This is a genomic window from Mycobacterium sp. NPDC051804, from assembly GCF_044452905.1.
Lineage (GTDB): Bacteria > Actinomycetota > Actinomycetes > Mycobacteriales > Mycobacteriaceae > Mycobacterium.
The window spans coordinates 171,466-228,151 of the sequence record NZ_JBITCD010000003.1; the positions used below are offsets into that span (position 1 = coordinate 171,466).

Here is a 56,686-nt window from a genome sequence, read left to right on the forward strand (position 1 = left end):
CGAGTTGCTTTGCCGCGTCGGCACATTCGACCACTGCAGAGAATTGCGGACGGCCCACACCGGTCATCATCCGGGTGGTGCACATCGCGCCGGGGCCCACGCCGACCTTCACGATCGACGCACCAGCCGAGATCAGGTCGCGGGTGCCTTCGGCGGACACCACGTTGCCCGCCGCCAGCGGCAGTCCCAGGTCCAACGAGGCGACCGACTTGATGGCGTCGAGCATCCGCAGTTGATGTCCGTGCGCGGTGTCGATGACCAGCAGGTCGACGCCCGCCTCGGCCAGACTTCGCGCTTTGGCGCCGACGTCGCCGTTGATGCCCACCGCCGCGGCGATCCGCAGCCTGCCCCTGGCGTCCACGGCCGGGGTGTAGATCCCCGCCCGGATGGTGGCGGTCCGACTGAGCACGCCAGCGAGCGTGCCGTCGGGTTCGGTCAGTACGGCCACGTCGACGGGCGAGTGTTCGAGCAGGTCGAACACCTTGCGAGGGTCGGTACCGGCCGGTGCGGTGACGAAATCGCTGATGGCGATATCGCGGACCCGGGCGAAGCGGTCCACGCCGACGCAGCCGGCCTCAGTGACCAGGCCGATCGGCCTGCCCTCGAACAGCACGACCGCGGCGCCGTGGGCACGTTTGTGGATCAGCGCCGTCGCGTCCGACACCGAGTCGTCGGGGGACAACACCACCGGGGTGTCAACGACCACGTCGCGGCTCTTCACGAAGTCGACGGTCTGCTGCACCGCGGAGATCGGAAGGTCTTGGGGGAGAACGACAATGCCGCCGCGACGGGCCACCGTCTCGGCCATCCGTCGGCCCGCCACCGCGGTCATGTTCGCGACGACCACCGGGATGGTGGTCCCCGAGGCGTCCGACGTCGAGAGGTCGACGTCCATCCGCGACATCACGTCCGAACGTCCGGGGACGATGAAGACGTCGTTGTAGGTCAGGTCGTAGGCGGGCTTATGGCCGTTGAGGAATTTCATCTCAGGCCGATTCTAGTCGCGACCGGCATGATGTCGTCGTGCCGAATGTAGTCTGCGCGGTGTGCGGTGACGGTACGGCGCCGTCCGCGGCCTACTTTGGCGGCCTCGATCTGACCGAGGATCACGAGGACGAGGAAGCAGCCGCCGAACTGGCGCGCCGTCGCGATGACGTGGCCACGCGGATGACGGCGGTGGCCGGGCTCGGGGCACGAATCCCGAATGCGTTGTGGAGGCGCCGCACCGCCTTTGCCGCGCACGTGACGGCGTACGCACGGACGCTCGCACGACTGGAGGCGCGAAGTTGCCGCCTGTCCGGCTGGCCGTGGCAGGCGGTTTCGCTCCAGGTTGGCGTGTTCGACGACGACCGCGTCCGTGCGCTTTTCGCAAACGTCGGCCCGCTCGACGCAGACCGGCAGGGGTGTACCACCTGCGGGTCGCGGCAGTGGAAGGGTGCGGTCACCGACTTTGTGCCGCACGTCGTGCTGCCACCGGCAATGCGCGCCCACGCCTCGGCGTCGGTACCGGACTGGGTTCCTGTCGACGACGAGCCGCAGGCCAGCCTGATCGCCGTCACCAATCGGGCGGGCCAGGTCGACGGCCCCGGCGGCTTGCGAAACCTTCTCTACGCGACTGACGAGCTCGTCCGCGCCGCTGTGGCGCGCGACCGCTGGGACGGCGTGGCCGACTCCGACCTCAGCGTCGCCCTTGGCGCTCAGGTGTGTACGACGTCGAGCGCCATCATGGTGCCGAGCCTTTTCGAGATCGACTAAATCTCGACCTCGGTGCGGTCGCCGCTCCACAGCGTGTGGAACCGCTTGTCGCGGTCGGTATCGATGCGGCCGTAGGTGTGAGCGCCGAAGAAGTCGCGCAGGCCCTGGGTCAGCGCGGCGGGCAGTCGTTCGGTGCGTAGGCCGTCGTAGTACGACAGCGCCGAGGAGAAGCCGGGGATCGGGATGCCCAGTTCGGTCGCGGTCACCACAACGCGGCGCCAACTGTCGATTCCGTTTTCGACAGCGTCGCGGAAGTACGGTGCGGCGATCAGCGTGGGCAGGTCGCCGTCCTCGTCGAAGGCATCTTTGATGCGGTTGAGGAACTTGGCGCGGATGATGCAGCCGCCGCGCCAGATGGTGGCCATGTCGCCGGGCGTGATGCCCCAGTCGTACTCCTCGCTACCGGCCTGGATCTGGTTGAAGCCCTGCGCGTAGGCGATGATCTTCGATGCGTACAGCGCCTTGCTGACATCGTCGATGAATTGCTTTGCATCACTTGGCTTCTTGCCGAGATCGCCGGATGCCAGACCCGTCGTGGCCTTGCGCTGGGCCACCGAACCCGACAACGCGCGGGCGAACACCGCCTCGGCGATTCCGGTCACCGGCACCCCGAGGTCGAGCGCCGACTTCACCGTCCACCGCCCGGTGCCCTTCTGCTCGGCTTCGTCGAGGATGAGGTCGACGAGCGGTTTGCCGGTCTTGGCGTCAGTCTGCCGCAGCACCTCGGCGGTGATCTCGATGAGGAAGCTGTCCAGGTCGCCCTTGTTCCACTCGGCGAAAACGTCGGCGATTTCAGGTGCGCTCAGCCCCAGCGCATCGCGCAGCAGCTGGTAGGCCTCACCGATGAGTTGCATGTCGGAGTACTCGATGCCGTTGTGCACCATCTTCACGAAGTGACCGGCGCCGTCGGGACCGATATGCGTGCAGCACGGCACGCCGTCGACGTGAGCGGAGATCTCCTCCAGCAGGGGACCGAGCGACTTGTAGGACTCGGCGGGACCGCCGGGCATGATCGACGGGCCCTTCAGTGCGCCTTCCTCGCCACCGGAGATGCCGGCGCCGACGAAGTGCAGCCCACGCTCGCGGATCGCCTTCTCGCGGCGGATCGTGTCGGTGTAGAGCGCATTGCCGCCGTCGATGATGATGTCGCCTTCCTCCATCGCATCGGCGAGCTCGTTGATGACGGCGTCGGTCGGATCTCCCGCCTTGACCATGATGATCACCCGGCGCGGCTTCTCCAGAGCGGCAAGGAATTCCGGGATGGTCTCGCTGCGCACGAACTTGCCCTCGGAGCCGTGTTCGGCGAGCAGCGCATCGGTTTTGGCGACGGACCGGTTGTGCAGCGCCACCGTGTATCCGTGGCTGGCGAAGTTGCGCGCGAGGTTGGATCCCATGACCGCGAGGCCGGTGACCCCGATCTGAGCGGTGCCGGTCGTGGGGTTTTCAGACGAGCTCATACGGGCAGCCTTTCGATTTTGTCGTGCAGGGATGGCCTACTACTGGAGAAGCGCCTACGCAGTGAACAAACGATTCAACTCGTCCAACCATGGGAGGACCACCGCGACGGTGGGCACCACCAGCACGGCCGCCGCGGCGACGTACGCGCAGGCGGCGGCGACGAGGCTGTTGCCGTTTCCGCAGAGGCGACGAACCCGAACGACGGTCGTCGGTCCACCCGCGGCCAACGCACCCGCAGGTGTGCGGCCGGTGGCGCAGGCGACCAATGCGCGAGCCAGGGGAGTCGGGCCGGCCGCACGCACTGCGGCGTCGTCGGCCAGCATCTCGATCAGCAGCCGCACGGCATCTAGCGCGCTGGCGCTGCGGACGAACCGCGGGAACGCGGCGTGCACGGCGGTGAACATCTCGAGTACCAGGTCGTGCCGGGCACGCAGATGTGCGCGCTCGTGCGACAGGATCGCGGCGATCTCGTTGTCCGCCAGTGTCGTGAGCGTGCCCTCGCTGACCACCACGCGGCTGCGTACGCCGGGCAGACAATAGGCAAGGGGCTCCTCGACATCGAGAATGCGAAGCCCACTCTTATGGGATTTGCCTACCAGGTCGACGACCATCCGATGGTGCGCACGCCTGCGCCTGGTCGCTATCGCCACCTGAACGATTGCGACCGCGAGTCGCGCGCCGACCACCAGCGTGAGTGCGAACACCGCGACGTACGCGATCCACAGCGGCCAGCCGAGAACATCGATCTCACTGGCGAACGTCGCGGTCGGCCTGCCATCCGGACCAGGCGCGAAAAGCCTGCTCGCAATAGCGATTCCCGCGGAGAAGGCCGACAGAACAGCGGCCAGCGCGATGGACTGCCACAGCACGATCGCGGCCCGTGGCGCCCGCGATGGCCACCTTGCCCGCGCCAGCATCGCCGGCACCGGTCCCGACAGGACCAGCGCCATGACGGTGAAGGCCAGCGCGGACACGCTGTAAGTGTCTCTCAGCCGGTGCCCGGCTCGCCAGCGGGTGGCGATATCCGGTGCTTGCTCTCCAACTCGGTCAAGGCGCGACGCAGGGCCGCCGCCTCGTCGGCGTTGACCCGCTCGACGAAATGTACGAGCGCAGCCTCACGGCCACCCGAGTCCGCAGCTTGATCCAGAGCGTCGACCATCAATCCGGCTACCAGTTCGTCGCGCCCGTGCGTCGGGGCGTATCGATGGGCGCGGTCATCGCGGTGCTGGACGACGAGATTTTTCTTCGCCAGCCGCTGCAGGACAGTCATGATCGTGGTGTATGCCAGGTCACGCCGGGCGGCGAGCGCCTCGTGAACCTGGCGAACGGTTTGGGGCTCTCGCGCGGACCACAGATGGTCCATAACGGCGCGTTCAAGTTCCCCTAGACGCGTCAACTTCGCCATTGTTCGTTCATCTCCTAGAGACGGTAGGTCCAGCGTACTACGGGTTTACTACCGTGCGTCGTATCGCGCAGCCCTACGTCTGTTCGGCGGGGTCGCGGGTACGCCCGACGGATTGTTCCGGTAATGGTCACCGCCACTTCGACCACCCTTGTGAGTCCAGTCACAGGGTATGGCTCCGACGGTCGGTCTGACTATAGTAAGGCTAACCTAAGTCAATATCGGGAGGTCCCATGACGGTTCTGGTCGACGACCCGCTCATCTCGAGCATGGCGATCACACAGGCGCTGCCATTGCACGAATCGAGCCGCCGACTGCGTGAGCTCTATCCCGAATGTCCCCGGGTCTACGGCGTTGCGGTCATCGGTGATCTGTCGCGTCGGCGCTGGTGGCCGTTGACGCAGGCGATGACATCCGACCGGCTGCACTCGATGTTCAGACTCGCGGCCGAGGAGACCGAGAGTCGGGCCGCCGTGGCCCAGCAACTCGCCGCGACCTTGGCGCACGTGGTCGTCGGACGGGTGGTGCCGCTGCTCGTGCTCGAAGGTCGCGCCTGGGACACCGGCCTTGAGAACCTGTGGGTACACGTGGATTCCGAGGGGGCGATCGACTGGGTCGGCGTGGTTGATCCGACGCTGCGGGCCCTGCCCGACGATCCGTTCTTTGGTGGTCGTCCAAATGCGCGGCCGCACAACGCCATCCGCGATGGAATTGTCGCACTGCCTAACGAAGCGGCGTTGACGACGTGGATTGCACACCGTAGTCATCGCACGCTAGCGCCATTGTTCGCCAAGCTCGCCGAGGTCAGCGGTTCGGCGATCTCGATCGCCGCGATGTGGCATATCGTCGGCGCCGCGGTGGTGAGCGCGGCGACCCAGGTGCCGCTGCTGGCGGGTTCCAGCGAGCTGACGAGCATGCGTCGCGGCCAGGCCGTGCTCGACGCGCTGGTCGGATTCGGACTGCCCGTTCGGGGCACCACGAGAAACTCGACGGGAGCGATGGGGAAGGTCTTGCTTAATTAGGGCAGCCTTGCCTATGCTCTTGGCAGAACGAACTTGAACCACCGGACCGCACCGGAGTCCTGAGGGCTGCAGAGACTCCCGGTCCACACGAAGGAAGGGCCCCGCACTCTGTGCGGGGCCCTTCCGCATTTCCCGGGTCTCGACCGCAACCGACCGAACGCCACCGTGTAGACAAATCTGCGTGAGCACAGAAATCCCCACCGGCCTCGGCGCCGGGTTCGACTCGGAGATCGGCCTCGAATTCGTCGAGCTGACGCCCGACGGCGGCACGGCCCGTCTCGAGATCAACGACAAGCTGCTGCAGCCGTGGGGGATCGTGCACGGCGGTGTGTACTGCTCGGTCGTCGAGAGCCTCGCCAGCGTGTCGGGACAGATCTGGCTCAGCGAGAACGGCGGCGGCCACGTCGTCGGCGTCAACAACAACACTGATTTTCTGCGTGCCATCTCCGCGGGCACGGTGACGGCGGTGTCGGTGCCCATCCATCGGGGTCGGCGCCAGCAGCTGTGGCTGATCACCATCACCGACGACAACGAGCGAGTTGTGGCACGCGGTCAGGTGCGCCTGCAGAACCTCCCCTCCGAGTAACGGCCATGTTTCGTCGTGCTGCTCAGGTGTGTGCGACGTGGCAATATCCCCGACCATGCGATTAACGCCGCATGAACAGGACAGGTTGCTGCTGTCGTACGCCGCCGAGCTGGCACGCCGCCGGCAAGCGCGCGGGCTGAAACTCAATCACCCCGAGGCGGTCGCGGTGATCACCGATCACCTCCTCGAAGGGGCACGCGATGGCCGTACGGTCGTGGAGTTGATGGCCAGCGGGCGTGAGGTTCTCAGCCGCGACGACGTGATGACCGGCGTTCCGGAGATGCTCGACGACGTCCAGGTGGAGGCGACGTTCCCCGACGGAACGAAACTCGTCACCGTCCACCACCCGATCCCATGACGACCGACCACGCGTCGTGGGCGCCCGGCGAGATCGTCTACGCCCACGGCGACATCGAGATCAACGAGGGCGCGCCACGGGTCGAGATGGACATCCTCAACACCGGCGACCGCCCCGTTCAGGTCGGCAGTCACGTCCACTTACCCCAAAGCAACGCCGCCCTGCAGTTCGATCGTGCCGCTGCCCACGGGCACCGGCTCGACATTCCCGCGGGCACCGCGGTGCGGTTCGAACCTGGTGTTGCCCAGCGGGTCTCGTTGGTCCCGCTGGGCGGATCACGCGAGGTGTACGGATTGAGCCTGCAACCACCCGGCCGATTGGACATGCGATGAGCGCCATTTCCCGGGCCAGGTACACAGCGCTGTTCGGACCCACGACCGGTGACCGCATCCGGCTGGCGGACACAGATCTGTTCGTCGAGATCACCGAGGACCGCAGCGGCGGGCCGGGCCTGGCCGGCGACGAGGCGGTCTTCGGTGGCGGCAAGGTGTTGCGAGAGTCGATGGGGCAGGGTCGCGCCACCCGGGCCGACGGTGCCCCCGATACCGTGATCACCGGCGTGGTGATCATCGATCACTGGGGAGTCATCAAGGCCGACATCGGTATTCGTGACGGTCGGATCGCCGCGATCGGAAAGGCCGGCAATCCCGACATCATGGCCGGTGTGCATCCCGACCTGGTGGTCGGTCCGTCGACCGAAATCATCGCGGGCAACGGCCGAATCGTCACCGCGGGTGGCATCGATTGCCATGTGCACCTGATCTGTCCGCAGATCATGGACGAAGCCCTCGGCGGCGGCATCACCACCATCGTCGGCGGCGGTACCGGGCCCGCGGAGGGCAGCAAGGCCACCACCGTCACACCGGGCGCGTGGCACCTCGGCCGCATGCTGGAGGCGTTGGACTCCTGGCCGATGAACGTCGCGCTGCTCGGCAAGGGAAACACCGTCAGCGCCGAATCGATGTGGGAGCAATTGCGGGGCGGCGCTTCGGGTTTCAAGCTGCACGAAGACTGGGGGTCGACTCCTGCCGCAATCGACGCATGCCTGTCCGTCGCGGATGCGTCCGGCGTGCAGGTCGCGCTGCACTCGGACACCCTCAACGAGGCAGGCTTTGTCGAAGACACGATCGGTGCGATCAAAGGGCGGTCGATTCACGCCTACCACACCGAGGGCGCCGGGGGCGGGCACGCACCAGACATCATCCGCGTCGCCGCTGAACCGTACGTGCTGCCGAGTTCGACGAATCCCACACGGCCACACACCGTCAATACACTCGATGAGCATCTGGACATGTTGATGGTGTGCCACCACCTCAACCCCGCGGTGCCAGAGGATCTCGCGTTCGCCGAGAGCCGCATCCGACCGTCGACGATGGCAGCCGAGGATCTGCTGCACGACATCGGCGCAATTTCGATGATCGGCAGCGACTCTCAGGCGATGGGCCGCATTGGCGAGGTGGTGATCCGCACCTGGCAGACCGCTCACGTGATGAAGCGGCGCCGCGGCGCACTACCCGGAGACGGGGCGGCCGACAACAACCGCGCCCGCCGGTACGTCGCGAAGTACACGATCTGCCCGGCGATCGCGCACGGACTCGACCACGAGATCGGCTCGGTGGAAGTCGGCAAGCTCGCGGACCTCGTGCTCTGGGAGCCGGCATTCTTCGGCGTACGCCCGCATGCGGTGCTCAAGGGCGGCATGATCGCCTGGGCCGCAATGGGTGACGCGAACGCATCGATTCCCACGCCGCAGCCCGTGCTGCCACGACCCATGTTCGGCGCGGCGCCGACCGCCGCCTCGGCTACCTCGGTGCACTTTGTTTCCGCATACGCTGTCGACGACGGGCTGGCCGACCGGCTCGCCGTCAACCGCAGGCTCGTCGCGGTCAAGGATGTGCGCCGTGTCGGCAAAGCCGACATGCCGTTCAATGACGCGCTTCCCGAGATCGAGGTCGACCCCGACACCTTCACCGTGCGCATCGACGGCGATGTCTGGCAGGAGGATCCCGCTGTCGAGTTGCCCATGGCGCAGCGCTACTTCCTCTTCTAGCGGGTTGTTTTTATGACTAATCTGGCGACGCTGCTGACACTGTCGGACTCGCGGCTGCCCACCGGGGGTCATGTGCACTCCGGTGGTGTGGAGGAGGCCGTCACCGAGGGTCTGGTCCGCGACCTCGTGACGCTGCGTGCCTTCCTGATCCGGCGGGTTCGCACCACCGGTTTGGTGACCGCGTCGGTGGCCGCGGCTGTACACAGCGGCAGCCTGCCGGTCACGAGCGCGGATCACGAAATCGACGCGCGCACACCGTCACCCGCCGCGCGTCAGGCATCCCGCGCACAAGGACGTGGTTTGCTGCGGCTCGCGCGAAAGGTCTGGCCGGACCAACGCTGGGAATCACTTGGCGCCGCACCGCATCTCGCCACCGTCGCCGGCAGCGTCGGCGCCGCCAGTGGCCTTGAACCCGAACAAACGGCACTGACGATCGTGTACACGACGATGACGGGATCGGCGACGGCGGCGCAGCGGCTACTGGCGCTGGACCCCGGTGACGTCGCGGCGCTGACGTTTGAGTTGGCCACGTTGTGCGACCAGACCTCCGCAACGGCCTGCAAGGAGTTGGCCGATCTGTCCGATCCGCTGCTCGATGTGCTGGCTCAGAAGCACAGCCAACGCGAGCGACCCCTGTTCGCATCCTGAAAGAGAGTTCGCGCATGCCACCGCATTTCCTCGACGGCCAGCCACACGGTCACAACGACCGGCCCAAACGCCGACGCACACCGGGGGAGCCGCTGCGCATCGGCATCGGCGGCCCCGTCGGCTCGGGCAAGACGGCGCTGGTCGCTGCACTGTGCAGGCAACTGCGTGACGAACTGTCACTGGCAGTGCTCACCAACGACATCTACACCACCGAAGACGCCGACTTCCTGCGCCGCCACGCCGTTTTGCCCGACAGCCGCATCACTGCCGTGCAGACGGGCGGCTGCCCTCACACCGCGATCCGCGACGACATCACCGCGAACCTCGACGCGATCGACGATCTCATCGCGGGCAACGAGCGGCTCGACCTGATCCTGGTGGAATCCGGCGGCGACAACCTCACGGCCACCTTCTCCTCGGGGCTGGTCGATGTGCAGATCTTCGTCATCGACGTCGCCGGAGGAGACAAGGTGCCTCGCAAGGGCGGACCGGGCGTGACCTACTCGGATCTGTTGGTGGTCAACAAGACCGATCTCGCGCCGCTCGTCGGGGCCGACCTCGAGGTCATGCGCCGCGACGCCGCGGCCGTGCGCGGTGACCGCCCCGCGGTGCTGATCTCGCTGACCGAAGACCCCGGCGCGATGGCAGTGTTGACGTGGGTGCGTGAGCAGCTGAAGGTCCCGGTCTGATGCGATCCGATGTGCTCATCGTCGCGCATCGCGACCGCCGACCGCGCATCGAATGCAGCGGCGGTATCGCGGCGCGGGAAACCGAACCCGACACCGTGCACCTGGTTTCGGCGGCGGCCACCCCGCTCGGCGGCGATTTCATATGTGTGCGCGTTGTGGTGGAACCCGGCGCACGGCTGCGGGTGCGCACCGCCGCGGCGACGATGACATTGCCTGGGCCGACCACCCATGAGTCGCATGCGAACTGGGTTCTCGAGGTCGCCGGCGAGCTCGATCTCGATCCGCAACCGACCGTCGTCGCGGCTGCCTCACGGCACATCACGTCGACGCGTCTCGCCCTCGGCAGATCCGGCCGCGTCAAACTGCGCGAACGTATCCAGGTCGGGAGAACCGATGAGCGACAGGGTTTCTGGTCCGGATCGTTGCATGCCGACGTGGACGGGACGGCGTTACTGCGCCACCGCATCGAGTTGGGCCGCGGATCGGTGGCCGACGACGAGCTGGCCGCGCCGATGGCATGCATCAGCGAGCTGCGCTATCCGGATACGGAAGCCGACACCGCAGGGATGACGCTGGCGCTCGCGGGTGGTGGCTGCCTGTCGACGTGGCAGGGCGAGCGGCTCTAGACCGCGGCTCTCTCGTCCGGATCCTGCACCAACGCCGCGATTTCCTCGAGCTCCTCGATTCTGGTGCGGGCGTAGGCCTGCTGCTCGGTGATTGTCAGGTTGCCGCGCTTCTTCGACAGGAAGGTCACGGTCCACAACAGCAGCGTGGTGATCTTGCGCCGGAATCCGACCAGGTACACCAAGTGCAGCACAAGCCATGCCAGCCAGGCGATGAAGCCGCCGAACTCCACCGGTCCGATCTTCGCAACCGCGGAGAAGCGCGACACCGTGGCCATCGAACCCTTGTCGAAGTACTGGAAGGGTTCGCGCTCAGCGGGATTGGCGCCCTTGAGCTCGGCCTTGATCGCCTTGGCCGCGTACCTACCGCCCTGGATGGCGCCCTGCGCCATACCTGGGACGCCTTCGACGGCGGCCATGTCGCCGACCACGAACACATTCGGATAGCCGGGGACCGTCAGGTCAGGGAGCACTTTGAGCCGACCCGCACGGTCGACCTCGGCATCGGACTGCTCGGCGATGTCGCGCCCCAGCGGGCTGGCCGACACACCGGCCGACCAGACCTTGGTCGCACAATCGATTCGGCGGAACTTGCCGTCGGGGTCCTTGACGGTGATGCCATTGCGGTCGACATCGGTGACCATCGCGCCCAGCTGGATCTCGACGCCCATCTTCTCCAGGCGCGCCTTGGCCTTGTTGCCGAGCTTCTCGCCCATTGGGGGCAGCACTGCGGGTGCGGCGTCGAGCAGGATCACCCGGGCTGTCGTCGAATCAATGTGCCGGAAGGCACCTCTGAGCGTGTGATCGGCGAGTTCGGCGATCTGCCCGGCCATCTCGACGCCGGTCGGACCGGCACCGACGACGGTGAAGGTGAGCAGCTTCTCGCGGCGTGCGGGGTCGCTGGACCGCTCGGCTTGTTCGAACGCACCGAGGATGCGGGCACGCAGCTCCAGCGCGTCGTCGATCGACTTCATGCCCGGCGCCCATTCCGCGAAATGGTCGTTGCCGAAGTAGGACTGGCCGGCTCCGGCGGCGACGATCAGCGAGTCATAGGGCGTCACGTAGGTGTGCCCGAGCAACTCAGACCTGACGGTCTGGTTGGCCAGGTCGATGTGCGTCACGTTACCGAGCAGCACCTGCGCGTTCTTCTGATTGCGCAGGATCATCCGCGTCGGGGGCGCGATCTCGCCGGAGGAGATGATGCCCGTCGCCACCTGGTACAGCAGCGGCTGGAACAAGTGGTGTGTGGTCTTGGCGATCATCTTCACGTCGACATCGGCGCGCTTGAGCGCTTTGGCAGCGGTCAGTCCGCCGAACCCTGAACCGATGATGACTACCTTGTGCCTATCAGTTGCAGTGGCTCCGGGATGGCTCATTGGCGGGCTCCTCGACGGTGCTTCACGTGCTATTCCTACCCATTACGGTAGCCGCACGAACCTCCGATGACCGCAAGGTTTGGCTGTGTTATTTCCCACGTCAGCGGGTGGAATTACTAGCCGAGATAGGGCTTCAGAGCTTCACCGACCGCGGTGACGCCACCGGGGTGGTAGCCGTCGAGGCTCGTCACTGGGCTGAGGATCACGCCGGTGAGGCCCGCGTCGAACACCTTGGTCTTGACCTGTTCGGCGACCTGCTCGGCGCTGCCGAACACCGCCCGCTGCTTGAAGTCGTCGGGAATCAGGTCCTCAGTGACGCCGTCGCCGATGAGCGCAATGACCAACATGCTGGTTTCGAGGGTGGCCGGATCGCGACCGATCTCCTCGCAACGTTCCTTGACCACAGCCAGTTTGCGGGGCAACTCGTCGAATCCCGCGATGATGTTCAAGTGGTCGAAGTGCTTGGCCGCCAGCGGGATCGTCTTCTTCTCGCCGCTGCCGCCGATCATCAACGGGATGTGGTCGCGGAAGCGGGGTTCGGCCATGGCCTCGACGGTGCGGTAGTACTTACCGTTCACCGTCGGCCGTTCGCCTTCGAGCATCGGCAGGATGATCTCCAGCGCTTCGCCGAGCTTGTTGAAGCGGTCGGTGAAGGTGCCGAATTCGTAGCCGAGCGAGTCGTGCTCGAGTTCGAACCAACCGGTGCCGATACCGAGGATCGCCCGGCCCTGGCTGATGACGTCGAGCGTGGTGATCGCCTTGGCCAGCAGCGTCGGGTTGCGGTAACTGTTTCCGGTGACCAACGTGCCGAGTTGGACGCGCTCTGTCGCGGTGGCCAGTGCGCCGAGGGCGGTGTACGCCTCGAGCATCGGCTGGTCGGGGGTTCCGAGGCCGGGCAGTTGATAGAAGTGATCCATCACGAAGACGGAGTCGAACCCGGCAGCCTCGGCTTCCTGCGCCTGGGCGATGACGGTGGGGAAGAGTTCAGCGACGCCGGTTCCGTAGGAGAAGTTGGGGATCTGAAGTCCGAGTTTTATGGCCACGACTTCACGTAACCACAACTAACCGGAGCGGTCACCCCGCTTTAGCTTTCGGCGAACGAGGGAATATTCAGCCGAAATTTGTCAGCGCACCGTGGCTGACATGCAGCGTTTGACCGGTGATGTGCCGAGCGGCCGGCGTGGTCAGGAACAACGCGAGTCGGCTGATCTCGTCGGCCACCGGCGGTGGTGTGCGGGTCAGTCCGTCGTAGCCCGGTTCGGCATTTCGGCCCGACGCGACCGCGTTCACGGTGATGCCCCGAATGCCGAAGTGGACGGCTTGCCCCGCGGTCCAATCGGATACTGCGGCCTTGATGGCGGACTCCGCGCTGCCCTCGGCCGGATTCTCGGGTACGACGGTGATGATCGAACCGCCCGACCGCAGGTGATCACCCAGGATCTGCACGGTCAGCACAGCCGAGAGCACGGTGCAGTCGAGCGCATTTCGCCATGCCGTGGCTTGGTCGGCCAGAGAATATGTCCGCGGATCGCCGGCCTGCCAGCGTGGGGCGGGCACGTTGACGATGGTGTCAAGGTGGTGCGGAAGCTGATCCCGCGCCGCCTCGAGATTCGCCGCATCGGTGTTGTCGAACACGATGGCGTCGACTTCGAGTTCTTTCGCGGCGACGTCTAACTCATCGCGGCGTGCGCCGGCGATCACGACCTGGTGTCCCGCGTCGCGGAAGCTCTCCGCGATCGTGCGTCCAAGATCGGTGTCGCCTCCGGTGACAAGCACCTCCATGGCAAGGACCTCCTCTGTGTCCGGCACTGAAACGTTCGACGCTGAACCCCAGCCCGTGCACCAAATGTTACTGGACAGTAGCTATAGGAGGAAACGCGGCACGCGGACGCGGCACCACATCGCGGCCGAAGTGCCATAGGGTCGTGATCTGTGATGCCTTTCGTGGCGGTGACCAGCACGATTACCGTAGCTCGCGAGCCTTGAGCCCGTCGGCCGTGCTCCCTCGGTGGATCTACGTTCCCGCCGCACTGGGGGCGTTGTTCGTCGCGGTCCCGCTCATCGCGATCGCGGCGAAGGTCGACTGGCCGCGATTCTGGTCATTGATCACCAGCCCGGCCTCGTTGTCGGCACTCGAGCTGAGCCTGCGCACCGCGACTGCCAGCACCGTGTTGTGCCTGGTCCTCGGTGTGCCGATGGCCTTGGTACTCGCCCGCAGCGATTCCCGGGCGGTGCGGATGACGCGTCCGCTGATCCTGCTCCCGCTGGTGCTTCCACCGGTGGTCGGCGGCATCGCGCTGTTGTATGCGTACGGACGGCTCGGCCTGATCGGGCAGTACCTGGACGCGGCGGGGATCCAGATCGCCTTCACGACGACGGCCGTCGTGCTGGCGCAGACGTTCGTGTCGCTGCCGTTCCTCGTCATCTCGCTCGAGGGCGCTGCCCGCACCGCGGGTACCGACTACGAGGTGGTCGCCGCGACCCTGGGTGCCCGGCCCACCGCGGTGTGGTGGCGGGTGTCGCTGCCGCTGCTGGCCCCCGGCCTGGTGTCCGGCGCGGTGCTGGCGTTCGCTCGAGCGCTGGGCGAGTTCGGCGCCACCCTCACGTTCGCCGGTTCGCGCGAGGGTGTGACGCGAACTCTTCCGCTCGAGATCTACCTGCAGCGGGAGAGTGACGCGGACGCCGCGGTCGCGCTGTCGTTGCTCCTCGTCGTGGTCGCCGCCATCGTCGTCCTCGGCCTTGGTAGTCGACGCCTGCGGGCCGGTGGCGCTCATGCGTGGTGATCCGACGTGACGGACGTCAGTGTGCGCGCGGTTGTCGAAAACCGCGGTGTGGACATCGAATTCGCGGTTTCCGCGGGGGAGGTGCTCGCCGTACTCGGTCCGAACGGCGCGGGCAAATCAACGGCCCTGCATGTGATCGCGGGTTTGGTGCGGCCCGACGCGGGCGTCGTCCGTGTCGGCGATCGGGTGCTGACCGATACGGTCTCCGGCACGCATATCGCCACTCATGACCGCCAGGTTGGGCTGCTGCTGCAGGATGCGCTGCTGTTCCCGCATCTGAGCGTTGCCGCGAACGTGGCGTTCTCGCCGCGCAGCTCTCGTGCGCATGCGGCGCGCTGGCTGGACGAAGTCGGCGCCTCCGACCTCGCCGACCGCATGCCGCGACAGCTCTCTGGCGGACAGGCGCAGCGGATCGCGCTGGCTCGTGCACTCGCCGCCGAGCCGGATGTATTGCTCCTCGACGAGCCGCTGGCCGGCTTGGACGTCGGAGCCGCCGCCGCGATGCGAAAGCTGCTGAGCCGTGTTCTCGTGCGCGACGGCCGGTCGGCGGTGCTCATCACTCACGACCTGGTCGACGTGCTCACCCTCGCCGACCGGGTGGTTGTCATCGAAGAGGGGGTGATTGTCGAAAAGGGTTCCACCGCAGCGGTTTTAGCCGCACCTCGCAGCAGGTTCGGCGCGCGCCTCGCAGGCGTCAATCTCGTCGCAGGTACCGCGGGCCCGGAGGGGGTGCTGACGACGCGATGGGGAATCGCCTGGCACGGCGTCGCCGGGCCCGACAGTGAGGCTGGGCAGCCCGCGGTGGCATTGTTCTCGCCGGCCGCGGTCGCCGTGTACCGGGACCCCCCGCATGGCAGCCCTCGCAACACCGTGGCAGTGACCGTCGCCGAACTCGACAGCCGCGGACCCGCCATCCGCGTCCGCGCCGAGGAGCAGCCGGATGGCGCGCCGGGGCTGGCCGCCGACATCACCGCCGACTCGGCCGCCGAATTGCGGTTGACGCCAGGAGACTGTGTCTATTTCTCGGTGAAGGCGCAGGAGGTCACGCTTCTGCCGAGTCCGTAACGGCAGCCGTAACGGCAGGGCCCGCGTCCGCGAAATAACGACTGAATCACGTGTGAGAGCCGTCACCACCGCCGTGAGCGCAGCTGCGCCACGCATCGAGCCCTCGCGGCCTCAGCAATCTACTAAACGCTGCCTAACTGCAGATTCAATGCTTACAGCAATGTCACAATTTAGCACTTTTGGAGCAACTCGCACTTGCGTCACGGCGGTAACACGGTAGTTTCTTCCCCATGGATGAGCGAGACGCGTTACGCGAACCCCGCAAGGGCCTCTCAAAGTCGCTGATGATCGCGGCGCTGACCGGTGCCACCGCGGTGGCGCTCTCACTGCCTTCGATCGCACAGGCGCAGCCCGAGCCGACTCCGGCGCCGCCGCCACCGCCACCGACCGGCAATACGTTCTTGCAGGGGCCGCCTCCTCCGCCGGGAGCTCCGGCACCGCCGCCTCCTCCGCCGGGCGCTCCTGCGCCTCCGCCCGCGCCCCCGGGCGCTCCTGCGCCTCCGCCGCCGCCTGCGGACCCGAACGCGCCACCGCCGCCGGTGGATCCCAACGCACCGCCGCCCGCGCCGACTGCCGAACCGGGTCGCGTCGACAATGCCGCCGGTGGACTGAGCTTTGTGGTTCCTGCCGGATGGAAGGTGTCGGATTCCACCCAGCTGTCCTACGGCCAGGCCCTCTTGACGAAGATCGCGCCAGAAGGCGCGGAGCCGCCGAACGATACGAGCGTGCTGCTCGGCCGGCTCGACCTGAAGCTGTTCGCCGGCGCCGAGACCGACAACACCAAAGCGGCCCAGCGGCTGGCATCGGATATGGGCGAGTTCTTTATGCCCTTCCCCGGCACCCGCATGAACCAGAAGACGGTTCCGCTCGACGCCAACGGAATGCCGGGTGTCGCCTCCTACTACGAGGTGAAGTTCACCGACGCTAACAAGCCCACCGGACAGATCTGGGCCGGCGTGGTCGGCGAGCCGGTCGAACCGGGGACGCCGCGCGGTCAGCGCACGCCGCAGCGCTGGTTCGTGGTGTGGCTCGGGACCGAAACGAACCCGATTCCGCAGGAAGAGGCTGTGACACTGGCCAACTCGATCCGGCCGTACGCCGCGCCGGTCGCAGCTCCTCCGCCGCCGGCTGATCCGAACTCTCCGCCTCCGCCGCCGGCCGACCCGAATGCTCCGCCTCCGCCGCCGGCCGACCCGAACGCACCGCCCCCGCCACCGGCGCCTGCGGCCGTCGGAGTGCCTGTGCCGGTGGCCCCCGAGGCCGCGCCGGGGATGCTGCCGCCCGGCTGAGCAGAGCAACAACTGGCCGTAGCGCAGGCACCACGCGGTGTGCCTGCGCTTCGCGCCGACGAAGAGCGATTGACTTTCGCAGTGGTCAATTTTGGTGACTTGATTCGCCGGGCGTTCTACGATTGGAAGTACAGCTGAGGTCGGGGATCGGCAAGGAGCCTCCATGCTGAACTTGATTCGTCGTGTGACGGCCCGAGTGACAGTAGTTCTTGCGTCGCTCAGCTTTATCTCGCTCGTTTCGCCGGCGGTGGGAAGCGCAATCGAGTGCGGAATGGGAACCATTTTCGATCCGCCCTCGAACACCTGTATCGCCGCTCCACTTCCGCCGCCTCCGCCGCCGCCCCCGCCACCACCTCCGCCGCCACCGGCCTGGAACGGCGATCCGACGCCGTATTTCTCGGTCAGTGTCTGCGCGCCTATTCCCTTCGTGTCGATATGTGCCGGTATCTGAAAATCCGCAAAGCAGTCGAGGGCCAACCGAACTGCTGCGTTTGACGTTTGCCGATCTTGACCGCGGTGGCCGCCGAATCGTTACCGGGGTGCGGTATATCTCGAGTTGGCGCGGCGGCAGCGCTGAGCCACGGCCAGCGATAGGCAGGAGATCCTGATGGACATCATTGCGGCTACTGAATTCCTCGCAGAACGGTCGACAACACTCACCAGCGTCGGCTGGATCGGCTACATCATCATCGGAGCGCTCGCCGGTTGGATCGCCGGAAAGATCGTCAAGGGCAGCGGATCCGGCATTTTGATGAACATCGTCATCGGTGTCATCGGCGCCCTGATCGGCGGCTTCCTCCTGAGCTTCTGGTTCGATACCGCCGAGGGTGGTTGGTGGTTCACGTTCTTCACCGCGATCCTCGGATCGGTGATCCTGCTGTGGCTCGTCGGTCTGGTGCAGAAAAAGACCTAACGTCACCATGGGGTGATGGGCACCCCCACGATGCAGGCATGGCGGGTCCAGCGGCCCGGCCCTATGAGCAGTCGTCCGCTGGAGCGCGTCAATGCCGACGTGCCGAGGCCCGCGCCCGGCGAGCTCCTGGTCGCAGTACGGGCATGCGGCGTGTGCCGCACCGATCTTCACGTCGCCGAGGGCGATCTGCCGGTGCACCGTCGCGGCGTGATCCCGGGTCACGAGGTCGTCGCGGAAGTCATCGAGGTAGGCCCGGGAGACACTGCGGGCGCTGAGTTCGCGGTCGGCGATCGGGTCGGAATCGCGTGGCTGCGGCACACGTGTGGCCAATGCAAGTTCTGTGCGAGAGGCAACGAAAACCTATGCCCGGAATCCCGCTATACCGGATGGGACTCCGACGGGGGATATGCCGAATTCGCTACTGTCCCAGCTGCTTACGCACATCCGCTCCCTTACCGATACTCCGATGCTGAACTGGCGCCACTGCTGTGCGCCGGCATCATCGGCTATCGCGCACTGGTGCGCGCCGAACTGCCCGCCGGTGGGCGGTTGGGTATCTATGGGTTCGGCGGAAGCGCACACCTGACGGCGCAGGTGGCACTTGCGCAGGGCGCCGAGGTGCATGTGATGACGCGCGGCGACAAGGCGAAGGAACTGGCGCTGGCACTAGGCGCGGCGTCCGTACAGGGAGCCGCCGACCGTCCGCCGGTGTCGCTGGACTCCGCGATTCTCTTTGCGCCGGTAGGCGATTTGGTGTTGCCGGCACTCGAGGCGCTCGATCGCGGCGGCACGTTGGCCGTCGCAGGCATTCACCTGTCCGGCATTCCGGCGATGGACTATCAGCGCCACCTGTTCCAGGAACGTCAGCTGCGGTCCGTGGCATCCAACACACGCGCCGACGCCCGCGAATTTCTTGAGTTCGCAGGCCGTCATCACCTCGAGGTGACGGCTCCGCGATATCCGCTCGGCTGCGCCGACGAGGCGCTCACCGACCTCGGCGCGGGCCGTATCTCCGGCGCGGCTGTCCTGATGGTCTAGAGCGCGGCGAGTGCCGCGCCGAGACGGCCGCGCAGATCGCCGCGCCCGTACCGGTACAGCGGTCCCGTCCCGTCGCTCAAGATCTGCCGGAGCCGCGCCATTCCGCGTGCGTTCACCGGCCGTGGCGAGTGCAGCCGCAATGCGACGGCGTCGATGACGTCCGTGGCGGCGGTGATGTTGGGGACGTGCAGCGGCAGCCGCGACGACAGCAGGACGCCGCGCCCGCGGGCATCGGAGACCGCCATGCGTAGCGACTTGGCGACGGCCTGTCGCTCCGCCGTCGACGTCAGACGTTCCTCATGGGCGGCCTGCGCGCTGCCCGCCGCGGCGGGCACGCCGACGGCGATCAGTCGATCGAGCTTGCCGGCACGCAAACGCGCGGTCATCCGGGCCGCCAGCGAAGGTCGGGGCATCGCCGCGGGCCAGCGGGTTTCGCGCGTGGTGGGAATAGTGGAAAGGACGTTGGCTGGAATTTTGTTGTCAGCCATGGATATCTACCTCTTTGCCTGTTCGGCCCTTGTGTTGTCGTGACTGCCTATGACGCTACAGCGGTCATGCATGACCAGTCAAGTTGATATACCGGTCATGCGGGCCTACAGTTGAATCGTGGTTGCCGAAGCGACACGGTGGCTCGCCGACGAGGAGTCCAAGCCCGCGCCTGGACCGCTGCTTCGTGTCCAAGCGCTGGTCAACACCGTCGAGCTGCCCACCGGGCCGGACCGGCTCGCCGATCCCGCCGATGCCCGGCCCTGGCTGATCGACAACGATTTGATGGCGCCGGACGCCAACCTTCATGACGCCGACCTCGAGCTGCTGCGCGACGTCCGCGAGGCGTTGCGCGCGCTGTTGATGGGCAACGCCGGCGGGCCTTCGCCGACCGAGGAGGCGATGGCGCCGCTTCGCGCGGTGGCCGCCGGTGGCGCGGCACGCGCCGAGTTCGACGCCGACGGGGCGGTGCAGCTGGCTGCAGCCGGCAACTCGGTGAGCGAGCGCCTCGTCGACCTGGTGTTGGTCATTCGCGACGCACAACTCGATGGCAGTTGGGCGCGCCTCAAGGTCTGTGCGAACGACGAATGCCGCTGGGCGTTTTACGACAGATCCCGCAACCACGGCGGAACCTGGTGCGAGATGTCCGCGTGCGGCAACAGGCTCAAGAACCGCGAGTTCCGGGCGCGCCGGCGGAAGGCGAGTGGCTGACCGGCGGGACGGCAGTCAGGTCGACAGATGCCACACCAGGGCCGCAGCCAGCGCGCCCAAACCGTTGAGCGACCAGTGCAAGGCGATCGGCGCGATGAGGCTGCCGCTGCGCCTCCGCAGCCAGGTGAACACAAACCCCGCGAATGCCGTCGCCGCGACCGCGAGGACGACGCCCGCGACGGTGCCGAGCAGGCCGCCACCGAAGATGCGGGTGAAGCCGACGTTGCTGGCGGTCAGACCCAACGAGGTCGCGATGTGCCACAGGCCGAACAGCAGTGAGCCCGCGGCGGCCACTCCGCGCCAGCCCCACGCACGGTCCAGTGCGCCGTGCAGGACGCCGCGGAACGCGAGCTCCTCGGGGATCACGGTTTGCAGCGGAATGATGATCATCGACGCGATCAAGGCGCCCGAGATCGTCGCGTAGTTGTTGTTCATGAACATCGGGCGCGTCCACGGCAGCAGCGCACCGATCGCGATCACCGAGAGCACCAACCCGACCGCGGCCAGGGCGTAGCCCGCACCTGAGCGCCAGTGCTCCCTGCCCAGACCCAGCTCGGTCCAACCCAAACCGCGCGATCGCACCAGGAGCAGCAGGCCGACGGCGGCCGCCGGCACCGTCGCGATGCTGGCCCACGGAGTGGTGAAGTGCGCGATCAGGTTCGTGAGTGCGAGCACCACCACGACGACGGCGATGTCCGCGTAGATGCGGAAGTGATGAAGTGCGGACAATTGCTCGATCAGCGGGTGCGGTTGCTCGGCTACCACGGCGTGATCGGACACGAGGGGCGATTCTACCGGTGATCACTGAGCGTCTCCTGAGACAGCAAAGATCGCCGTCGGTAGCCGGACGGTGAACATGTGCCATCCGTCGGGCACGGTGGGAATTGCGCGGGTTTGATGGGTATCGAGAGACCAACCCAGAGCGCGACGCGACAGGAGGATCCCGCGATGACTACGCTGGCGCACAATTGGCATTCCGCCGAACTGCACTCGCTGGGCGACGAGACGCTCGCCCAGATCGACGGGTGGTGGCGGGCCGCCAACTACCTCTCGGTAGGGCAGATCTATCTGCTGGCCAATCCGCTGCTGAGAACACCGCTGTCGCGGGAAGACGTCAAACCTCGTCTACTCGGTCACTGGGGGACCACGCCGGGCCTGAACTTCTTGTACGCACATCTGAATCGGGTCATCAAAGAGCGCGAGCAGTCGACCGTGTACGTCACCGGACCTGGCCACGGCGGTCCGGGACTGGTCGCCAACGCCTACCTGGACGGGACTTACTCGGAGGTGTACTCCGACATCACCCAGGACAGCGAGGGTATTCGGCGGCTGTTCCGCCAGTTCTCCTTCCCTGGCGGCATCCCTTCGCACGTCGCTCCCGAAACACCGGGCTCGATCCACGAGGGTGGTGAGCTGGGTTATGCGCTTTCGCATGCCTACGGTGCGGTGTTCGACAACCCGGACCTGTTGGTCGCGGCGGTCATCGGCGACGGCGAGGCGGAGACCGGCGCTCTCGCGACGAGTTGGCATTCCAACAAATTCGTCAACCCCGCTAAAGATGGTGTGGTGCTGCCGATCCTGCACCTCAATGGCTACAAGATCGCGAACCCGACGGTGCTGGACCGCATTCCGCAAGACGAACTCCGCAGCCTGATGGTCGGCTACGGCCACAACCCGTACTTCTTCGAGGCGACCGAGGACGACGACATCGCCGAGACGCACCAGCGGTTCGCATCGTTGCTCGACGAGGTGCTCAACGAGATCTCGGAAATCAAGGCCAGAGCCGCCGAGCGTGACGAGCGGCGGCCGACGTGGCCGATGATCGTCTTCCGCACCCCGAAGGGATGGACGGGTCCGGATTACATCGACGGAAAGAAGACCACGGGATCCTGGCGTGCACATCAGGTTCCGTTGGCCAGCGCCCGCGATACCCCCGAGCATCTGAAGGTGCTCGCCGACTGGTTGGGCTCCTACCGGCCCGAGGAACTGTTCGACGAGGACGGCAAGCTCAACCCCACCATCGCCGAACTCGCACCGGCGGGGGCGCTGCGGATGAGTGACAACCCGCATGCCAACGGCGGAATGTTGTTGAAAGATCTGCGACTTCCCGACTTCCGGAAGTTCGGCGTTAACGTCCCCGCTCCCGGTGCGACGGTCGCCGAGGCGACCAAGGTGCTCGGCGAGTGGCTGACTGAAGTGATTCGGCGCAACCCCGACAACTTCCGGATCTTCGGTCCCGACGAAACCGCGTCGAACCGCCTGCAACCGGTGTTCGATGCAACCGCCAAACAGTGGAACGCCGAATTCGTCGCGCCAGAGGTGGACGAGCACCTCGCTCGGGCCGGACGCGTCGTCGAGATGTTGTCCGAGCACCAGTGCCAGGGCTGGCTCGAGGGATATCTGCTGACGGGCAGGCACGGTCTGTTCAACTGCTACGAGGCGTTCATCCACATCGTCGACTCGATGGTCAACCAGCACGCGAAATGGCTCAAGGTCACTAATCACATACCGTGGCGCAGGCCCATCGCCAGCCTGAATTACCTCCTCTCAAGCCATGTTTGGCGCCAGGACCACAACGGCTTCAGCCATCAGGATCCGGGCTTCATCGATCATGTGGTCAACAAGAAGGCCGAAATCGTCAGGGTGTACCTGCCGCCGGACGCGAACACCCTGCTGTCCACCTACGACCACTGCCTGCGCTCGCGCCAATACGTGAATGTGGTGGTCGCGGGCAAGCAGCCGCATCCGAACTTCCTCACGATGGACGAGGCGATCGCACACTGCACCAGGGGGCTGGGTATCTGGGAGTGGGCGGGCAGCGAGGAGCTCGGCACCGACCCCGACGTCGTCGTCGCGACCGCAGGGGACGTGCCGACGCTCGAAGGTCTCGCGGCGGTGGACCTGCTGCGGCAGCACCTACCCGAGCTGAAGGTGCGCTTCGTCAACATCGTCGACCTGATGCGTCTGCAGGACGAAACCGAACATCCGCACGGGTTGTCGAACCGCGAATTCGACGGGATCTTCACTCACGACAAGCCGGTGATCTTCGCCTATCACGGTTACCCGTGGCTGATCCACCGGCTCATCTACCGCCGCGACGGTGCCAACAACGTGCATGTGCGTGGGTACAAAGAAGAGGGAACAACGACCACGCCGTTCGACATGGTCATGCTCAACGACCTCGACCGGTTCCACCTGGTGATCGATGTGATCGACCGCGTGCCGTCCCTGGGCTCGCGATGCGCCACGCTGCGCCAGCGCATGGTCGATATGAGGATCACCGCCCGTCAATACACCCGTGAGCACGGCGACGACCTTCCCGAGGTGCGCGATTGGGTGTGGCCTGACGCGCGCGATTTGGCCGGACAGACGAGTATCGCCGCGACCGCCGCGACCGGAGGCGACAACGAGTAGTCGCGCATGCACGCACTACCCTGTCGGTCGTGCTGGGATTCGCGATGCCGCAATACGGGGAGGCGGCCCACGCCGAGTTGGCCCGCTTCGCCTCGACGGCTGAGGAACTCGGCGCCGACAGCCTGTGGGTAGGGGACCGCCTGCTGGCCGCGGTGCAACCGATTATCGGATACGCGGGCTCCGACACCATCCCCGTGCAGTTTCGGACCGGAATCGATCCGCTCATCGCGCTCGCGGTGGCCGCGACCGCGACGACCAGCGCCCGGCTGGGTGCCAGCGTGTTCGTCGCGCCCTGGTACCCGCCCGTGCAGCTGGCCCGGCAGCTCACCAGCCTGGACGTGGTCAGCGGCGGACGCCTGATGCCTGGCTTCGGCATCGGCTGGTCGCCCGAGGAATACCAGGCCGCAGGCGCACCGTTTCGCCGCCGCGGTGCACAACTCGACGAGCTCCTGGATGCGTTGGAACAACTGTGGACGACCAATCCCGTTGCACACCAAGGGGAACGATGGTCGATCCCGGAATCGTGGGTGAATCTCAAGCCACTGCAAAGGCCACGACCGCCGATCTACCTGGGCGCGCTCAGGTCGGCGGGACTCAAGCGCGTGGGCGAGCGCGCCGACGGCTGGACTGCGGTGGTGCAGGTGCCCGGCGGCGTGAACCTCGACATGCTGAACTGGCAGCGGGAAAAAGTCGACGACGCGGCACGCGCCGCCGGACGTGATCCGTCGGCCATCCACACCTATGTCCGGATCAACGTCGCGCAGGACACGGCCGTCGAACAGGTCGCGGAAGCCGTCAAGGTGCTCGCCGACAACGGTTATCCCGATGTGTTCGTCGACCTGATCTATGTCGCCACCACCACTGACTCCCATCTGGACTGGGTCGAACGGCTGCTGGCCCGATGAGCGCCGCACTGCTGGCGTCCGTACGTGTTCTGGACTTGGGCGGCGCGACCTCCGATGGCGTCGGTCGCCTGTTCGCGGACCTGGGCGCCGACGTCTTGAAGGTCGAAACCCGCAACGGGAGCGCGGACCGCGGCGCGCTTCCCGCCGTCGCGGGTCAAAGCATCGCGTTCGCGGTGCACAACGCCAACAAGCGCGGCGCGGTGCTCGATCCCGACAGTGCCGACGATCGCCGGCGTCTGATCGAGTTGGCGGGTGACGCCGACATCGTGGTGGACAGCGGGAACCCCGGAGCGGCGGCGGCGTTCGGAACGTCCTGCACAGCGCTGGCCGATCAGTTCGGACACCTGGTCGCCTTGTCGGTGACCGACTTCGGCACCGCTGGACCGTACAGTTCGCGGCAGGCCACCGACGCCGTGCTGTACGCGATGTCGACGGCACTGTCACGGACTGGTCCCACGACGGGCAGGCCGGTGCTGCCGCCCGACGGTGTGGCGTCAGGGACGGCGGTGGTGCAGGCCGCGTGGGCGGCCCTGGCCGCCTTCTACCGTCGATTACGAGACGGCAGAGGCGATTACATCGACTTCTCGCGGTTCGAAGGAGTCCTGCAATCGCTCGATCCGCCGTTTGGATCGGAGGGCCAGGCCGCCGTTGGTCTCAAGTCGGCGGGCGAACTGTGGCGGGGCCGACCGCGAAATCAACACATCTATCCGATCTTCGCGTGCAAGGACGGCCATGTTCGAATTTGCCTGCTGTCGGCGCGTCAATGGCGCGGAATGCGTGGTTGGCTTGGCGAACCCGAGCAGTTCTCCGACCCCAAATTCGACACGATCGCCGCGCGCTACGCCGCCTCACGCGAACTCAACGCCGCGATTGCCGAATTGTTCGCATCCCAGACGATGGACACGCTGGTCGCTGGTGGGCAGGCGCGCGGAGTGCCGGTCGCCGCGGTCCTCACCGCGGCAGAAGCGTTGGCGTCAGACCACTTTCGTGCAGTCGGCGCGTTGACCAACCTGACCATCGCCGATGGCGTGAACGTGGCTGCTCCCGTGGGACCCATCGTCGTCGACGGGCGCCACGCCGGGGTAGAGCGTCCCGCGCCGAAGGCGGGGGCGGACGATCTTGGTTGGGCCGCAGGCAAGTTCACCGTCCAACCCCGCGGCGCTGACGTGCATCGGCCGTTCGAGGGCCTGCGCATCCTCGATCTCGGCGTGATCGTCGCGGGTGGCGAGTTGGGTCGACTCTTCGCTGACCTGGGCGCCGAGGTTATCAAGGTCGAAAGCGCCGCCTATCCGGACGGCCTTCGTCAAACGGCGCCCGGCATGACGATGAGCAGGTCGTGGGCATTGACGCACCGCAACGAGCAGAGCCTCGGCCTCGACCTCCGGCACCCTGAGGGAGCCGAGCTGTTTCGCCGTCTGGTCGCACAGGCGGATGCAGTGTTCGCCAACTTCAAGCCAGGAACACTTGACTCGCTTGGCTTTTCGTACGAACAGCTGCGAGCCATCAATCCGCGCATCGTGCTGGCAGAAAGCAGCGCTTACGGAGCGACAGGTCCGTGGAGCGACCGCATGGGCTATGGCCCGCTGGTGCGCGCGGCGACAGGTGTCACCTGGCTCTGGACCTCCGAGGACGCCGAACCCGATAGCTTTTATGACGCGACCACGGTCTTTCCTGACCACGTCGCAGCCAGGCTCACCGCGGTCGCGGCGCTGGCCGCCATGGTTCGCCGCGAACACACCGGAACCGGTGCGCACGTGCACATTCCGCAGGCCGAGGCGGCCGTCAGCCAGCTCAACACCGCGTACGTCGCCGAAGCCGCGCGCACAGCAGGGGTTGAGGTGACCGACGACGTAGCGATCCATGGCGTCTACCCATGCGCGGGAGACGACGAATGGTGTGTCATCTCCGTTCGGTCCGACGCCGACCGCGCGGCACTATCGATGGTCATCGGCCGTGATCTTCCCGATGAGCGGGCACCGTTCATCGCCGCGGTGTCGGAGTGGACGCGCGCCAAGGACAAGACGGATATCGCCGCGATCCTGCAAGGGGCAGGTGTTCCCGCCGCGCCGATGAACCGGGCGGTGGACATACCCGCAGACCCGCAGGTGGCGTTCCGGGGCCTCTACGCCGAGATGGCACATCCGTTGTTCGAGGCCCCGATGCTCAGTGAGACGGGACCCGCGCGGTACACCCGGATTCCCGCCGCGGAACATCGGCCCGCCCCTATGCCGGGCGAGCAGACCCGCCAGATCTGCCAGGAGGTGCTCGGATTGAGCGCCGATGACACCGATCGGCTCATCGCCGACGGCGTGCTATTCACAGAACAAGGGAGCCCATGATAGATCCGCGGACGCCGGTCTTGGTCGGCTACGGCCAGGTCAACCAGCGCGACGAGAACCCCGACGTGGAACCCGTCGACTTGATGGAGTCGGCGGCCCGCGCCGCGGCCGATCCGCGCGTCCTGGAGGCCGTCGACGCCATTCGCATCGTGAATCTGTTGTCCTGGCGGTACCGCGATCCGGGCCGGTTACTCGCACAGCGCATTCGGGCCGAGAATGCCACGACGCGATACACCGGCATCGGCGGAAACGTGCCGCAGACACTGGTCAACAAGGCGTGCCTGGACATCCAGACCGGCCAGTCTGAGATCGTGCTCATCGCCGGCGCCGAAACCTGGCGTACCCGTTCACGGGTGCGCAAGGCCGGCGGCAAGCTCAACTGGACCAGTCAGGACGATTCGGTGCCACTCGCCGACGGTTCCGACGAGGGCATCGAACTCGCCGGACCGTCGGATCTCAGGATCAAGCTGGATCGGCCCGCCTACGTCTATCCGATGTTCGAGCAGGCACTGCGGATCGCGGCCGGTGAAACGTCCGATGAACACCGGCGCCGCATCGGAGAACTCTGGTCTCAGTTCAGTTCGGTTGCCGCGACGAATCCGCATGCATGGAGCCGAGAGGAGCTGTCGGGCAACGAGATCGCCGAGCCTAGTCCGGGCAACCGGATGGTCAGCTGGCCCTACACGAAGCTGATGAATTCGAACAACATGGTGGACCAGGGTGCAGCGCTGGTGCTGACGTCCGTCGAGAAGGCCACCCATCTCCAGATCCCGCGCGATCGTTGGGTTTTCCCGTACGCGGGCACCGACGCGCACGACACCTATGCGATCAGCGATCGCGCGGAGTTCTACACCTCACCGGCGATCCGCATCGCGGGCAACCGCGCGCTGGAATTGGCTGGTGCCGACATCGACGACATGGCACTCATCGACCTCTACTCGTGCTTCCCGTCCGCCGTGCAGGTGGCGGCCAACGAACTCGGACTGCCGAGCGGCGATCCGTCCCGGCCGCTGACCGTGACGGGCGGGCTCACCTTTGCGGGTGGGCCGTGGAACAACTACGTCACGCACTCGATCGCCACCATGGCCGAACAACTCGTCGCCAACCCGGGCCGGCGCGGCCTGATCACTGCCAACGGCGGCTACCTCACCAAGCACAGCTTCGGCGTGTATGGGACCGAGCCGCCCACCCACGAATTTCGTTGGGAAGACGTACAAGAGGCGGTCGACCGCGAGCCCACCCGCGAGGTGGTCGTCGAATGGTCGGGGGTGGGCACCGTCGAATCGTGGACGACCCCGTTCGACAGAGAGGGCGCCCCGGAGAAGGCGTTCCTCGCCGTCCGGACTCCCGAGGATGCGCGTGCGCTCGCCGTGGTTCCCGAGGACGTCGAAGTGACGGTCCAGGAGGACATTGCGGGGGCCAAGGTCCAGGTCAATCCCGACGGCACCGCCACACTTCTGTGAGCTAGTCGAGGTCGGCCAGCAGCGCTTCGACGCGCTGCCTAGCCACACTGTCGGCGCCGGGCCCGACGACGACGTGCACACGGCTCGTCTCGACGGCGTCGATTGCCGCTTCGGCCACGAGTACAGGACTGATCGCACCCCGCATCGCGTCACCGTTGCCATCCACCGGTGTGGCGGCCGCGCCCTGCGGTACGAGCGCGGCGGAGTTCTGCCCCAGCGGGGTGTCCACCATCCCCGGACACAGCACTGTGGCGCCCAAATGCTCTGAGACCGATTTCAATTCGGTGTTCAGCGTCTCAGTCAGCCCGACGACGGCGTGCATGGTCGCGTTGTACGGTGCGAGGTTGGGCAACGCAATCAACCCGCCAACCGATGCGGTGTTGAGAAAGTGACCGGAGCCTTGGGCGATGAACAGCGGCGCGAATGTCCGCACTCCGTGTACGACGCCCATCAGTTTCACGTCAACGAGCCAGCGCCAGGTTTCCAGCCGCTGTTCCCACGTCGGAGCCATTTCGCCGACCACGCCCGCGTTGTTGCACACGAGGTCGACGCGTCCGAACCGTTCGATGGTCTCGTCGGCCAGCGCGTCCACATCGGCGTCGACGCTGACATCGGCGTGTACACCGACGATGCGACCCGGGTGCCGTGACAGCGCGTCGACGGCGGTGGGGATCGCGTCCTCGCGGACGTCGGCGATCATGACGTTCACGCCGCGGCGCACCAGGACGGCGGCGATCGCCAGCCCGATGCCGCTGGTGCCGCCGGTCACCACGGCGACCTGTCCCGCTTCGATCTTCATGACTAGGGAGCCTCCAAGGGCACGTCGGAGTACTGCGGTACGAAACCGTCAGCGGAGAAGGTGAAGCCCTTGTCGTCGAATTCGCTCAAGCACGAGACACCCGTGGCTTCCTGGACGTTGCAGCGGAATCCGGCTGCGGCCAGAATCCTGTTGAACGGCAAGACTTTTGCCGGTCCGGGATCAAGTGCGAATTCGGGCTGTTTCAGCGCGACGAACTGTGCGGCACCCTCACGTGGCATGACGAGTGCGTTGGGTGTCGTGGTTTCGTCGGTGGTGCCGGGCACGGAGTCCGGTTCGCCGGCAATGCCCATGGCGGACGGCCAATTTTCGGCGGACTGACATCCCTCCTTCACCCGCGGGATGATCGCACACGCCCAGGTTCCGCTCGGTGACGTGAAGTAGTAACTCGTCCCGGCCGGTGGGTACGCGACGTAGTCGAACGCGTTCACCAGGTGCTTGTTGCTCGGCGCCGGGCTTGAGGGCGGTGCGCCGCGGGGCGCCGCCTCTGTATGCGACTCGTCGGTGTTGGTGATGGTCCCGCCCGAGCAACCGGCAGCAAGCACCGCGACAGCGGCCACCGCCATGAGAAGTGTGCGCACGTTCACCTATGCGCCGACAAGCTGTTCCGGATCGACCGGTTCCCGCGACCGGACCAGCGATTTGATGTCATCGAGCCCTTCCCAGATGTTGACGTTCATCCCCGCGAGCACCCGGTTCGCGTCGTCGAGCCAGAACGCCGTGAATTCGCGGCCGGCCACGTCGCCGCGGAACAGCACCCGGTCGTAATCGGGCGCGTGCCCGACGTACTCCATACCGAGGTCGTATTGGTCGGTGAAGAAATAGGGCAGTTCGCTGTATTCCTGCGGCTTACCGAGCATTCCCGCCGCCGCGATAGCGGGTTGCTTGAGTGCGTTGGCCCAGTGTTCGGTGCGGATCCGGGTGCCGAACACCGGATGTTCGGCCGCGGCGATGTCGCCGACGGCGAAGATGTCGGGATTGCTGGTTCGCAACGCCGCATCCACGAGTACGCCGCCGTTACCGGTGGCCAGGCCCGCGTGTTCGGCCAGCCCGATGTTGGCGGCCGCTCCGACCGCAACCAGTACCGCGTCGGCGACGACGGTGGAACCGTCGCCCAGCTTGAGCCCGGTCGCCCTGCCTTCCGACGTCGTGATCTCGTCGACCGTGGCGCCGAGTCGGAGATCCACGCCGTGGTCGCGGTGCATGACGGCGAACATCTCACCGGCCTCGCGCCCGAGCGCGCCCATCAACGGCACGTCCGCGGTTTCGACGACGGTGACGTCCGCGCCGCGTTCGCGAGCACCCGCGGCGACTTCGAGGCCGATCCATCCGGCGCCGACGATCGCCAGCGAAATACCTTCTGCCAGAAGAGAGTTCAGGGCTTGGGCGTCGTCGATCGTGCGCAGGTAGTGCACGCCGTCGGCATCGGCGCCGGGAATCGGTGGCCGGCGGGGAGTGGACCCGGTCGCCAGCAGGAGCTTGTCGTAGCTGACGGCGGTCCCGTCGGGCAGGGACACGGTGTGGGCATCGGGGTCGATCGCGGACACCTCGGTGCCGAGTTGCAACTCGACGTGATGGTCGCGATACCAGGCCGACGGTGCGGCCGTGAAGTCCCCGAACTGCTTTTTGCCGAGGAGAAACTCCTTCGACAGCGGGGGACGTTCGTAGGGCAGGTGTTCCTCTGCGGCGAATAGCACCACGTGCCCGTCGAAATCCTTGTCACGCAATGCTTCTGCGGCCTTTGCTCCGGCCAGGCCGCCGCCCACTATGGCGAATGTCGACGACGTTGTCATGTCACCTGAGCTTACTCGCGACGAGGTCTGATGGATCAGGCCAACAGGTCTTTCAGTGTCCGCGCATTGTGGATTGCGTGTCCGCCCAGGTCGTTGTTGAAGTAGACCAGCACCCGTCGTCCCTCCTGGTGCCAGCCGGTGATCCTGTCGGCCCATTCGCGCAGCTCATCACCGGTATAGGAGCCTGCGTAGATCGAGTCCTGCGGGGGTCCATGCATGCGGATGTACACCAGGCGGCTCGTCGCCCTGGGGACACATGGCAGGCCGGCGCCGCTCATCACCACGTACGCGGCATCGTGGCTCTCCAGTAGCGCGTAAACGGCGTCGTCGTCCCACGAGGGGTGCCGAAACTCCATGGCCACCGGAATCCAGTCGGGCATCAGAGTGAGGAAATGGACGAGTCGGTTGTCGTCGCGTTCCAGCTCGGGATGCAGTTGAACGAGCAGCGCCTCGCGTCGGTCGCCGAGCGCGGTCCAGCTGCGCTCGAACCGCTCGACCCACGGTTCCGGCGAGCGCAGCCTTCTGTAGTGCGTGAGGCCTCGCTGGGCCTTGACCGACATCGTGACGCCGTCCGGGAGTCGCTGTCGCCAGCCCTCGAAGGTGGCGTCCTTCGGCCACCGGTAAAAGCTCGCGTTCAGTTCGACGGTGTCGAACTCTTCGACGTAGACAGCCAGCCGCTTCGCGACAGGCAATCCGGGCGGGTACAGGACGCCGGCCCAGTGGTTGTATGACCAGCCGGAGGTCCCGATGCGTATCTCGCTACTTGGGCGGGAGGCTCTTTGCGTAGTCGACGCCACGGTTCACCCAGCCCTGCAGCTGGCGTTTGGTCTTGACACCCTCCACGGATACCCGCAACCAGCCGCGTGTCTCGCGGCCGGCCATGATCATCGGTTCGACGTGGTCGCGCGCCAGCAGCTGGTCCGTGTCGTCGCGCGGCACCCGGACCATCAGCCCGCCTTGGCCGCTGACACACACCGACATGTTGCCCCCGATGAGGAACGCGAGCCCGCCGAACATCCGCTTCTCGTCGACACCGCGCTCTCCTGCGATGAGCTCGCGGACACGGTGAGCGAGGTCTTCGTCGTAGGCCATGCGACGACCGTAACGCCATGGCGCGATTCGGGCGGAATTCGCGCCATGGCGTTACACGCTGCGTCAGGCGGCGGCGGTCACCGCCTGCTCTGCAGGCACCAACGCCTGCACGATGATGTCCGCGACGTCGACCATCGGCTTGACCTCCAGCGACTCGAGCACGTCGGCTGGGACGTCATCCAGGTCGGCCTCGTTGCGCTGGGGGATGAAAACCGTTGACAGACCGGCTCGTTGCGCCGCCAACAGCTTCTGCTTGACGCCGCCGATGGGCAGCACCCGGCCGTTGAGCGTCACCTCGCCGGTCATGCCGACGTCGGAGCGCACTTGGCGCCCGGTCGCCATCGACACCAGCGCCGTCACCATCGTCACGCCTGCCGAAGGACCGTCTTTCGGCACCGCGCCAGCGGGCACGTGGACGTGGATCCGGCGATCAAGTGCCTTCGGGTCGACGCCCAGCTGCTCGGCGTGGGCCCGCACATAGGACAGCGCGATCTGGGCGGACTCCTTCATGACGTCGCCCAGCTGACCGGTCAATTGCAAGGACCCCTCGCCCGAGGAAGATGGAGTCGCGCCGGCTTCGATGTAGAGCACATCGCCGCCGAGGCCGGTGACCGCCAGCCCGGTCGCCACACCAGGCACCGCCGTGCGTTCCGCCGACTCCGGCAGGAACCGCGGACGGCCCAGGTAGTCAACGAGATCGGGCTCGTCGATGACGAGCGCTTCGTCGGCCGCCGCCAGCCTCGTGGTGGCTTTGCGCAACGCTTTGGCCAGCAGTCGCTCGAACTGCCGCACACCCGGCTCGCGGGTGTAATCGGCCGCGATCTTGCGCAGCGCGGCATCTGTGACCTCGACTTCATCATCGGTGAGGGCCGCCCTTTCCCGCTGTCTCGGCAGCAGGAAGTCGCGTGCGATCGCGACCTTGTCGTCCTCGGTGTAGCCGTCGATCTGGATCAACTCCATGCGGTCCAGCAGCGCCGACGGGATGTTCTCGATCACGTTGGCCGTCGCCAGGAACACGACATCGGACAGGTCCAGATCCAGCTCGAGGTAGTGGTCGCGGAACGTGTGGTTCTGGGCTGGGTCCAGCACCTCGAGCAGTGCCGCACTCGGGTCGCCCCGGTAGTCGGAGCCGACCTTGTCGATCTCGTCGAGCAGTACGACGGGGTTCATCGAGCCGGCCTCGCCGATCGCACGCACAATGCGGCCGGGCAGCGCGCCGACATAGGTGCGACGGTGACCACGGATCTCGGCCTCGTCGCGCACACCGCCAAGGGCGACGCGCACGAACTTGCGGCCCAACGCCCGCGCCACGCTCTCGCCCAGCGAGGTCTTGCCGACACCCGGGGGACCGGCCAGCACCATGACGGCGCCGGACCCGCGACCGCCGACGACGGCCATCCCGCGCTCGGCGCGCCGAGCACGAACCGCCAGGTACTCGACAATGCGGTCCTTGACGTCCTCGAGGCCGTGATGGTCGGCGTCGAGGATCTCCCTCGCCGACTTCAGGTCGGTGGAGTCCTCGGTGGTGACGTTCCACGGCAGGTCCAGCACGGTGTCCAGCCAGGTTCGGATCCACCCGCCTTCGGGGCTCTGCTCGCTGGAGCGTTCCAGCTTGCCGACCTCGCGCAGCGCGGCTTCGCGGACCTTGTCCGGCAGGTCGGCGGCCTCGATTCTGGACCGGTAGTCATCGGAAGACCCTGTGCCGTCGTCCGAATCCCCCAGCTCCTTGCGGATGGCCGCGAGCTGCTGACGGAGCAGGAACTCCTTCTGCGTCTTCTCCATGCCTTCGCGCACGTCGTCGGCAATCTTGTCGGTGACCTCGACCTCCGCGAGATGATCGCCGGTCCACTCGATGAGTGCCTTCAGCCGTTCGCCGACATCGGGGGTCTCGAGCAGTTGGCGCTTCTGAACCTGCGTCAGGTACGACGCGTACCCGGCCGTGTCGGCCAGTGCCGACGGGTCGGTCAGCTGGTTGACGAAGTCGATGATCTGCCAGGCTTCGCGGCGCTGCAGCATCGCGAGCAGCAGCTTCTTGTACTCCGCGGCCAAGGCACGGATCTCTTCCGTCGCCTCCGGCTCTTCGATCTCGGTCACCTCGACCCACAGCGCCGCACCGGGGCCGTTGGCGCCGGCGCCTATGTGCGCACGTTTGGTGCCGCGCACCACCGCGGCGGCTCCATTACCACCCGCGATCCGGCCGACCTGCACGATCGACGCGAGCACGCCGTAGGACGCGTACCGGTCTTCCAGGCGAGGAGCGATGAGCAACTCACCGGATTCGGTGGCCTGTGCTGCGTCGACGGCGGCGCGGGCCGCGTCGTCCAGCTCGATCGGCACAACCATGCCCGGCAGCACGATCGATTCGTTCAGGAACAACACCGGCACTGATTTGGCTTCAGCCATTATTCCTCCAAAGTTCAGTCAGACCGACTCAACCTTGGGAGGGGTGGGTTTGTTCCCCGACGCAGTTTGTGCACGAAAAGGAGCGGTGAGCGCTCCAAAACGTGCACAAATCGCTCCACAAATGGCAGGGAGCCTGCCGTTCGGGGGTTACGGCAGGCTCCCTGTGTGGGTGGAACTAGGCGGTAGCTTGCGCCCCCAGGACCCGCTGGATATCGGGCTTCATCATCTCCAGCTGCTGACCCCAGTAGCCCCAGCTGTGCGTTCCCTGCTGCGGGAAGTTGAACACACCGTTGCTGCCACCAGCTGCGACATAGTTGTCCTTGAAGCTGACGTTGGTGCGCAGCGTCAGTCCCTCGAGGAACTGTGCGGCCATCATGTTGCCGCCGCCACCGCTGGTGTCCAGATCCGACGGCGTACCGGAACCGCAGTAGATCCAGACGCGGGTGTTGTTCGCCACCAGCTGATTGATGTTGACCATCGGGTCGTTGCGCTTCCACGCCGGATCCGAGGACGGGCCCCACATGCTCTCAGCGTTGTAGCCGCCGGCGTCGTTCATCGCCAGACCGATCAGCATCGGCCACCAACCCTCGGAGGGGTTCAGGAAGCCCGACAGCGATGCGGCGTAGATGAACTTCTGCGGGTGATAGATCGAGTACGTCAGCGCCGTGGCACCGGCCATCGAGATGCCGACCACCGCGTTGCCGAGCTGCGACACACCCTTGTTCGCTTCCAAATACGCGGGCAGCTCGTTCGTCAGGAACGTCTCCCACTTGTAGGTGTAGTCCTGGCCGTTACCCCGTGACGGCTGATACCAGTCGGTGTAGAAGCTCGACATGCCGCCGACGGGCATGACGGTCGACAGACCGGACTGGTAGTACCACTCGAACGCCGGGGTGTTGATGTCCCAGCCGTTGAAATCGTCCTGCGCGCGCAGGCCGTCCAGCAGGTACACCGCGTGCGGGCCGCCGCCCTGGAACTGCACCCGGATGTTGCGATTCATCGACGGGGAGAACACATCTAGATACTCGACCGGCAGACCGGGCCGGGAGAACGCACCAGCCGTCGCCGAACCCCCGACGAAGCCGATCAGCCCGGGCAGAGTCGCCGCCGCAACGGCACTCACCGCCAGTCTGCGCAACCACTTACTACTCCGAAACCTCTCACTGACCTTCATAACGGCAACCAACCCACCTTTCATTACCTGGCGCAAAGCCTTTGCCGTTGCTCTGCCTGCGTAATGAAACACGTGGACCGGGCGAGTTCGGCGGCTCGACACCCGGTTGCGATATCGCGGTTGGCTAACGATTCCGACTCGGCGCGGACTCAGGAACAGCGGATTTGTGGTGTGGCCAGTGTGGATGATGTGACTGAAGTGATTGAGCGTAGGACTACGACACGCCGGGAGCGAGACGGCGTAGCTGTGTCACGTGCCGGGGTTCCAATTCGTCGAGTGACCTCACGCCGAGAAGCGCCATCGTGCGGCTGACCTGGCCTGACAGGATCGCGATAGCCCGGTCGACGCCCGCCTCGCCGCCAGCCATCAGTCCGTACAGATAGGCGCGGCCGACCAACGTGAACCGCGCGCCCAGCGCGACCGCCGCCACGATATCCGCACCGGACATGATGCCGGTGTCCAGCAAAACCTCGGTGTCGCGTCCAAGCTCTGCGGCAACGCGTGGCAGTAGATGGAACGGGACCGGCGCGCGGTCGAGTTGGCGGCCACCGTGGTTGGACAGCACGATGCCGTCCACTCCGACGTCGACGACCGACTTGGCGTCCTCGAGAGTCTGAATTCCCTTGACCACCAACTTGTTCGGCCACTGCGACTTGATCCAGGCCAGGTCGTCGAAGGTCACGGTCGGATCGAACATCGTGTCCAGGTACTCGGCGACCGTGCCGGGCCACCGGTCGAGCGAGGCGAACGAGAGTGGTTCGGTGGTCAGCAGGTCGAACCACCAGCGGGGGTGCGGAACCGCGTCCAGGACGGTGCGCACCGTCAATGCCGGCGGAATCGACATACCGTTGCGGGTGTCGCGCAGGCGGGCCCCCGCGACGGGCACGTCGACCGTGACGAGCAGCGTGTCGAAGCCCGCGGCCGCAGCTCGCTCGACCAGCGCCATCGACCGGTCCCGATCCTTCCACATGTACAGCTGAAACCAGTTGCGCCCGTGTGGGTTTGCAGACTTAACCTCTTCTATCGAGCTGGTGCCCAGGGTGGACAACGAGAACGGGATGCCCGCGCGGGCGGCGGCGTGCGCACCCGCGATCTCGCCCTCGGTCTGCATCAGCCTGGTGAATCCGGTCGGTGCGATGCCAAAGGGCTGGGCCACCCGGTCGCCGAGCACGGTCGCCCCGGCGTCCACCCTGGCGACGTCACGCAGGATGGTGGGGTGGAATTCGATGTCGCGGAACGCTTGTCGTGCTCGCGCCAGCGACAATTCCTCCTCGGCCGCACCATCGGTGTAGTCGAACGCCGCCTTGGGCGTGCGGCGTTTGGCAATGCGGCGCAGATCCTCGATGGTCAGCGCGCGGTCGAGACGGCGGCGCGTGAGGTTCAGGTCGGGCTTGCGAAACTGCAGCAGCGCTGCCAATTCCTGGGGTCGTGGCAGTCGGCGCTTCATCTGCGACTCAGTCCTGTGTGGCGGCCAGCGCGCGCCGCAGGCTCTCGCGTCGCTCTTCGATCGCCCGTCCGAGATCCTGCAGCAGCACCGGCTTTTTGGCCACCAGATCCTCGATGACCTCGCGATCGAACCGCAGGACGGTGACTTCCTCGAGGGCATACGCCGCCGCGGTGACAGGTTCGAGAGTCAGCGCCGTCTGTCCGAGGAAATCGCCGGACTCCAGTGTCCGGACGGGAACCATGCCACCCGCATTGTCGGTTGCCGCAAGCCGGACTTTCCCGTTGACGATCAACGTCATCCGCTTCGGGACCTGGCCGGAGTATTGGAGGTATTCGTCAGCTCCGTAGCGCGTCAGGCGGACCCGGTGGAGCAAATCCTCTTGGTCCTGTTGGTTCAGTCGCAGCGTCGGAGCGATGATCCGCAACGAGGTCTCCACCCGCTCCGGCGTCGCGAATTCGTCTTCCGCCTCGTCGAGGTGCAGGCCGGCTCGCCGCGATGCGTACCAGACCCAGCGCAGGAACTGTGATTTGGCGGCGAAGTCATCGGCGGGGGAGCGCAGCGGAATTCCGGTGCTGTATTCCAGGGAACCTGACCGGACACTGGACGGTGTCGCGCCCGGCCGAACCTGCGGCAGCATCGCGGCCGCCTGGTTCAGCATTCTGATGACGTCGTCGGGTGGGTCGTCCACCGAGAAGACGGTGGTGACGCCAAGGGTATGGGTGCCGGCCGGCCGGCTGAGATTCTTGAACGACGCGGCCGCCAGCGCCGAATTGGGCATGATCATCATGCCGGCGCCGGTATCGATATGCGTTGCCCGCCAGTTGACTTCGACGACCCGGCCCCGTGCACTCGGTGCGTCGATCCAGTCGCCCAGCTGAAACGGCTGTTCGAACAACAGGAGCAGGCCCGAGATGATCTGGCCCACCGAGTTCTGCAAAGCGAGGCCAAGCACGATGGACGACACGCCAAGTGCGGTGAAGAGGCCGCCCACGTTCGCGCCCCAGATGTAGGCCAGCATGATGCCGAGGCCGACGGCGATCACCGCGAATCTGGCCACGTCGAGGAAGATCGACGGGATTCGCTTGCGCCAGCTGCCTTCCGGAGCGCCCTGGAACATCGTCGCGTTGAGACCCGACAGCAGCAAGACCAGCACCACGAAACCGAACACCGTCGCGACCACACGCACCGGCGTCGCCTCGCCGTTGACCTGGATCGCCTGCACCAGCAGGATCAGCAGCGCACCGAGCGGCAGGACGTAATTGCGGATCAGATGCACGGGACGGGCCAGTGCGTTGTTGCGGCGCAGCAGAGCGTTGTGCAACTCGGTCAGGAGCACCAGGCAGACGGGAAAGCCGATGGCCACGCCGACGGCCCAGTAGAACCATCCCGAATCGAAAATGCTGCTCATTGCTGCGCCAACCGCCAGACGGGTTGTTCTTCACCATCCACGGTGATCACGCCCGCGGACACAAACTTGCGGCTGTCGCGCATAGTGTCGTAGACCGCGGAGGTGACGTACACACCGGGTTGGGGCGAACCGCTCTGCACCTGATAGGCCAGGTTCACCGCCGACCCCCACATGTCATAGGCGAGCGTGGACCGCGCGACCAGACCGCTCGTCACCGTGCCGGTATCGATTCCGGCACGCAGGCTCAGGTCATGTCCGGTCTCGGCGTTGAACCGCTCGATGATGCGTTGCATCTCGATCGCGAAATCGACCGTGCGCCTGACATTGTCGAGTCGCGGCACGCTGAGTCCACAACTCGCCAGATAGCCGTTGTGCAGGGTTCGCACCTGTTCGACACCGAGATTCTCTGCGGCGGCATCGAATTGGCGTGTCAGCTTGTTGACGATCGTGAGCAACTCATCGGAACTGAGATCCGAAGACAAGGCGTCCAGACCGACGACGTCGGCGAAGATCACCGTGACGTCGTGGTGATCCTGCGCGATGGTCTCCTCGCCCTCGCGGTACCGCTGCACCACCGGCTCGGGCATGAGGGACAACATGAGCCGGTCGTTCTCACGGCGCTGCTCAGCGAGCAACTCCTCCTTGATGGTGAGGTTGCGGCTCATGTCGTTGAACGCGACGGTGAGGTCACCGAATTCGTCGCGCGAATGCACGGGCAGGTTGATGTTGTAGTCGCCGGAACTGATCTTCTGGGCGCCGGATTCCAGGCGGCGGATGGGCCGTACGAACAGTCGCGCGAGCAGCATCGCGGCCAGGCAGACCACGAAGATGATCGCGACCGTCGACAGCACGAGCGTGCGGGTGAACGCTGAGACCGGGGCGAATGCCTCCGACGTGTTGATCTTGGCGATCACGTTCCAGCGCAGGCCCTCGATGTTGGCGGGGGCGTATGCCTGCAAGGTCTCGTGACCCAGATAGTCTTCGGCGATCAGCGTGCCCGACTGCCCGCGCTGGGCGAATTTGGTGGCATCCGTCGGCACCGGCTGGATCAGCGTCGTACCGCCCCGGTCGATCGCCTCCTGCGCGATATCGGGCGGCGTGCCGGCGTCGACGACGTCGCGTTTGTAGGCCTCGGGGTCTTCGAGGAACAGCCGCGAATCCGACCGCATCAGGTCGTCGTCGCCGACGATGAACGTCTCGCCCGTCTTACCCATGCCGGACTCTTCCCACTTCCGGTTCATCGTCATCAGGCGATTGATCTTGGAGATCGGGAACTGCAGGGCCAGCACCCCGTCGACCCGGCCCTGCGGTCCGACCGGCGACAGGAACCACGCGGTCGGTTCGTCCGCCGGCTCGTACTCACCGAAGTCCGTCAGGCCGACGTAATCGACGGTGTTCGAATCAAGCGCTTTGGTGTACGCGGTGGCCAGCGGGCCGCCCTTGAACGGTCCGGTGAAGATGTTGGTGCCGAGGTCCACACCTTTGTACGCGGTGTACACAATGTTGCCCCGGGTGTCGAGCAGCAACGCGTCCTCGAACTCGAAGCGCGTGACGATCTCTCGGAAGAAGTCGTTGTACCGGGCGTTGGCGGCCGACCACGCGCTGCCGTCGCCGGCATCGTCGAAGGCGATGGCCTTGTCCCACTCCGAGACCGAGAACGGCGCGGTGTAATACGCCTGCAGGTAGCGCTGCGCATTCGTGTTCGGCAGCACCGCATCGACGTCGATCTCCTCGCCGGCCTTCTTTTTCGTCGGGGCGAATTGATCGGTGTAGTAGTCGATGATCGACTGCTGCTGGGCCGGGCTGATGTTCGCGCCGTTGAGTTGGTCGAAGCCGGCTGTGAACGCCTGGATCGCCTGAGTCGACGTGGCCCCACGCGAATAGATCACCAGAGAATCCTTGAGATCTCCGATGCCTTCCTGCAGCTGGCGGCTCTGCGACTGACGAATCTCGGTCAGGCGGTCGAACACCGACTCCCGCAGCGAGGATCGACCCGATTGGTACCCGATCGCGCCGACCACAGCCGCCGAAAGGACGCTCGTGACGAGCAGCATCATCAAGAGTTTCGACTGAATGCTGACCCTGGACGCGACGGGCAGCCGCAGATTTCTGGGTCTCTTGGTCGGCGTCGTCGGAGCGGGCGATTCCGGATCGCTGGATGTCGTCATTGAATCGAAAACACTAGCTTGCGAAACTGGTCAAAGAGGGGGCTGTAGGCAAAATGTTGTCATCGGACGATCCATTCGATCTGCAGCGCTTCGTCGACGCCCAGGACCGCGCGTACGACACAGCGCTCGCAGAACTGCGCGGCGGACGCAAACGCAGCCACTGGATCTGGTTCGTCTTCCCCCAACTGCAGGGCCTCGGCCGTAGCTCCACGGCGATCCGGTACGGCATCACGTCGCTGGCCGAGGCGAAGGCGTACCTCGACCATCCGATGCTCGGCCCCCGCCTTCGGGAATGTGCGCAGGTGGTCGCCGGCATCCAGGGGGCGACGGCCGACGACATCTTCGGATGGCCCGACAACCTCAAGGTGCGATCGTCGATGACACTGTTCGCCCGCGCCACCGCGGACAATGCCGAGTTCCGTGCGGTGCTGGACCGGCTCTACGACGGCGTGGAGGACGAGCTCACTGTTGAGCAGTTGGCGCGATGATGAGCCAGCCGTGCGGCTCGACCTCGGTCGTGGCGACGACGTCCTGCGGTGGCGCCCCCGAGCCGGCGAGGATCGTGCCCTGGTCGAAGCCGATCTCGGGCAGCGAGACCCGCAGCGGCTTGTCGTCGATATTGAGTGCGACGACGAGCGCATCGGAGCCGTTGCGCGACTGGTAGATGTACTGCTGGTTGGCCAGTTGCAGCGATGACGTGCGTGCGGTGTGCAGCCACGGATGCCGTCGGCGCAAGCCGATCAGATACTGGTGCAGCCTGAACTCGTCGTACCCCAGCTGATCGACACCCTCTGGTGGAGAACCGAATTCGGGCCGCACCGCGTCGTCGCCGCCGAACCGCTCCTCTTTGATGCCTCGGTAGGCGGACTCGTCGCCTGCGTAGACGCTTGGCGTGCCTCCGGTCGTCAGCAGGACGACGAGCGCGTGCGCCAGGTGTCGGGTGTTCTCCAGTCGGCTGGCGATCCTGGTGACGTCGTGATTGCCAACGAATGTCATCGGCACAAAAGTGTCGAGAAATTCGTTGTGCCGGAACATCGCCCAGTCGAGTTCGTGGAAGTTCCCGTCGTTGAGGCCGCTCCAGATCGCCTTCCACAGTTCGTACTGTGTCACCGAGTCGAAGCCGCTGTCGGCCACCCGCGCCGAATAGTCGCCGTGAATGACCTCACCGACGAACCAGGCGTCGGGAAACGCAGCGCGCACGCGGGGGAGGACCTGTGCCCAGAACCGGTCCGGAACGGCGTAGGCGGCGTCCAGTCGCCAGCCGTCCGCGCCGCGGCCCAGCCAGTGCGTCATGACGTCGACGGCGTAGTCGATCACCTCGGGGTTGTCGTGATCGAGGGCGATCAGGTCGCCGTGGCCCTCGAACGTGTCGAAGTCAGAACCGTTGCGCCGCTTACGGAACCACGAGGTATTGGCGAAGTCGGTGCCCACGTGGTTGAAGACACCGTCCAGCAGGATCCGCAGCCCGCGGCCGCGTGCTTCGGCGACCAGGTGATCGAAGTCGCCGTCGTCGCCCAGCCGCGGATCGATCCGGTAATGGTCCGTGGTGTCGTAGCCATGCGTGCGGGATGCGAATACCGGTCCGAGCGCCAGCCCGGACGCGCCGAGAGCGATGGCGTGGTCCAGCCAGTTGACAACGCGGCGCAGCCGGTGCTCGTCGGCGGTCGGAGCTGGGTCGGCAGGGTAAGCGCCGACGAAGCCCAATGGGTAGACCTGCCACCAGATCACGTGCTCGACCCAGGCCGGTTCTGTTGCGTTCGATGACTCGGTCACGGTCGAAACTTCGCTTCGTAGAGTGCCTTCATCTCGTCGGCGTATTCGGGCGCCGGGCCGTCGACCGCGACACGCGGCGCGACGACGGTGATCGGCAACGGTGCCACCGGAGGCGGTGTCGCGCCCCATTCGGCCAGCCACCGGGTCAACTGTTCTGACGATGTCGCATAGACGATGCGGCCCAAGCCGACCCAGGCATGCGCCGCCGCGCACATGGGGCAGTGCTCGCCGGAGGTGTAGACCGTGGCGCGGTCGCGTTCGGCGGGCGTCAGCTTTCCGACGGCCCACTGAGCGATCGCGAACTCGGGGTGGCGGGTGCGGTCGCCGTCCTTGACGCGGTTGCGGTCCTCGAAGACGACCTGACCCTCGCCATCGACGAGGATCGATCCGAACGGTTCGTCACCGCTGTCGAGTGCCTCGCGCGCGAGTTCGACACAACGGCTTAGGCGTTCAAGATCATGGTCGTCGATGGCCACAACCGATGAGTTTACGGATGGGCGACCGGTCGGGAGGCTCGCGTCCGAATCATGGCGGCGCAGATGGCCAGCACGCCGCCGGCCGCGGCCCAGCCGAGCAGGGTGGCGAGCGGGGCCAGTGCGCCGTTCGTGCCGAAGTATTCGACACTGCGCAACAGCGCGACGCCGGAGCCCTGGGGCACGATCGCGTTGAACGTCGTATAGAAGCCGGACAACAGTGGCTTGCCGACCGGGCCTGCGGCGGCGGCGTTGCCGACGATCACGAGGAACGCCGTGAGCGCCGCAGAGGCGATGGTGCCGAACGCTGCCGCAACGCCGGTCACTGCTCCCGCGACCGCCATCGCGTAGACGAACAGGGCGCCGAACACCTGCCAGGTGTGTCCAGTGAGCGCGCCGAGGACGACGTCGACATACAGCGTCACACCACCTGCCAGCACGACGGAGTAGGCAACGAGACTCAATGTGCGCCAAGCGAATGTGGACGGCTTGTGCACGCTCCCCATCATTCGTCCGAATATCGTGGCGCCCACTGAGGCGCCGATCGACAGGAAGATGACGGCGTAGAACACGACGGTGCCCTGTGGGTCGGCCGCGTTGGTCGGGGCTACGTCGGTGACGTCCGCTGTCAGCCCGGCCTTGGCGGCGATGCCACGCCCGACAGTCTCGGCCGCGGTCGCGACGCTTCGGCCGCCGCCACCGGCGACATAGATGTCGAGGTGGCCCGGCGCGTCGACGACGAACGCGGCGTCCGTCTTGCGGCCGAAGACCTGATCGCGTGCCGCGGCCGCGTCGGCGACCTGCGTGACGCCGAGTGCGTCTTGCCCGCGGATACCGTCCACGAGCTGCTGTGGTGCGGCGACGGCGACGTTCAGGTGGTGCAGCGTCGGTTTGGCGAAGGCGCCCGAATAACTGGCGATCATCGCGATGACGAATACCGCGAGCGCCGCCATGACCAAGGCCATGTTGCGAATGTCTCTGCGGGAGGGCCGGATATCGGCTGTCTCGAGGAGGGGAGCGTGGTGCTTGCCCACGGCGGATCCTTTCTGTTTCAGGTCGTGACGTCGGGGCGCGAAAGCAGCGCGTCGACGGTGTCGAGGGCGACGGTCACCCGGCCGAGGAGATCGGTGGCCTGGCCCGATTCGCCGGGGTCTTCCATCCAGGACCGAAGTACTTCCTGGAATCCACCCACCAGGAAGCGGCTGACCGCGCCGGGTTCAAGGCCTGCGGCGGCCCCGACGACGGGTAGCGCCCGGGCGGCCAACTCCTCACATGCCGGGAGGAGTTCGGCGCGGAACGCCGCGATTACCCGCTGAGCAACCGCGCTCGGTACGACGTTGCGGTACATCGCGCGATGCTCGGCGGCGAGCCCGAAAATCCGCAGGATCCGGTTTCTCGGTTCAGCGTCCAGATCGGCGGTCGCTGCCGCGAAGGCGATGGCGAACGATGAAGCAATCGCATCGTCGCGGTCGGAGAAGTGCCGGTAGAAGACCTGCCTGCTGACGCCGGCCCGCGCCACGAGATCACCGACGGTGAGCTGATCGACCGGGCGTTCATGCGCCAGCGCGAACGCCGCATCGATCAACTTGGCCCGGACGCGTTCGGCGCGGGGATCGGTGCTTTGGGTGCGGGTGGCCACGGATCGATCCTAGGTCAGATCGTGGACAACTGACTACGAAAATATAGGTTAGCTAACACACCCTCTTGGGCTGATGTGACGTCGCGCTCAATGCCTCGCGGATGTGCGACAAAACCGTCGCGTGTTCACCCGACACGCGGGCGGCCGATTTCGCAATCGGGATAGTAAATCTATTGACGGTGCTGTAGATCTGTATCCGCCGGTCCAGCCGAGGGCCGTCCACTCCGAGAGGAAATCCATGGAGATCGTACGTTTGTCCGCTACGAGCTTGGCCGTAGCAGCTCTGGTCATTGGGGTCACCGCGTCCGGCTGCAGCAAGTCGGACGATTCGTCGTCGGAGTCGTCGACCTCGGCTACGTCCACGACCACCTCCGCTGCGGCCACCACGTCGGAGGAGACCACCTCGGCGGAGGCCAGCACACCCGCCGCGGAGCCGAGCGACTACGGCGCTCTTCTCCTTCCGCCGACGGACATCGGCCCCGACATCCAGACTCCGGGCGGCGTGCAGTTGAACCCGGGCGGCAATCCCGGTGCTGCGCAGGTCTATTCATCGCCTGAAGGCCACCGGCAGATCATCGACACCATCCTCGTCTTTCCCGATGTCGCTGCCGCCGACTCCAACTTCCAGAGCAATTCGGCCACGATGAACCAGGTGACCACCGGTGCGCCCGAGCCTGTCGAGGTCGGCGATCAGGGTGTGATGGCGATTGGCACCTCGCCTGACGGCAGTAAGGCGGTGACCGTCATCTTGTTCACCCAGGGCAAGGCGTTGACGTCGCTGAACTTCGAGAGCGCACCGAACGACCCGATTCCGCCGGAGCAAGCGCAGGACATCGCGCAGCAGCAGGCCGCCGCGATCGAGGCGGGGCTGCCCGCCGAATAGGCAACCGCCTACAGGGATGTAGGAACTTCTGGTCAGGTTCGCTTCGTTGTGGGCAGGTGCCGACCCTCACCGCACCCCTGCCAAGCGTGCCTGAACAGGCCGAACGACTGATCCAACTCGGAGTCCACCGAATTGCGGGGCTGCCCGCCGATCTGGTGCGGGCCGTGACCCGTCACTCGGTCGGCGCCCCCGCGATCCTGGTCGTCCACCACGGACTTGCGCCGGTGTCGAGGCTGGCACCTCTGCTGAGCCGGGCGGGCAAGCCGGGCTTCGTCGTCAGCGACATGTCCGATGTCGACAACTTCACGCCCATCTCGTCGGTCGATGTTCCTGACAGCCCGCTATATCTGCTCTACGACCTCGACCGCGGTGACGAGATGGCCAACTGGAGTCCTGCCGAAGCGCTGCCTGCGATTGTCGAAGCCGGACGGACACCGTTGACGCTGACCGAAGGAGTGCACTGGTTGTTGCAGCAGCCGGATGTGCTCGAGCGGGGCCGCTGCTTCATGACGATCGGATCGCGCCTGACCAAACCTTCGGGCGTGCTGGACTCCAGGACACCCGCGTTGTGGATCAGCAACGGCACCGGCCGGGACGTTAAGGCCAACCGCAACGCGCCGAAGGTCGGCTGGTGCTGGGCCGGCAATCGGCACACCTGGCTCGGATTCGGTTCGGCCGGGGGCAGGATCACTGTCGACGGGTGACGTCCGATCGGACGCCTTGTGCGGCATCCACGAACGGCAGCACCGTGCCCAGCCACGCCGTCGGCTCGGACGAGAACACGACGTGGCCCGTCGGGAATGCCGCGAACATTGACCGCGGAATCGCCTCGCCGACCTTCTTGCCCCAGCGCACCGGGGCACTCGGGTCCTTGGCGCCCCAGGTGATCAGCACCGGCGCGGTGATTCCGGCGGCTCGCACCCGCAGATCGTGCTCGGGTTCGGAGAAGCTCTTCCACAGTGCCGCAGCGGTTTTCGCACCGGCAGTGGTTCTCGCGCGGTCCACCACCCGCTGCGCGACGGCTTTGTCGGTGGGCGTTTTCGGCCGCATGTAGGCGCGGACGAAAACGGGGAAGACCGCCTTGACGACGGCCGGGCGGCCCATCGCCGCGCACAGCATGCGGGTGCCAGCGCTGTGCGGGGTGAAACCGCCGGTGTTGACGAGGACGACGCCTGAAACGCGTTCTGCGCGTTCGAGGGCGAGTCGGCACGCGGCATAGCCGCCGACGGAGTTCCCGACGACGACGAGATTGTCCAGATCGAGCCGGTCGGCGAACTCGACCAGTAGATCGCCGAATTGGACTGCGCCGAGGGGTCTTGGCGGCAGGGGAGAGTCGCCGTGACCCGGCCAGTCGAGCGCGAGCACGCGACGCCCGTGGCCCAGGTCCGCGCGCACGGTGTCGAAATCGGTGTGGTCATGCAGGGTTGCGTGCAACAACAGCATGGGCGGACCCGAACCTTCGTCGGTATAGGACACGGTTCCCAGTGAGGTCTGAAGCGTGGGCATCGGCGGGCCTTTCATTGACCGGTCGGTCGGTCAATTACACTAGGCCGGAGTCGACGTCCTGGCAAGGGAGGCAGCGTGGAAACAGCCAACAAGCGGGTGGCCGCGGCCCAGCAGACGCGCGCGAATTTGATCGAAACGGGTTTGGTGCTGGCGGAAGATCTCGGGCTCGAAGGGCTGAGCGTCAACGCGGTCGTCGCCGCCGCGGGAGTGTCGAAAGGCACGTTCTTCCACCACTTTCCGGACCGGGTGACTTATTTGGTCGCGCTTCATCGCCGCTTCCACGACGTACTGTTCGAAGAGGTGACGGCGGCCATCGGCGACCTGGAACCGGGTCGTGACCGTCTGGCTGTCGCCGCGCGTACCTACCTCGACGCCTGCCTTCGCGATCGTGGCGTCAAGGCACTGCTGTTGGAAGCCCGCGGCCACCTCCCGATCGCCGATGAGGTGACGCGGCGCAATCGGATGAATGTGGACGTGATGGCTGATGACTTCGCCGCGCTCGAATGGACCCATCCCCGCGAAGCGGCGCGACTGTGGGTAGCTGCCACCGCGGAATGCGCGCTGATCGAACTCGAACAGGGCCGTCGCAACGCTGCCGCCCGCGCGACGCTCGACGACCTGGTTAGGCGCGCGCAGGGCTGATTCGACAAGCTCCACTAGAACGTGTTCTAGTGCACAGATGGTGCAGTACACGGATATCGGCGACGTCCCAGCTGCGGAGATCGACCGCATGCGCGCTGTTTACGGCACCCTCGCCGAGTCGGTTCGCGAGCTCATCGACGCGACGATCCGTACCGAGGTCGATGCCGACGAGGTCGCCGTGGCGAAAGCAGCGATCGATGCGACGACAGCACGGTTGCGGGCCAACCAATGCGACGGGCCGTTCGGGGTGCGCTTCACCACCGGTGGCGATCGCCTGGCGTGGGGAAACCCCGTGATCGGAATCCGCAATCCGATCGCGCCGCCGCTGAAGATCGAGCGCGATGCCGACGGCGGGGTATTCACCGACTTTCACCTCGGTGCGGCGTACGAAGGGCCGCCGGGCCACGTGCATGGTGGTATCTCCGCATTGGTGCTCGACCATGTACTGGGCGAAGTGGCGGCCAACGAAGAGACGCCACGCTTCACCGGCACCATCACGCTGCGCTATCTGCGACCGACCCGGCTGGGGGAGCTACACGCCGAGGCGCGGATCACCAGGACCGATGGGTTCAAGGCTTATGCGGCCGGCCATCTCGCCGACGACGAGGGCATCACCGTCGAGGCGGAGGGCATCTTCATCCAGCCGAAGTGGGCTCGCGGCTAGGCACGATGCCGAGGAGGCTGCGCGTGATGGCCGCGATCTCGGAGACCAGGACCCGCGCCGCGCCGTTGTCCCCGGGGAACAGCCCCGCCTGCTCCCGCACCTGCTTGTCCGCTGCCATCAGAGCGGCGACGTCGACCGTCCAGGGCAGTGCCGGATTCGGCGGTGCGCCCCGCAGTGCTTCGACGTAGTCATCGACCGCGGCGATGAATTCGGGAGTCAGTTTGTCGGGCGACTGCGTCGGAAGGCTGCGCTCCAGCGACGTGCACGCGCTCGTGACCGCGTTGAGCGCTGTGCGATAGGAGCGGAGCCACCGGCGTAGGTCCCGCGAATCCATCCGGGCGGCACCGGACGCGGCTTCGAATGCGGCCCGAGCCCGGAAAGCGCGCTGCCACGCCGTCGACATCGCGTCGACAGGATGATCGAGTTCGTGCACGAATGCCTTGACGACCGTTGCCGCATAGTCGATTTCGGTCTTGAGTAGTTCGCCGGCCCGCTGCTGCAGCCGCGTCAGCGCATGATCGGGCAGCACGACGTGCGCCATGACCGCCAACCCACCGCCGATCACGACGGAGAACAGCCGGTCTTCCACCGTTGCCCCGGCCGCGGCGGCGTCGATGTCCAACAGGAAGACCGCTGCCGTCGCGACGCCGGCGCTCGCTGCGATGTAGCCGAACCGGACCACCCAGAAGGTGATGGCGAGACACGCAACGGTCATGACTGCGGCGGCCACTCCTGTCGGCTGCCAGATCATGGCGATCACGGACGCGAGAATGATTCCACCGGCAAGGCCCCCGACGCGTCCGACGCAGCGGGTGTACGTATGCGCCGTCTCGGGCCGTAGGACGAACAGGACCGTCAGCGCGATCCAATGACCGTGCTCGATCGGGGCGAACCGGTCGGCGGCGGTCGCCAGCGCGACTGCCGCCGACAATCGCACGGCGTGCCGCAGGATGGGCGAGGCCGAGGTCAGATGCTTGCGGACCTCCGTAAGCGCCGTCCGCAAAGGGCTGATCACATCGGGTTGGAGGAGATCCGGAAACCGGAACTCGGCGGCTTGCTGCAGCTGTTTCGAGAAGCGTTGCGCCGCCGCAGCTTCCGGCCCCTTCATCGCTGACACCACGGTATCGACGCGAACCAGGGCGTGTTCGGCTTCACGTCGTGCGTTGTGCTTGTTCTCGGCGATCGCGTCGAGCGCCACCGCGGCGTCGTTCAGCATGCGCGAAACACGTTCGCGCTCATCGTCTTGGGCCCCGCGCAATGCGCGCAGTGCAACCACCAAGCGCTCCGGCAGTCGGTGACCACCATGGTAGGCCTCCGGGCGCCTGGTCGCCTGCGTGTCGGCGAACGCATCCCGCAGCCCGGTCAGTTGCGCCGCCTCCAGCGACGAGTCCTGATCGTCGGCGACGCGCCGTGCGTCGGCGGCCAGGGAGCGGTACGCGTGCGCCAACGCATCGCTTTGCGTGCGCCAGCGCTGCGGCGGCCACACGGCGATCAGCGCCGCCTGTACGCAGCCCGCCGCGATTGTCAGGATCGTCGGCAACGCGACCGACGACACCGACGGCACGTCCTGCGGCGCAATGATCAGCAGGGCGCTGCCCGCTGCCGCGACGAGGCCCGCGTGGCCTCCGAGCGCCCATTGCATTCCGGCCGCCAGGTTCCATGCCGCGACCACGACGATGAACAGGACGGTGTACGCCGACGTCAACGCTCCGACCAGGACAGCGCCGCCCATCTGCAACGCCACGACGACGACGAGCTGCACGCGTCCGCCGGGGCTGTCCTGCAGCGCGATCGCACCGCAGACGATGCCTGCGCCTGTCGTCCAGACCGCGGCGGCGCCGCTGTCGATGGCGAGCGCAAGCAGCGCCATTGCCAGCACGCCGGACAGGCTGCGAACCACCGCGCCACTGTCCGGCGTAGGCGGCTTCAGCGCGCCGAAGACCCGGCTTGCGGTGGTCATCCACCCATTCTGACCTCACCGGCGTCGCTCGACGATGGAACTCGCGCGAGTCGCGCCGACAAACTCTGCGTCTTCGCTTTGCGGATAGCCGATCCGAACGCGGAAGAGGCTTGCCAGATCGCTTGCGGCACACGATAAGACCGGGCCCACTTACGTATTCGTCAATCGATGGAACGGTGTTTCGTCTTCGATTCGGCTGTATAGATTCAATTTGCCCGATAAAGTCGGCACGGGTCACGAGAGCAGCCGGGAGGTGCCGATGACCAACAATGCTGTCGTCTTCGACGGCGTTGCTGGACTCTGCCCGTGGCCCGGTCTTCCGCCAGATTTCCCCGATCACATTCGCCGATCAGCAATGCGCGCCGGGGTATCCGGCCGACGAAGGGACCCTCGATGAGTACTGCAGCAGAGCGTGCGGCTCAACTGGAACTGACGTCCCGATTGAAGTCGGCGTATCCCGAACTCCCCGATGCACCGACCCCGGACATGCTCGACCACGGTCGTATCACTGCGTACTGGAAGCCTGTCCACGATGTCGGCGGTGAGCCCGATGCGCCGATGAAGTACGAGAACAAGCAATACGAGGAGTGGGAGCACATGACGTACGTCATGTGCGAGGTCCTCGGCTGGCGCGGCATCTGGCTCTCGGAGGAGCGCAGAAGGATCGGCAACGTCGACGTCGGCCGCGCGCAGTACCTGGGGCTGCCGTACTACGGCCGCTGGCTCATCGCCGTAGCCCGGGTGCTGGTCGAGAAGCACCACATCGGTCTGTCAGAGCTCAGCGAGCGGATGGCAGAGGTCAAGGAACGCTACGCAGGCGGACTAGACGGCCGAAAGCCCGAGGCCGAGCCCAAGTCGGAAGGCGACGGCTCGCAAGTGAAGCGCAACAAGCATGCCGAGGAAGCCGACGGCAAAGGCGATCCAGGGTGTTACGCCGGACAGGCGGGTAAAGCGAAGTTCAAGGTCGGCGACGCGGTGGTGGTGCGTGAGCTTCCGGTGATCTTCTACACCCGCACGCCTGAGTACGTGCGAGGTGCGAAAGGCCAGATCGAGGCCCTCGCATACGAGACGCCCGCCGCCGAGGACGAGACCTGGGACAGAGAGGTAAAGCCGGAGTGGATGTATGTCGTCCGGTTCAACATGGCCGAATTGTTCTACGGCTACACCGGAACAGCGGATGACGTCATTTCCACAGAAATCCCTGAACGTTGGTTGGAATCCGCGAAATAGGCTGCGCAGAAAGGGTTTTGCATGACTGACCACGGCCATGACCATGACCACGACCAGACCGTCGCCCCGATGGTCGACGAAATCACCGACTTCGAGGTTTTGGAGATCGCGCTTCGCGAGCTGTGCATCGAGAAGGGCATCTTCACCGCTGAAGAACACCGTTTGATGACCGAGTTCGCCGAACAGATCGGCCCGACTCCGGCTGCCCGTCTGGTGGCCAAGGCGTGGCTTGATCCGGCGTTCAAGGAACTGGCTCTCGCTGAACCGATGACAGCCAGCAAGGAGGTCGGCGTCGACTGGCTGCACCCCACGGGGTGGGGCACGCCCAGCGACTTCACCGCGTTCCAGATCCTCGCGGACACACCCACCGTGCACAACGTGATCGTGTGCGCGCTGTGCTCGTGCTACCCGCGGCCGATTCTCGGCAATTCGCCCGAGTGGTATCGCACACCGAACTACCGTCGCCGCCTGGTCCGCTGGCCTCGGCAGGTGCTGGCCGAGTTCGGGCTATATCTGCCGGACGACATCACGGTCCATGTGCAGGATTCCAACCAGAAGCACCGATTTATGGTCATGCCTTTGCAGCCCGAGGGCACCGAGGGCTGGACCGAGGATCAACTGGTCGAGATCATCACCCGCGACACCCTGATCGGCGTAGCGCTGCCCAAGGCCGGTGTAACCACCAACATGATCGTCGACACCCGCCCCGCGATTCACCCCGGCAACGCCGGATGACCGCGTCCGAAGAGTCGGCGCGCATCGCGCCGCTGGAGGAAATCGTCGAGCGAGACCAGGTCTGGTCGCGCATGGCCGCTAAGTGGGGCGTCGAAAACCCGGTGCCGCCGTGGAAAACGAGCCTGGACGGCATGTGCGATGCGCTCGATCGAGCCTCCTGTGACGAGAACATCCCCGATTTCAAACAGCGCCGCGACGAAGAGGATGAGCTCTCCGCGACGCTGTACGCCGATCTGCCGTACCCGGAGAACCAGCTGATGTCGTTGGCGCATTCTCTGGTGAGTCGAGGCGTCATCGACGAGGCCGAACTCAAGCAACGGCTGGCGAGCATCCGGGCGAGGCTGGAAGCCTGAGCACCTCCACGCGCTAGGTTCGAATGGTGGAGAAAGTGATCATCGCGCTGCGGCGTGCCGATGCGGATGACGCATGGTGCACCAGGATGCGGACCGAGGTCGTCGGCGACCTTTTGGAGCTCGGACTGCCGGGGCTGACCGTCAACGTGCGCGACGGCGCAGTGCGCCACTCACTCATGACGCTCACGACTCTGGACCCGCCGGTCGTCGGGTTCGTCACCGTGTGGGCGCATCAGTACTACGGCGAGCAGGTCACCGCGGCCCTGACCCGGCTGCAATCCGAGGCGGACCAGGTTGCCGCCTATCTGGTCACCGAGTCGGTACCGCTGCCGCCGCCGGCCACCGCTGAGGGCGCGCGCACCGACGGCTTCGCCAACGTCGCTCTGCTGCGCAGGCCCGAGGACCTGGACGAGGTGACCTGGCGGCACAACTGGCACATCAACCACACGCCGGTGGCAATCGAAACGCAATCAACCTTCGGCTACACGCAGAATGCGGTGGTGCGCGCGCTGACTAAGGACGCTCCGGCGATCGACGCGATTGTCGAGGAACTCTTCCCCGACGCGGCGGTCTCGGATCTGCACGCGTTCTTCGGTGCCCCCGACGACGCCGAGCTGGGCCGCCGGATGGAGCGAATGGTCGCCAGCACCTCCGCATTCGGCGCGAACCGCAATGTCGATACGGTGCCGACGAGCCGCTACGTCTACCGCACGCCCTTCGTCATCGACAACCGGATCGGGTGAACACGATGCCGACGCTCGAAGAAGCCTTCGCCCTCGCGGCCGACGACAGCGGTCTCGCGATCGTCTCGACCGTGCGCGCCGACGCCACCGTTCAGGCATCGCTGGTGAACGTCGGCGTCCTGCCGCACCCCGCGACGGGACAACCGGCGCTTGGGTTCGTCACCTACGGCAAGGTGAAACTCGCGAACCTGCGAGCACGTCCACAACTCGCGGTCACGTTCCGCGATGGATGGCAGTGGGCCACCGTGGAAGGCACAGCCGAGTTGGCGGGTCCCGACGATCCGCAAGGCTGGCTGACCATCGAAGGTGGAGCGGAGCAGCTTCGGCTGCTGCTGCGTGAGGTGTTCACCGCCGCCGGTGGAACACACAGCGATTGGGACGAATACGACCGCGTGATGGCCGAGCAGCGCCGCACCGTCGTGCTTATCGCACCCACCCGGGTGTACAGCAACGGTTAGCGCATACGCTGCTGGCGTGATTCTCGAGATTGCCGATAACCAGCGGGTGCGGACCCTGACGCTCAATCGGCCCGACGTTCTCAACGCGTTCAATGACGAGCTGTACCTCGCCACCGCGACCGCCCTGAGTGAGGCGGCGGCGGATCCGGAGGTCGCCGTCGTCATGCTGACGGGCGCCGGACGCGCGTTCAGCGCGGGCAACGACCTCAACGAAATGCAGAGGCGCATCACCGATCCCGAATTCAATCAGCAGGGCAGCCACTTCACGACGATGATCGACGCGCTCGCTGACTTCTCCAAACCGTTGATCTGCGCGGTTAACGGAGTCGGGGTGGGCATCGGCACGACCATCCTCGGCTACGCCGATTTGGTGTTCATGTCATCGACCGCACGGCTGAAGACCCCGTTCACCAGCCTTGGCGTCGCACCGGAAGCGGCTTCGTCATATCTGCTGCCGCGATTGATCGGTAGGCAGAACGCCGCTTGGTTGCTGCTGTCTTCGGAATGGGTTGGCGCCGAGGAGGCTCGCTCGATGGGGCTGGCCTGGAAGGTATGCGAGCCCGATGATCTGCTGTCCGAGGCGCGTAGGCACGCAGAAATACTTGCCTCACGGCCGATTTCGAGCTTGATGGCAGTGAAGCAGACCATCATCGCGCCGACCCGCGAGGGCATCGCCGCGGCGACCGAGAGGGAGAACGGACACTTCGCCGTACTGATGGGCGCGGCCGCGAACGCCGAAGCTCTCGCCGATTTCACCGGCAAGGGCCAGTAGCGGCGCGCCAAATCCCTTGCGCCTCTTTGGTATCAGTTAGCCTCGCTGGCCACATGTGCGGGCCGGCTCGTCGGTGTTCGAATGTATGTTCGACTCATGTTGGCGACCCCGGTTCAGGTGGCGATGGCCGCACTGCGGTCCGCGCACGAATCGCTGGCCGCCTGCGATCTGGACACACTGACCCATCGCGAACTCTTGGGCCTGCTCGACGAGCTGGAGGCGTTGTCGTGCCAGCTGCCTATGCAATGGCATCGTGCGTTGGCGCGGTTGCAGGCCGAAATGACACCCAAGGAGTTGGGCGCCAAATCCTGGCGGCAGGTGTTGGCGATCCGATGGCGCATCTCGACGTTTGAGGCCGGCCGCCGCCTCGATGAGGCCGCACAGTTGGGGCCTCGTCGCACACTGACCGGAGAGCCGTTGGCACCGGTGCTGGCCGCGACCGCGGCAGCTCAGGCCCGCGGAGTGATCAATGGCGAGCATGTCGAGAAGATTCGCGATGCGATGGACCGGGTTCCGGCGTTCGTCGACACTGCTACCCGCGAGCAGGTTGAGGCCGATCTGGTGCGATATGCGATCGGACTTGGGCCCAAGGAACTCAAGGACGAGGCTGACCGCATTCTGTTCATGCTCGACCAGGATGGACCAGAACCCGACGACGCTGAACGCGCGCGGCGCCGCGGCGTAACGAAGGGGCCGCAGGGTCGGGACAAGATGACGCCTCTGACGGGCAACCTCACTCCTGAGGCGTGGGCGATTTACGAGGCAATCTTCGCGAAATGGGCCGCACCAGGGATGTGCAATCCCGATGACGAGAACCCCTGCGTCTCAGGGACTCCGACGCAGGCCCAAATCAACACCGACCATCGCACATTGGCGCAGCGCCGGCACGATGCGCTGGTCGCGGTGGGGCGCAGTGTCTTGGAAAGCGGTGAGCTCGGTCAGCACAACGGATTGCCGACATCGATCATCATCCGCACGACGTTGCAGGACCTCGAGAGTCGCGCCGGCATCGGCGTCAGTGGTGGTGGAACGGTGATCCCGATCAACGACGTGATCCGCATGGCTGCCCACGCCAACCACTTCCTCGCGGTCTTCGACAAGGCCACCGGATCAGCGCTGGATCTTTTCCGCGCCCGCCGCGTCGCCTCTCCTTCGCAGCGAATCATGCTCATCGCCCGCGACGGGGGCTGCACCAAACCCGGCTGCACCGTGCCCGCCTACGGCAGCCAGGTGCATCACGCTGCGCGGGATTGGGCGGATGACGGCCAAACCAACGTCGACGAACTCGCCCTGGCGTGCGGACCGGACAACCGCATGGTCGGACCCGACGGCTGGACCACCCGGATCAACGCCACCAACGACGTCGAATGGATCCCACCCGAACACCTCGACTGGGGGCACCTCCCGCTTGCGGGGGACGGACAGGCCCGCATCAACCACTACCACCGCCCCGAATTACTCCTCCGCCCACCAGAGGAGCCAGACGGAAACAGCGAGCGCGGACCGTAGTTCTCGGGCTGTTGTCGCCGGCCCCGTCAGCCGGATTCCAGTCGGACGAGTGAACAGTCGTCGGTGAAGGTGCCTGACGGCGTGAGACCCCGCAGTGTCTCGACAAGGTCGTCGAGCGACGATTCGTGCAACCGGGTGAAAAGGTCTTTGAAATCCGTCAGAGACAACGGGTGGCCGTCGACGGAGGCATCCTCATAGGCGCCGTCGCTGTAGAGAAGGATGCGGCACCCCGGCGGCACCGTGTAGCTACGCGAGGTGTACAGGGCATCGTCGAACATCCCGAGAGGTTTTCCGCCGGTGGACAATTCGGTGCTGGTGGCATCCGGACTGACGGCAATAGCCGGGGGAGCACCCGCGCTGGCGAAGCGAAGCGTGCGCGATGACACCTCGTACACCCCGAACCACATCGTCAGGTAGTTCCCGTCATGTTTGTCCATCTGGAACAGCTCGTTGAGTTCGGTCAGCACCTCATCAGGGGCCAGCAGTGTCCTCATGGGCAAGGAGCCCGAACGCAACAGGTTGTGCACCGACACTGACAACAGTGCGGGACCGATTCCGTGCCCGGAGACGTCAATCAGGTAGGCGATCAGGTGATCGTCATCGATCCACCGGTAGTCGAAGCTGTCTCCGCCAAGTTGCTGGGACGGCAGGTAGCGCGAGGACACTCGCAC

At 66.0% G+C, this 56,686-nt stretch carries 58 protein-coding genes (2 of these 58 running past the window's edge); 32 read left to right on the top strand and 26 right to left on the bottom strand.

Annotation, left to right across the window (positions count from 1 at the left end; genetic code table 11):
• Positions 1-985, bottom strand: the 5' portion of a protein-coding gene (locus tag ACIA48_RS11930) for a GuaB1 family IMP dehydrogenase-related protein (RefSeq protein ID WP_396731064.1). 452 nt of this gene lie to the left of the window's left edge; 985 of the gene's 1,437 nt are visible here — the first part of the coding sequence; it begins with the start codon at positions 983-985; its stop codon lies off the left edge, out of view.
• Between the two features lie 38 nt (positions 986-1,023).
• Between ACIA48_RS11930 and ACIA48_RS11935 the strand changes: the two genes are divergently transcribed.
• Entirely contained in the window at positions 1,024-1,755 is a 732-nt protein-coding gene (locus ACIA48_RS11935; protein WP_396731066.1) for a hypothetical protein, read from the top strand.
• Here ACIA48_RS11935 and gndA read toward each other — a convergent pair.
• Genes gndA through ACIA48_RS11950 form a run of 3 tightly spaced genes read right to left on the bottom strand, consistent with a single transcriptional unit; the run spans position 1,752 to position 4,618 of the window.
• Positions 1,752-3,212, bottom strand: a complete 1,461-nt coding sequence (gndA, locus tag ACIA48_RS11940; RefSeq protein ID WP_396731068.1) for an NADP-dependent phosphogluconate dehydrogenase — start codon at positions 3,210-3,212, stop codon at positions 1,752-1,754. The genes ACIA48_RS11935 and gndA overlap by 4 nt on opposite strands.
• A gap of 54 nt (positions 3,213-3,266) precedes the next feature.
• Positions 3,267-4,187 (bottom strand): M56 family metallopeptidase, encoded by a 921-nt coding sequence (locus tag ACIA48_RS11945; RefSeq protein WP_396731070.1) that lies wholly within the window; start codon positions 4,185-4,187, stop codon positions 3,267-3,269.
• A gap of 14 nt (positions 4,188-4,201) precedes the next feature.
• Positions 4,202-4,618 carry a BlaI/MecI/CopY family transcriptional regulator gene (locus ACIA48_RS11950; protein WP_396731071.1) on the bottom strand — a complete coding sequence of 139 codons (417 nt, stop codon included), beginning with the start codon at positions 4,616-4,618 and terminating at the stop codon, positions 4,202-4,204.
• Between the two features lie 230 nt (positions 4,619-4,848).
• Between ACIA48_RS11950 and ACIA48_RS11955 the strand changes: the two genes are divergently transcribed.
• From ACIA48_RS11955 to ACIA48_RS11990, 8 genes are all read left to right on the top strand, one after another.
• Entirely contained in the window at positions 4,849-5,637 is a 789-nt protein-coding gene (locus ACIA48_RS11955; protein ID WP_396731073.1) for an iron reductase, read from the top strand.
• A 181-nt stretch (positions 5,638-5,818) separates the two neighbouring features.
• Positions 5,819-6,223, top strand: a complete 405-nt coding sequence (locus tag ACIA48_RS11960) for a PaaI family thioesterase (RefSeq protein WP_396731074.1) — start codon at positions 5,819-5,821, stop codon at positions 6,221-6,223.
• A 55-nt stretch (positions 6,224-6,278) separates the two neighbouring features.
• Positions 6,279-6,581, top strand: a complete 303-nt coding sequence (locus ACIA48_RS11965) for an urease subunit gamma (RefSeq protein WP_396731076.1) — start codon at positions 6,279-6,281, stop codon at positions 6,579-6,581.
• Positions 6,578-6,913: an urease subunit beta gene (locus ACIA48_RS11970; RefSeq protein WP_396731079.1), complete on the top strand. Its 336-nt coding sequence runs from the start codon at positions 6,578-6,580 to the stop codon at positions 6,911-6,913. The genes ACIA48_RS11965 and ACIA48_RS11970 overlap by 4 nt, the downstream gene beginning before the upstream one ends.
• Entirely contained in the window at positions 6,910-8,631 is a 1,722-nt protein-coding gene (locus ACIA48_RS11975; protein ID WP_396731082.1) for an urease subunit alpha, read from the top strand. Before ACIA48_RS11970 ends, ACIA48_RS11975 begins: the two co-directional genes overlap by 4 nt.
• Before the next feature lie 12 nt (positions 8,632-8,643).
• Positions 8,644-9,279: an urease accessory protein UreF gene (locus tag ACIA48_RS11980; RefSeq protein ID WP_396731085.1), complete on the top strand. Its 636-nt coding sequence runs from the start codon at positions 8,644-8,646 to the stop codon at positions 9,277-9,279.
• A 14-nt stretch (positions 9,280-9,293) separates the two neighbouring features.
• The gene (ureG, locus tag ACIA48_RS11985; RefSeq protein WP_396731087.1) at positions 9,294-9,968 is read left to right on the top strand and encodes an urease accessory protein UreG; all 675 of its coding nucleotides are present in this window, start codon (positions 9,294-9,296) and stop codon (positions 9,966-9,968) included.
• Entirely contained in the window at positions 9,968-10,594 is a 627-nt protein-coding gene (locus ACIA48_RS11990) for an urease accessory protein UreD (RefSeq protein ID WP_396731090.1), read from the top strand. Before ureG ends, ACIA48_RS11990 begins: the two co-directional genes overlap by 1 nt.
• Here the strand turns inward: ACIA48_RS11990 and ACIA48_RS11995 are convergent.
• The 3 genes from ACIA48_RS11995 to ACIA48_RS12005 form a co-directional block, all read right to left on the bottom strand.
• A complete protein-coding gene (locus ACIA48_RS11995; protein WP_396731092.1) occupies positions 10,591-11,967 on the bottom strand; it encodes an NAD(P)/FAD-dependent oxidoreductase in 1,377 nt (458 codons plus the stop codon). The genes ACIA48_RS11990 and ACIA48_RS11995 overlap by 4 nt on opposite strands.
• 116 nt (positions 11,968-12,083) lie before the next feature.
• Positions 12,084-13,010 carry an LLM class F420-dependent oxidoreductase gene (locus ACIA48_RS12000; protein ID WP_396731095.1) on the bottom strand — a complete coding sequence of 309 codons (927 nt, stop codon included), beginning with the start codon at positions 13,008-13,010 and terminating at the stop codon, positions 12,084-12,086.
• Between the two features lie 67 nt (positions 13,011-13,077).
• Entirely contained in the window at positions 13,078-13,749 is a 672-nt protein-coding gene (locus tag ACIA48_RS12005; RefSeq protein ID WP_396731097.1) for an SDR family oxidoreductase, read from the bottom strand.
• 200 nt (positions 13,750-13,949) lie between these two features.
• Here ACIA48_RS12005 and ACIA48_RS12010 point away from each other — a divergent pair, with 200 nt between their 5' ends.
• The 6 genes from ACIA48_RS12010 (at position 13,950) to ACIA48_RS12035 (ending at position 19,055) form a co-directional block, all read left to right on the top strand.
• A complete protein-coding gene (locus ACIA48_RS12010) occupies positions 13,950-14,750 on the top strand; it encodes an ABC transporter permease (protein ID WP_396731099.1) in 801 nt (266 codons plus the stop codon).
• A gap of 6 nt (positions 14,751-14,756) precedes the next feature.
• Entirely contained in the window at positions 14,757-15,815 is a 1,059-nt protein-coding gene (locus tag ACIA48_RS12015) for a sulfate/molybdate ABC transporter ATP-binding protein (protein ID WP_396731101.1), read from the top strand.
• Positions 15,816-16,045: 230 nt separating this feature from the next.
• Positions 16,046-17,104: an alanine and proline-rich secreted protein Apa gene (locus ACIA48_RS12020; RefSeq protein ID WP_396731104.1), complete on the top strand. Its 1,059-nt coding sequence runs from the start codon at positions 16,046-16,048 to the stop codon at positions 17,102-17,104.
• A 271-nt stretch (positions 17,105-17,375) separates the two neighbouring features.
• A complete protein-coding gene (locus tag ACIA48_RS12025) occupies positions 17,376-17,555 on the top strand; it encodes a hypothetical protein (protein ID WP_396731107.1) in 180 nt (59 codons plus the stop codon).
• A 156-nt stretch (positions 17,556-17,711) separates the two neighbouring features.
• Positions 17,712-18,017, top strand: a complete 306-nt coding sequence (locus tag ACIA48_RS12030) for a GlsB/YeaQ/YmgE family stress response membrane protein (protein ID WP_396731110.1) — start codon at positions 17,712-17,714, stop codon at positions 18,015-18,017.
• 15 nt (positions 18,018-18,032) lie between these two features.
• Positions 18,033-19,055 carry a zinc-binding alcohol dehydrogenase family protein gene (locus ACIA48_RS12035; protein WP_396731112.1) on the top strand — a complete coding sequence of 341 codons (1,023 nt, stop codon included), beginning with the start codon at positions 18,033-18,035 and terminating at the stop codon, positions 19,053-19,055.
• On the opposite strand, the gene ACIA48_RS12040 is transcribed toward ACIA48_RS12035, so the two are convergent.
• Positions 19,052-19,543 (bottom strand): hypothetical protein, encoded by a 492-nt coding sequence (locus ACIA48_RS12040; protein WP_396731115.1) that lies wholly within the window; start codon positions 19,541-19,543, stop codon positions 19,052-19,054. The two genes, ACIA48_RS12035 and ACIA48_RS12040, sit on opposite strands and share 4 nt — an antisense overlap.
• A gap of 118 nt (positions 19,544-19,661) precedes the next feature.
• On the opposite strand from ACIA48_RS12040, the gene ACIA48_RS12045 reads away from it, so the two are divergent.
• Positions 19,662-20,252, top strand: coding sequence for a CGNR zinc finger domain-containing protein (locus ACIA48_RS12045; protein ID WP_396731118.1), 591 nt, complete (start codon positions 19,662-19,664; stop codon positions 20,250-20,252).
• A gap of 15 nt (positions 20,253-20,267) precedes the next feature.
• Here ACIA48_RS12045 and ACIA48_RS12050 read toward each other — a convergent pair whose 3' ends face one another.
• Entirely contained in the window at positions 20,268-21,032 is a 765-nt protein-coding gene (locus ACIA48_RS12050; RefSeq protein WP_396731121.1) for a lysostaphin resistance A-like protein, read from the bottom strand.
• A gap of 168 nt (positions 21,033-21,200) precedes the next feature.
• On the opposite strand from ACIA48_RS12050, the gene ACIA48_RS12055 reads away from it, so the two are divergent.
• From ACIA48_RS12055 to ACIA48_RS12070, 4 genes are read left to right on the top strand one after another with little or no spacing between them, the layout of a single operon-like run.
• On the top strand, positions 21,201-23,666 hold the full coding sequence (locus ACIA48_RS12055; RefSeq protein WP_396731124.1) for a phosphoketolase: 2,466 nt from the start codon (positions 21,201-21,203) through the stop codon (positions 23,664-23,666).
• 29 nt (positions 23,667-23,695) lie between these two features.
• Positions 23,696-24,571 carry a TIGR03619 family F420-dependent LLM class oxidoreductase gene (locus tag ACIA48_RS12060; protein WP_396731127.1) on the top strand — a complete coding sequence of 292 codons (876 nt, stop codon included), beginning with the start codon at positions 23,696-23,698 and terminating at the stop codon, positions 24,569-24,571.
• Positions 24,568-26,910: a CoA transferase gene (locus ACIA48_RS12065; RefSeq protein WP_396731129.1), complete on the top strand. Its 2,343-nt coding sequence runs from the start codon at positions 24,568-24,570 to the stop codon at positions 26,908-26,910. The genes ACIA48_RS12060 and ACIA48_RS12065 overlap by 4 nt, the downstream gene beginning before the upstream one ends.
• A complete protein-coding gene (locus ACIA48_RS12070; protein WP_396731132.1) occupies positions 26,907-28,373 on the top strand; it encodes an acetyl-CoA acetyltransferase in 1,467 nt (488 codons plus the stop codon). The genes ACIA48_RS12065 and ACIA48_RS12070 overlap by 4 nt, the downstream gene beginning before the upstream one ends.
• Position 28,374: 1 nt before the next feature.
• Here the strand turns inward: ACIA48_RS12070 and ACIA48_RS12075 are convergent, their stop codons facing one another.
• From ACIA48_RS12075 to ACIA48_RS12120, 10 genes are all read right to left on the bottom strand, one after another.
• Positions 28,375-29,172 (bottom strand): SDR family NAD(P)-dependent oxidoreductase, encoded by a 798-nt coding sequence (locus ACIA48_RS12075; protein WP_396731134.1) that lies wholly within the window; start codon positions 29,170-29,172, stop codon positions 28,375-28,377.
• Positions 29,173-29,174: 2 nt separating this feature from the next.
• Positions 29,175-29,777 (bottom strand): hypothetical protein, encoded by a 603-nt coding sequence (locus ACIA48_RS12080; RefSeq protein WP_396731137.1) that lies wholly within the window; start codon positions 29,775-29,777, stop codon positions 29,175-29,177.
• Positions 29,778-30,983 (bottom strand): NAD(P)/FAD-dependent oxidoreductase, encoded by a 1,206-nt coding sequence (locus ACIA48_RS12085; protein WP_396731139.1) that lies wholly within the window; start codon positions 30,981-30,983, stop codon positions 29,778-29,780.
• A 35-nt stretch (positions 30,984-31,018) separates the two neighbouring features.
• The gene (locus ACIA48_RS12090; RefSeq protein WP_396732750.1) at positions 31,019-31,738 is read right to left on the bottom strand and encodes a DUF72 domain-containing protein; all 720 of its coding nucleotides are present in this window, start codon (positions 31,736-31,738) and stop codon (positions 31,019-31,021) included.
• Positions 31,739-31,742: 4 nt separating this feature from the next.
• Positions 31,743-32,075 (bottom strand): TfoX/Sxy family protein, encoded by a 333-nt coding sequence (locus tag ACIA48_RS12095; RefSeq protein ID WP_396731142.1) that lies wholly within the window; start codon positions 32,073-32,075, stop codon positions 31,743-31,745.
• A gap of 63 nt (positions 32,076-32,138) precedes the next feature.
• Entirely contained in the window at positions 32,139-34,478 is a 2,340-nt protein-coding gene (gene lon / locus ACIA48_RS12100) for an endopeptidase La (protein WP_396731144.1), read from the bottom strand.
• 175 nt (positions 34,479-34,653) lie between these two features.
• Positions 34,654-35,652 carry an esterase family protein gene (locus ACIA48_RS12105; protein ID WP_396731146.1) on the bottom strand — a complete coding sequence of 333 codons (999 nt, stop codon included), beginning with the start codon at positions 35,650-35,652 and terminating at the stop codon, positions 34,654-34,656.
• A gap of 214 nt (positions 35,653-35,866) precedes the next feature.
• Positions 35,867-37,099, bottom strand: a complete 1,233-nt coding sequence (locus tag ACIA48_RS12110; RefSeq protein ID WP_396731149.1) for an alpha-hydroxy-acid oxidizing protein — start codon at positions 37,097-37,099, stop codon at positions 35,867-35,869.
• 7 nt (positions 37,100-37,106) lie between these two features.
• Positions 37,107-38,507, bottom strand: a complete 1,401-nt coding sequence (locus tag ACIA48_RS12115) for a mechanosensitive ion channel domain-containing protein (protein WP_396731153.1) — start codon at positions 38,505-38,507, stop codon at positions 37,107-37,109.
• A complete protein-coding gene (locus ACIA48_RS12120; RefSeq protein WP_396731156.1) occupies positions 38,504-40,675 on the bottom strand; it encodes an adenylate/guanylate cyclase domain-containing protein in 2,172 nt (723 codons plus the stop codon). The genes ACIA48_RS12115 and ACIA48_RS12120 overlap by 4 nt, the downstream gene beginning before the upstream one ends.
• Positions 40,676-40,728: 53 nt before the next feature.
• Here ACIA48_RS12120 and ACIA48_RS12125 point away from each other — a divergent pair, with 53 nt between their 5' ends.
• Positions 40,729-41,163, top strand: a complete 435-nt coding sequence (locus tag ACIA48_RS12125; protein WP_396731159.1) for a DUF1810 domain-containing protein — start codon at positions 40,729-40,731, stop codon at positions 41,161-41,163.
• On the opposite strand, the gene ACIA48_RS12130 is transcribed toward ACIA48_RS12125, so the two are convergent.
• The 4 genes from ACIA48_RS12130 to ACIA48_RS12145 are packed head-to-tail and all read right to left on the bottom strand — an operon-like array spanning position 41,138 to position 44,560.
• Complete coding sequence (locus tag ACIA48_RS12130; protein ID WP_396731162.1) at positions 41,138-42,448, bottom strand: alpha-amylase family protein; 1,311 nt, start codon at positions 42,446-42,448, stop codon at positions 41,138-41,140. The two genes, ACIA48_RS12125 and ACIA48_RS12130, sit on opposite strands and share 26 nt — an antisense overlap.
• On the bottom strand, positions 42,445-42,924 hold the full coding sequence (locus ACIA48_RS12135) for a nucleoside deaminase (protein WP_396731165.1): 480 nt from the start codon (positions 42,922-42,924) through the stop codon (positions 42,445-42,447). The genes ACIA48_RS12130 and ACIA48_RS12135 overlap by 4 nt, the downstream gene beginning before the upstream one ends.
• 11 nt (positions 42,925-42,935) lie before the next feature.
• Complete coding sequence (locus tag ACIA48_RS12140; protein WP_396731168.1) at positions 42,936-43,955, bottom strand: hypothetical protein; 1,020 nt, start codon at positions 43,953-43,955, stop codon at positions 42,936-42,938.
• A 17-nt stretch (positions 43,956-43,972) separates the two neighbouring features.
• Entirely contained in the window at positions 43,973-44,560 is a 588-nt protein-coding gene (locus ACIA48_RS12145) for a TetR/AcrR family transcriptional regulator (protein WP_396731171.1), read from the bottom strand.
• 238 nt (positions 44,561-44,798) lie between these two features.
• On the opposite strand from ACIA48_RS12145, the gene ACIA48_RS12150 reads away from it, so the two are divergent.
• Both ACIA48_RS12150 and ACIA48_RS12155 read left to right on the top strand, forming a co-directional pair.
• Positions 44,799-45,443: a hypothetical protein gene (locus ACIA48_RS12150; RefSeq protein ID WP_396731173.1), complete on the top strand. Its 645-nt coding sequence runs from the start codon at positions 44,799-44,801 to the stop codon at positions 45,441-45,443.
• Between the two features lie 56 nt (positions 45,444-45,499).
• The gene (locus ACIA48_RS12155; protein WP_396731176.1) at positions 45,500-46,147 is read left to right on the top strand and encodes a DUF5701 family protein; all 648 of its coding nucleotides are present in this window, start codon (positions 45,500-45,502) and stop codon (positions 46,145-46,147) included.
• Here ACIA48_RS12155 and ACIA48_RS12160 read toward each other — a convergent pair.
• On the bottom strand, positions 46,131-46,949 hold the full coding sequence (locus ACIA48_RS12160) for an alpha/beta fold hydrolase (RefSeq protein WP_396731178.1): 819 nt from the start codon (positions 46,947-46,949) through the stop codon (positions 46,131-46,133). The genes ACIA48_RS12155 and ACIA48_RS12160 overlap by 17 nt on opposite strands.
• Before the next feature lie 75 nt (positions 46,950-47,024).
• Between ACIA48_RS12160 and ACIA48_RS12165 the strand changes: the two genes are divergently transcribed.
• The gene (locus ACIA48_RS12165) at positions 47,025-47,591 is read left to right on the top strand and encodes a TetR/AcrR family transcriptional regulator (RefSeq protein WP_396731181.1); all 567 of its coding nucleotides are present in this window, start codon (positions 47,025-47,027) and stop codon (positions 47,589-47,591) included.
• A gap of 37 nt (positions 47,592-47,628) precedes the next feature.
• Positions 47,629-48,255: a PaaI family thioesterase gene (locus ACIA48_RS12170; RefSeq protein WP_396731184.1), complete on the top strand. Its 627-nt coding sequence runs from the start codon at positions 47,629-47,631 to the stop codon at positions 48,253-48,255.
• Here the strand turns inward: ACIA48_RS12170 and ACIA48_RS12175 are convergent.
• Complete coding sequence (locus ACIA48_RS12175) at positions 48,227-50,215, bottom strand: FUSC family protein (RefSeq protein WP_396731187.1); 1,989 nt, start codon at positions 50,213-50,215, stop codon at positions 48,227-48,229. The genes ACIA48_RS12170 and ACIA48_RS12175 overlap by 29 nt on opposite strands.
• A 393-nt stretch (positions 50,216-50,608) precedes the next feature.
• Between ACIA48_RS12175 and ACIA48_RS12180 the strand changes: the two genes are divergently transcribed.
• From ACIA48_RS12180 to ACIA48_RS12210, 7 genes are all read left to right on the top strand, one after another.
• The gene (locus ACIA48_RS12180) at positions 50,609-51,445 is read left to right on the top strand and encodes an SH3-like domain-containing protein (protein ID WP_396731190.1); all 837 of its coding nucleotides are present in this window, start codon (positions 50,609-50,611) and stop codon (positions 51,443-51,445) included.
• Between the two features lie 21 nt (positions 51,446-51,466).
• Positions 51,467-52,180 (top strand): thiocyanate hydrolase subunit gamma, encoded by a 714-nt coding sequence (gene scnC / locus ACIA48_RS12185; protein WP_396731193.1) that lies wholly within the window; start codon positions 51,467-51,469, stop codon positions 52,178-52,180.
• The gene (locus ACIA48_RS12190; protein ID WP_396731196.1) at positions 52,177-52,533 is read left to right on the top strand and encodes a thiocyanate hydrolase; all 357 of its coding nucleotides are present in this window, start codon (positions 52,177-52,179) and stop codon (positions 52,531-52,533) included. The genes scnC and ACIA48_RS12190 overlap by 4 nt, the downstream gene beginning before the upstream one ends.
• A gap of 26 nt (positions 52,534-52,559) precedes the next feature.
• On the top strand, positions 52,560-53,276 hold the full coding sequence (locus tag ACIA48_RS12195; RefSeq protein WP_396731199.1) for an EthD domain-containing protein: 717 nt from the start codon (positions 52,560-52,562) through the stop codon (positions 53,274-53,276).
• A 5-nt stretch (positions 53,277-53,281) separates the two neighbouring features.
• A complete protein-coding gene (locus tag ACIA48_RS12200; RefSeq protein WP_396731202.1) occupies positions 53,282-53,734 on the top strand; it encodes a TIGR03618 family F420-dependent PPOX class oxidoreductase in 453 nt (150 codons plus the stop codon).
• A gap of 16 nt (positions 53,735-53,750) precedes the next feature.
• Entirely contained in the window at positions 53,751-54,506 is a 756-nt protein-coding gene (locus ACIA48_RS12205; protein WP_396731205.1) for an enoyl-CoA hydratase/isomerase family protein, read from the top strand.
• 81 nt (positions 54,507-54,587) lie between these two features.
• Complete coding sequence (locus ACIA48_RS12210) at positions 54,588-56,015, top strand: HNH endonuclease signature motif containing protein (protein WP_396731208.1); 1,428 nt, start codon at positions 54,588-54,590, stop codon at positions 56,013-56,015.
• 26 nt (positions 56,016-56,041) lie between these two features.
• Here ACIA48_RS12210 and ACIA48_RS12215 read toward each other — a convergent pair whose 3' ends face one another.
• Positions 56,042-56,686, bottom strand: the 3' portion of a protein-coding gene (locus ACIA48_RS12215; protein ID WP_396731210.1) for a PP2C family protein-serine/threonine phosphatase. The gene runs 687 nt beyond the window's last position; only the last 645 of its 1,332 coding nucleotides appear in the window; its start codon lies beyond the right edge, outside the window — the gene reads right to left on this strand; its stop codon occupies positions 56,042-56,044.

Bases quoted from the DNA above. Each gene is read 5' to 3' on its own strand.
- ACIA48_RS12025 (WP_396731107.1), top strand. From the start codon at position 17,376: ATGGGAACCATTTTCGATCCGCCCTCGAACACCTGTATCGCCGCTCCA.
- ACIA48_RS11995 (WP_396731092.1), bottom strand. From the start codon at position 11,967: ATGAGCCATCCCGGAGCCACTGCAACTGATAGGCACAAGGTAGTCATC.
- ureG (WP_396731087.1), top strand. From the start codon at position 9,294: ATGCCACCGCATTTCCTCGACGGCCAGCCACACGGTCACAACGACCGG.
- ACIA48_RS12020 (WP_396731104.1), top strand. From the start codon at position 16,046: ATGGATGAGCGAGACGCGTTACGCGAACCCCGCAAGGGCCTCTCAAAG.
- ACIA48_RS12120 (WP_396731156.1), bottom strand. From the start codon at position 40,675: ATGACGACATCCAGCGATCCGGAATCGCCCGCTCCGACGACGCCGACC.
- ACIA48_RS12150 (WP_396731173.1), top strand. From the start codon at position 44,799: ATGGAGATCGTACGTTTGTCCGCTACGAGCTTGGCCGTAGCAGCTCTG.
- ACIA48_RS12085 (WP_396731139.1), bottom strand. From the start codon at position 30,983: ATGACAACGTCGTCGACATTCGCCATAGTGGGCGGCGGCCTGGCCGGA.
- ACIA48_RS12005 (WP_396731097.1), bottom strand. From the start codon at position 13,749: ATGGAGGTGCTTGTCACCGGAGGCGACACCGATCTTGGACGCACGATC.
- ACIA48_RS12125 (WP_396731159.1), top strand. From the start codon at position 40,729: ATGTTGTCATCGGACGATCCATTCGATCTGCAGCGCTTCGTCGACGCC.
- ACIA48_RS12115 (WP_396731153.1), bottom strand. From the start codon at position 38,507: ATGAGCAGCATTTTCGATTCGGGATGGTTCTACTGGGCCGTCGGCGTG.
- lon (WP_396731144.1), bottom strand. From the start codon at position 34,478: ATGGCTGAAGCCAAATCAGTGCCGGTGTTGTTCCTGAACGAATCGATC.
- ACIA48_RS12065 (WP_396731129.1), top strand. From the start codon at position 24,568: ATGAGCGCCGCACTGCTGGCGTCCGTACGTGTTCTGGACTTGGGCGGC.
- ACIA48_RS11975 (WP_396731082.1), top strand. From the start codon at position 6,910: ATGAGCGCCATTTCCCGGGCCAGGTACACAGCGCTGTTCGGACCCACG.
- ACIA48_RS11955 (WP_396731073.1), top strand. From the start codon at position 4,849: ATGACGGTTCTGGTCGACGACCCGCTCATCTCGAGCATGGCGATCACA.
- ACIA48_RS11965 (WP_396731076.1), top strand. From the start codon at position 6,279: ATGCGATTAACGCCGCATGAACAGGACAGGTTGCTGCTGTCGTACGCC.
- ACIA48_RS12035 (WP_396731112.1), top strand. From the start codon at position 18,033: ATGGGCACCCCCACGATGCAGGCATGGCGGGTCCAGCGGCCCGGCCCT.
- ACIA48_RS12070 (WP_396731132.1), top strand. From the start codon at position 26,907: ATGATAGATCCGCGGACGCCGGTCTTGGTCGGCTACGGCCAGGTCAAC.
- ACIA48_RS11980 (WP_396731085.1), top strand. From the start codon at position 8,644: ATGACTAATCTGGCGACGCTGCTGACACTGTCGGACTCGCGGCTGCCC.
- ACIA48_RS11970 (WP_396731079.1), top strand. From the start codon at position 6,578: ATGACGACCGACCACGCGTCGTGGGCGCCCGGCGAGATCGTCTACGCC.
- ACIA48_RS12055 (WP_396731124.1), top strand. From the start codon at position 21,201: ATGACTACGCTGGCGCACAATTGGCATTCCGCCGAACTGCACTCGCTG.
- ACIA48_RS12040 (WP_396731115.1), bottom strand. From the start codon at position 19,543: ATGGCTGACAACAAAATTCCAGCCAACGTCCTTTCCACTATTCCCACC.
- ACIA48_RS11950 (WP_396731071.1), bottom strand. From the start codon at position 4,618: ATGGCGAAGTTGACGCGTCTAGGGGAACTTGAACGCGCCGTTATGGAC.
- ACIA48_RS11990 (WP_396731090.1), top strand. From the start codon at position 9,968: ATGCGATCCGATGTGCTCATCGTCGCGCATCGCGACCGCCGACCGCGC.
- ACIA48_RS12170 (WP_396731184.1), top strand. From the start codon at position 47,629: ATGGTGCAGTACACGGATATCGGCGACGTCCCAGCTGCGGAGATCGAC.
- ACIA48_RS12110 (WP_396731149.1), bottom strand. From the start codon at position 37,099: ATGAAGCGCCGACTGCCACGACCCCAGGAATTGGCAGCGCTGCTGCAG.
- ACIA48_RS12160 (WP_396731178.1), bottom strand. From the start codon at position 46,949: ATGCCCACGCTTCAGACCTCACTGGGAACCGTGTCCTATACCGACGAA.
- ACIA48_RS12105 (WP_396731146.1), bottom strand. From the start codon at position 35,652: ATGAAGGTCAGTGAGAGGTTTCGGAGTAGTAAGTGGTTGCGCAGACTG.
- gndA (WP_396731068.1), bottom strand. From the start codon at position 3,212: ATGAGCTCGTCTGAAAACCCCACGACCGGCACCGCTCAGATCGGGGTC.
- ACIA48_RS12030 (WP_396731110.1), top strand. From the start codon at position 17,712: ATGGACATCATTGCGGCTACTGAATTCCTCGCAGAACGGTCGACAACA.
- ACIA48_RS12095 (WP_396731142.1), bottom strand. From the start codon at position 32,075: ATGGCCTACGACGAAGACCTCGCTCACCGTGTCCGCGAGCTCATCGCA.
- ACIA48_RS12180 (WP_396731190.1), top strand. From the start codon at position 50,609: ATGAGTACTGCAGCAGAGCGTGCGGCTCAACTGGAACTGACGTCCCGA.
- ACIA48_RS12075 (WP_396731134.1), bottom strand. From the start codon at position 29,172: ATGAAGATCGAAGCGGGACAGGTCGCCGTGGTGACCGGCGGCACCAGC.
- ACIA48_RS12175 (WP_396731187.1), bottom strand. From the start codon at position 50,215: ATGACCACCGCAAGCCGGGTCTTCGGCGCGCTGAAGCCGCCTACGCCG.
- ACIA48_RS12190 (WP_396731196.1), top strand. From the start codon at position 52,177: ATGACCGCGTCCGAAGAGTCGGCGCGCATCGCGCCGCTGGAGGAAATC.
- ACIA48_RS12200 (WP_396731202.1), top strand. From the start codon at position 53,282: ATGCCGACGCTCGAAGAAGCCTTCGCCCTCGCGGCCGACGACAGCGGT.
- scnC (WP_396731193.1), top strand. From the start codon at position 51,467: ATGACTGACCACGGCCATGACCATGACCACGACCAGACCGTCGCCCCG.
- ACIA48_RS12210 (WP_396731208.1), top strand. From the start codon at position 54,588: ATGTATGTTCGACTCATGTTGGCGACCCCGGTTCAGGTGGCGATGGCC.